At 50.6% G+C, this 57,671-nt stretch carries 48 protein-coding genes (2 of these 48 running past the window's edge); 16 read left to right on the top strand and 32 right to left on the bottom strand.

Annotated elements, in window-relative coordinates; genetic code table 11:
- On the bottom strand, positions 1-131 hold the 5' portion of the coding sequence (locus JOD20_RS14675) for an alpha/beta hydrolase family protein (protein WP_204755984.1). Its footprint begins 1,756 nt before the window's first position; 131 of the gene's 1,887 nt are visible here — the first part of the coding sequence; the start codon lies at positions 129-131; its stop codon lies beyond the left edge, outside the window.
- A gap of 137 nt (positions 132-268) precedes the next feature.
- On the opposite strand from JOD20_RS14675, the gene JOD20_RS14680 reads away from it, so the two are divergent.
- Positions 269-2,851 carry a LuxR C-terminal-related transcriptional regulator gene (locus JOD20_RS14680; RefSeq protein ID WP_204755985.1) on the top strand — a complete coding sequence of 861 codons (2,583 nt, stop codon included), beginning with the start codon at positions 269-271 and terminating at the stop codon, positions 2,849-2,851.
- 130 nt (positions 2,852-2,981) lie between these two features.
- On the opposite strand, the gene JOD20_RS14685 is transcribed toward JOD20_RS14680, so the two are convergent.
- The 12 genes from JOD20_RS14685 to JOD20_RS14740 form a co-directional block, all read right to left on the bottom strand.
- The gene (locus JOD20_RS14685; protein ID WP_204755986.1) at positions 2,982-4,310 is read right to left on the bottom strand and encodes an ABC transporter permease; all 1,329 of its coding nucleotides are present in this window, start codon (positions 4,308-4,310) and stop codon (positions 2,982-2,984) included.
- 11 nt (positions 4,311-4,321) lie between these two features.
- Entirely contained in the window at positions 4,322-4,999 is a 678-nt protein-coding gene (locus JOD20_RS14690) for an ABC transporter ATP-binding protein (protein WP_204755987.1), read from the bottom strand.
- Entirely contained in the window at positions 4,999-6,927 is a 1,929-nt protein-coding gene (locus tag JOD20_RS14695) for an HlyD family efflux transporter periplasmic adaptor subunit (RefSeq protein WP_204755988.1), read from the bottom strand. The genes JOD20_RS14690 and JOD20_RS14695 overlap by 1 nt, the downstream gene beginning before the upstream one ends.
- Positions 6,928-7,278: 351 nt before the next feature.
- On the bottom strand, positions 7,279-8,145 hold the full coding sequence (locus JOD20_RS14700; RefSeq protein WP_204755989.1) for an STM4011 family radical SAM protein: 867 nt from the start codon (positions 8,143-8,145) through the stop codon (positions 7,279-7,281).
- On the bottom strand, positions 8,142-9,461 hold the full coding sequence (locus JOD20_RS14705; RefSeq protein ID WP_204755990.1) for an STM4012 family radical SAM protein: 1,320 nt from the start codon (positions 9,459-9,461) through the stop codon (positions 8,142-8,144). Before JOD20_RS14705 ends, JOD20_RS14700 begins: the two co-directional genes overlap by 4 nt.
- Positions 9,448-10,251 carry an STM4013/SEN3800 family hydrolase gene (locus tag JOD20_RS14710; RefSeq protein WP_204755991.1) on the bottom strand — a complete coding sequence of 268 codons (804 nt, stop codon included), beginning with the start codon at positions 10,249-10,251 and terminating at the stop codon, positions 9,448-9,450. Before JOD20_RS14710 ends, JOD20_RS14705 begins: the two co-directional genes overlap by 14 nt.
- A 95-nt stretch (positions 10,252-10,346) precedes the next feature.
- Positions 10,347-11,483: an STM4014 family protein gene (locus tag JOD20_RS14715; protein WP_204755992.1), complete on the bottom strand. Its 1,137-nt coding sequence runs from the start codon at positions 11,481-11,483 to the stop codon at positions 10,347-10,349.
- Positions 11,480-12,412: an STM4015 family protein gene (locus JOD20_RS14720; protein WP_204755993.1), complete on the bottom strand. Its 933-nt coding sequence runs from the start codon at positions 12,410-12,412 to the stop codon at positions 11,480-11,482. Before JOD20_RS14720 ends, JOD20_RS14715 begins: the two co-directional genes overlap by 4 nt.
- 11 nt (positions 12,413-12,423) lie before the next feature.
- Entirely contained in the window at positions 12,424-13,365 is a 942-nt protein-coding gene (locus tag JOD20_RS14725; protein WP_204755994.1) for an STM4015 family protein, read from the bottom strand.
- Positions 13,366-13,458: 93 nt separating this feature from the next.
- Entirely contained in the window at positions 13,459-14,400 is a 942-nt protein-coding gene (locus tag JOD20_RS14730) for an STM4015 family protein (RefSeq protein WP_204755995.1), read from the bottom strand.
- Positions 14,401-14,448: 48 nt separating this feature from the next.
- Positions 14,449-15,399 carry an STM4015 family protein gene (locus tag JOD20_RS14735; protein WP_204755996.1) on the bottom strand — a complete coding sequence of 317 codons (951 nt, stop codon included), beginning with the start codon at positions 15,397-15,399 and terminating at the stop codon, positions 14,449-14,451.
- A gap of 74 nt (positions 15,400-15,473) precedes the next feature.
- Positions 15,474-17,111, bottom strand: coding sequence for an aspartate:alanine exchanger family transporter (locus tag JOD20_RS14740; RefSeq protein ID WP_204755997.1), 1,638 nt, complete (start codon positions 17,109-17,111; stop codon positions 15,474-15,476).
- A 638-nt stretch (positions 17,112-17,749) separates the two neighbouring features.
- Here JOD20_RS14740 and JOD20_RS14745 point away from each other — a divergent pair.
- Complete coding sequence (locus JOD20_RS14745; RefSeq protein ID WP_204755998.1) at positions 17,750-18,490, top strand: SDR family oxidoreductase; 741 nt, start codon at positions 17,750-17,752, stop codon at positions 18,488-18,490.
- 106 nt (positions 18,491-18,596) lie between these two features.
- On the opposite strand, the gene JOD20_RS14750 is transcribed toward JOD20_RS14745, so the two are convergent.
- Both JOD20_RS14750 and JOD20_RS14755 read right to left on the bottom strand, forming a co-directional pair.
- On the bottom strand, positions 18,597-20,051 hold the full coding sequence (locus JOD20_RS14750; RefSeq protein WP_204755999.1) for a M23 family metallopeptidase: 1,455 nt from the start codon (positions 20,049-20,051) through the stop codon (positions 18,597-18,599).
- 149 nt (positions 20,052-20,200) lie between these two features.
- Positions 20,201-20,419 carry a response regulator transcription factor gene (locus JOD20_RS14755; protein WP_204756000.1) on the bottom strand — a complete coding sequence of 73 codons (219 nt, stop codon included), beginning with the start codon at positions 20,417-20,419 and terminating at the stop codon, positions 20,201-20,203.
- A gap of 108 nt (positions 20,420-20,527) precedes the next feature.
- Here JOD20_RS14755 and JOD20_RS14760 point away from each other — a divergent pair, with 108 nt between their 5' ends.
- Positions 20,528-21,556, top strand: coding sequence for a helix-turn-helix domain-containing protein (locus tag JOD20_RS14760; protein WP_204756001.1), 1,029 nt, complete (start codon positions 20,528-20,530; stop codon positions 21,554-21,556).
- 1 nt (position 21,557) lies between these two features.
- On the opposite strand, the gene JOD20_RS14765 is transcribed toward JOD20_RS14760, so the two are convergent.
- Positions 21,558-22,484, bottom strand: coding sequence for an SDR family NAD(P)-dependent oxidoreductase (locus JOD20_RS14765; RefSeq protein WP_204756002.1), 927 nt, complete (start codon positions 22,482-22,484; stop codon positions 21,558-21,560).
- 157 nt (positions 22,485-22,641) lie between these two features.
- Between JOD20_RS14765 and JOD20_RS14770 the strand changes: the two genes are divergently transcribed.
- From JOD20_RS14770 to JOD20_RS14780, 3 genes are all read left to right on the top strand, one after another.
- Positions 22,642-23,025 carry a MerR family transcriptional regulator gene (locus tag JOD20_RS14770; protein ID WP_110513613.1) on the top strand — a complete coding sequence of 128 codons (384 nt, stop codon included), beginning with the start codon at positions 22,642-22,644 and terminating at the stop codon, positions 23,023-23,025.
- 107 nt (positions 23,026-23,132) lie between these two features.
- Entirely contained in the window at positions 23,133-23,528 is a 396-nt protein-coding gene (locus JOD20_RS14775; protein WP_204756003.1) for a hypothetical protein, read from the top strand.
- Between the two features lie 70 nt (positions 23,529-23,598).
- Positions 23,599-24,348, top strand: a complete 750-nt coding sequence (locus tag JOD20_RS14780) for a DsbA family protein (protein ID WP_204756004.1) — start codon at positions 23,599-23,601, stop codon at positions 24,346-24,348.
- Positions 24,349-24,398: 50 nt separating this feature from the next.
- Here JOD20_RS14780 and JOD20_RS14785 read toward each other — a convergent pair whose 3' ends face one another.
- Positions 24,399-25,178: a UbiA prenyltransferase family protein gene (locus tag JOD20_RS14785; protein WP_204756005.1), complete on the bottom strand. Its 780-nt coding sequence runs from the start codon at positions 25,176-25,178 to the stop codon at positions 24,399-24,401.
- Positions 25,179-25,741: 563 nt separating this feature from the next.
- Entirely contained in the window at positions 25,742-26,929 is a 1,188-nt protein-coding gene (locus tag JOD20_RS14790) for an MFS transporter (RefSeq protein WP_204756006.1), read from the bottom strand.
- A gap of 98 nt (positions 26,930-27,027) precedes the next feature.
- Here JOD20_RS14790 and JOD20_RS14795 point away from each other — a divergent pair, with 98 nt between their 5' ends.
- Positions 27,028-28,116, top strand: coding sequence for a substrate-binding domain-containing protein (locus tag JOD20_RS14795; RefSeq protein ID WP_204756007.1), 1,089 nt, complete (start codon positions 27,028-27,030; stop codon positions 28,114-28,116).
- A gap of 60 nt (positions 28,117-28,176) precedes the next feature.
- Here the strand turns inward: JOD20_RS14795 and JOD20_RS14800 are convergent, their stop codons facing one another.
- Together JOD20_RS14800 and JOD20_RS14805 are read right to left on the bottom strand one after the other, a co-directional pair.
- Positions 28,177-29,052, bottom strand: coding sequence for a slipin family protein (locus tag JOD20_RS14800; RefSeq protein ID WP_204756008.1), 876 nt, complete (start codon positions 29,050-29,052; stop codon positions 28,177-28,179).
- 18 nt (positions 29,053-29,070) lie between these two features.
- Complete coding sequence (locus JOD20_RS14805; RefSeq protein ID WP_204756009.1) at positions 29,071-30,381, bottom strand: NfeD family protein; 1,311 nt, start codon at positions 30,379-30,381, stop codon at positions 29,071-29,073.
- Between the two features lie 266 nt (positions 30,382-30,647).
- Between JOD20_RS14805 and JOD20_RS14810 the strand changes: the two genes are divergently transcribed.
- Positions 30,648-32,132, top strand: a complete 1,485-nt coding sequence (locus JOD20_RS14810) for a serine hydrolase (RefSeq protein WP_204756010.1) — start codon at positions 30,648-30,650, stop codon at positions 32,130-32,132.
- A 25-nt stretch (positions 32,133-32,157) separates the two neighbouring features.
- A complete protein-coding gene (locus JOD20_RS14815) occupies positions 32,158-32,391 on the top strand; it encodes a hypothetical protein (protein ID WP_054533149.1) in 234 nt (77 codons plus the stop codon).
- Here JOD20_RS14815 and JOD20_RS14820 read toward each other — a convergent pair.
- From JOD20_RS14820 to JOD20_RS14840, 5 genes are all read right to left on the bottom strand, one after another.
- Positions 32,378-33,415 carry an HD domain-containing phosphohydrolase gene (locus JOD20_RS14820; RefSeq protein ID WP_204756011.1) on the bottom strand — a complete coding sequence of 346 codons (1,038 nt, stop codon included), beginning with the start codon at positions 33,413-33,415 and terminating at the stop codon, positions 32,378-32,380. The genes JOD20_RS14815 and JOD20_RS14820 overlap by 14 nt on opposite strands.
- 2 nt (positions 33,416-33,417) lie before the next feature.
- The gene (locus JOD20_RS14825; RefSeq protein WP_204756012.1) at positions 33,418-37,554 is read right to left on the bottom strand and encodes a PAS domain S-box protein; all 4,137 of its coding nucleotides are present in this window, start codon (positions 37,552-37,554) and stop codon (positions 33,418-33,420) included.
- A 284-nt stretch (positions 37,555-37,838) separates the two neighbouring features.
- Complete coding sequence (locus JOD20_RS14830) at positions 37,839-38,306, bottom strand: hypothetical protein (RefSeq protein ID WP_204756013.1); 468 nt, start codon at positions 38,304-38,306, stop codon at positions 37,839-37,841.
- A 99-nt stretch (positions 38,307-38,405) separates the two neighbouring features.
- Positions 38,406-38,993 (bottom strand): lysophospholipid acyltransferase family protein, encoded by a 588-nt coding sequence (locus tag JOD20_RS14835; RefSeq protein WP_204756014.1) that lies wholly within the window; start codon positions 38,991-38,993, stop codon positions 38,406-38,408.
- A gap of 67 nt (positions 38,994-39,060) precedes the next feature.
- Positions 39,061-40,404 carry a DnaJ domain-containing protein gene (locus JOD20_RS14840; protein WP_204756015.1) on the bottom strand — a complete coding sequence of 448 codons (1,344 nt, stop codon included), beginning with the start codon at positions 40,402-40,404 and terminating at the stop codon, positions 39,061-39,063.
- Between the two features lie 168 nt (positions 40,405-40,572).
- Here JOD20_RS14840 and JOD20_RS14845 point away from each other — a divergent pair, with 168 nt between their 5' ends.
- From JOD20_RS14845 to JOD20_RS14855, 3 genes are read left to right on the top strand one after another with little or no spacing between them, the layout of a single operon-like run.
- A complete protein-coding gene (locus JOD20_RS14845; protein ID WP_204756016.1) occupies positions 40,573-41,274 on the top strand; it encodes an ABC transporter ATP-binding protein in 702 nt (233 codons plus the stop codon).
- The gene (locus JOD20_RS14850; RefSeq protein ID WP_204756017.1) at positions 41,271-43,820 is read left to right on the top strand and encodes an FtsX-like permease family protein; all 2,550 of its coding nucleotides are present in this window, start codon (positions 41,271-41,273) and stop codon (positions 43,818-43,820) included. Before JOD20_RS14845 ends, JOD20_RS14850 begins: the two co-directional genes overlap by 4 nt.
- 33 nt (positions 43,821-43,853) lie before the next feature.
- Complete coding sequence (locus tag JOD20_RS14855; protein ID WP_204756018.1) at positions 43,854-45,317, top strand: potassium/proton antiporter; 1,464 nt, start codon at positions 43,854-43,856, stop codon at positions 45,315-45,317.
- A gap of 46 nt (positions 45,318-45,363) precedes the next feature.
- Here JOD20_RS14855 and JOD20_RS14860 read toward each other — a convergent pair whose 3' ends face one another.
- Entirely contained in the window at positions 45,364-45,870 is a 507-nt protein-coding gene (locus JOD20_RS14860) for a YbjN domain-containing protein (protein ID WP_054533141.1), read from the bottom strand.
- A 395-nt stretch (positions 45,871-46,265) separates the two neighbouring features.
- Between JOD20_RS14860 and JOD20_RS14865 the strand changes: the two genes are divergently transcribed.
- Both JOD20_RS14865 and JOD20_RS14870 read left to right on the top strand, forming a co-directional pair.
- Complete coding sequence (locus JOD20_RS14865; RefSeq protein ID WP_204756019.1) at positions 46,266-46,553, top strand: hypothetical protein; 288 nt, start codon at positions 46,266-46,268, stop codon at positions 46,551-46,553.
- A gap of 13 nt (positions 46,554-46,566) precedes the next feature.
- Positions 46,567-46,818, top strand: a complete 252-nt coding sequence (locus tag JOD20_RS14870) for a hypothetical protein (RefSeq protein ID WP_204756020.1) — start codon at positions 46,567-46,569, stop codon at positions 46,816-46,818.
- 407 nt (positions 46,819-47,225) lie between these two features.
- Here the strand turns inward: JOD20_RS14870 and dusB are convergent, their stop codons facing one another.
- The 3 genes from dusB to JOD20_RS14885 form a co-directional block, all read right to left on the bottom strand.
- Positions 47,226-48,305 (bottom strand): tRNA dihydrouridine synthase DusB, encoded by a 1,080-nt coding sequence (dusB, locus tag JOD20_RS14875; RefSeq protein WP_239583870.1) that lies wholly within the window; start codon positions 48,303-48,305, stop codon positions 47,226-47,228.
- A gap of 90 nt (positions 48,306-48,395) precedes the next feature.
- Positions 48,396-48,974, bottom strand: coding sequence for a sugar O-acetyltransferase (locus JOD20_RS14880; RefSeq protein WP_204756022.1), 579 nt, complete (start codon positions 48,972-48,974; stop codon positions 48,396-48,398).
- 80 nt (positions 48,975-49,054) lie between these two features.
- Entirely contained in the window at positions 49,055-50,227 is a 1,173-nt protein-coding gene (locus tag JOD20_RS14885) for an FAD-dependent monooxygenase (protein ID WP_204756023.1), read from the bottom strand.
- 183 nt (positions 50,228-50,410) lie between these two features.
- On the opposite strand from JOD20_RS14885, the gene JOD20_RS14890 reads away from it, so the two are divergent.
- Entirely contained in the window at positions 50,411-51,811 is a 1,401-nt protein-coding gene (locus JOD20_RS14890) for a DUF3344 domain-containing protein (protein ID WP_204756024.1), read from the top strand.
- 67 nt (positions 51,812-51,878) lie between these two features.
- Here the strand turns inward: JOD20_RS14890 and JOD20_RS14895 are convergent, their stop codons facing one another.
- Together JOD20_RS14895 and JOD20_RS14900 are read right to left on the bottom strand one after the other, a co-directional pair.
- On the bottom strand, positions 51,879-55,694 hold the full coding sequence (locus JOD20_RS14895) for a tetratricopeptide repeat protein (protein WP_204756025.1): 3,816 nt from the start codon (positions 55,692-55,694) through the stop codon (positions 51,879-51,881).
- Positions 55,695-55,790: 96 nt separating this feature from the next.
- Positions 55,791-56,444 carry an SOS response-associated peptidase gene (locus JOD20_RS14900; protein WP_204756026.1) on the bottom strand — a complete coding sequence of 218 codons (654 nt, stop codon included), beginning with the start codon at positions 56,442-56,444 and terminating at the stop codon, positions 55,791-55,793.
- Between the two features lie 195 nt (positions 56,445-56,639).
- Here JOD20_RS14900 and JOD20_RS14905 point away from each other — a divergent pair, with 195 nt between their 5' ends.
- On the top strand, positions 56,640-57,365 hold the full coding sequence (locus JOD20_RS14905) for a glycosyltransferase (RefSeq protein WP_204756027.1): 726 nt from the start codon (positions 56,640-56,642) through the stop codon (positions 57,363-57,365).
- A 65-nt stretch (positions 57,366-57,430) separates the two neighbouring features.
- Here the strand turns inward: JOD20_RS14905 and JOD20_RS14910 are convergent, their stop codons facing one another.
- Positions 57,431-57,671: the 3' end of a cysteine desulfurase-like protein gene (locus JOD20_RS14910; RefSeq protein WP_204756028.1), read on the bottom strand. Its footprint extends 1,019 nt past the window's final position; 241 of the gene's 1,260 nt are visible here — the last part of the coding sequence; the start codon falls outside the window, past its right edge — the gene reads right to left on this strand; it ends in the stop codon at positions 57,431-57,433.

Below are 57,671 nucleotides of genomic sequence, written 5' to 3' on the forward strand. Positions count from 1 at the left end.
ACACTGCCAGTTAACAACATTCGATACAAACTCAAGCGACCATTCAAATCGCTAATAAAATACAAATACTCGCCCGAGCGTTGGGGCACAACAAATTGACGGGCGGCAAGTAGGGCTTCGATGCGCGGCATTTCTTTTATCTCCTTGGTAACAGCACGTTTGACGCTATTGTAGAGAAATCACAGCAATCAAGCTTCATTCAAAAGGTGTAGCCACAAGGTGTAGTTGGCTATGGTAGACTAAAAGACACGTGTTGAGGGATTTTCATATGCTCCAACTTATTCAAACCAAATTAGTTGTCCCGCCACCGCGTGAACGAGTCGTCAAGCGTTCGCGGTTATATCAACGGCTTGACCATGGACGCAAACAACGGCTTACCTTGATCAGCGCGCCAGCAGGCTTTGGCAAAACAACTTTAGTCAGCGCCTGGCTGCACGCCAACAATCAAACCCGCAACGTTTGGCTCACCCTCAATGATCACGATAATGATCCATTACGCTTTGCCCAATATGTGCAACGTGGTTTTCAGGCCCAATTGCCGCAATTCAATTGGCAATGGCTCGAAATGATGGGCCATCAGGTCGTGATTAATTTGATCACAACCCTGATTAACGAACTGCACGAGCAAAGCGAGCAGTGGGTGCTGGTGTTCGATGATTATCAAATGATCGATCATCCAGTGATTCATGAAGCCATCAGCACCTTGATTGAGCATTGCCCGCCACAATTACACATTTTATTGACGTGTCGCCAACAGCCAAGCTTGCCTTTAGCACGTTGGCGCGCCCGCAATTGGCTCACCACCCTTGGCGTAAACGATTTGCGCTTCACCGATAATGAAGGCGGCGAGTTTTTGCGCGAAGTCATGCATATGCGGCTCAATCAGCACGTCGAAAGCCAAGTCTTGCAACAAAGCGCTGGCTGGATTGCCGGATTACAGCTCGCAGCCTTAGCCTTATCCGAAGCGCCCAGCCCTGAACAAGGCCTGCGCGCGCTCAATTCTGGTCAAGCCAGCGATATTAGCGTCTATTTGCTCGAAGAAGTGTTTCAGCAACAGCCAACCTCGATTCAGCAAGCCTTGTTGGCCTTGGCCCCGCTTGAACGTTTTAATCGTTCGCTGGCCGAGTTTATTCAACAAGCCTTAGCGCTTGGCCCAAGCCAGCTTGAGGCGATTATCGAGCGTCAGTTGTTTATTGGGGCGCTTGATCAAGAGTGGTGGCAATTACACCCGCTGTTTCGCGATTTTCTGCTGCAACACGCCAGTTTGGTTGAGCCAGCGCTGCGCAACAACGTGTTAGCGCTAGCAGCCCAATGGTGTGGCGAGCAGCATTATATTCACGATGCGATGCATTATGCGTTGCAAGCCCAAGCCCATCAATTGGCCGCCAATATTCTTGCGCCATGGGTTGGCCAATTTGTACGTGAAGCAGCATTTTATACCTTGCGACCATGGCTTGATCAATTGCCAACCCATGTGATTTGGAACGAACCGCGCTTGTGCATTGCCCAAATGTGGATTTTGATTACGCTGCGCAATGGCGAAGGCGTACAAGGCTACATCGAACGGATTAGCCAATTGGTCGATAGCAGCGAGCCAAATCCCTTGGCCGCAGAAGCCTTGGCCTTAGGTGCGTTAGCCGCCACGATTACCTCGAAATTAGAGCAAGCAACCTTGTGGGGCGAACAGGCCAAGCGGCTCAATACCAGCAACGATCCAGTGATTCAAGGCGTGATGACCTTTTGTTTGGCGGTCGTCGCCCATTTTCAAGGCGATGCAGAGCAAGCAGAAATGTTCTATCAGCAAACCGAAACCTTGGGTCAAACAATCAACAGTCGCTTTTTATCAACCGTCGGCGCGGTCAATCGGGCAGGCTTGTTGGCCGATTTAGGCCATTTTAATCGGGCTGAACAATTGTGTTTGAGCTTGATCGAACAATCGCAGGCCTTGCCAACGCCGCGCCCGTTTATGGCTGGCATGCATTGGATGTTGGCCCGCATTTATCACCAGCGCAATCAATTGGCCGAAGCTATGGCCGCGACTGAGCAAAGCCTCACCAACAGCAAAGCCATGGATAATCGCTATATGTGGTGTGTTGCCCAAGCCCAGCGCGTGGCAATTTTGCAATCGCTCAACGAATATCCCCAAGCCTTGCAAGCGCTGCAACAACTTGAGGAGCAAGCAATCGGCCAAGAGAGCGAAAAGGTGCGGCTAATTATTCAACAAACCCGCTGCTTGATTGCGATCGAGCAACATGATTTGAGCCAAGCAGCTCAATGGCTAGCCCTGATTAACACGAACCAAGAGGAAATTAATAATCCGAGCAATCAATGGCTTGGTGGCTTGTTGGCCTTGCGTCAAGGCCAGTTCGATCAGGCCAGCGCGTTGCTTGATAAAGCGTTGGCAACTGCCCAGCGCATCAATTATGTACCGTTGTTGATTAGCATTCATGCAACCATCGCCATGGTGTTAGCTCGTCAGGGTCAGCTGCCCAAGGCAATTGGCCAATTGCAGCATGCCTTGGCAATCGCCGAGCCAGAGTCGATTATTCAGCCCTTGCTTGATTTACATGCTGGCTTGATTCCCTTGCTGCAACAATTGCCAAGCAGCCCAATGGTTGTGCGCTTGCTGCACCATAATCGGCTTGATACCGATGATTTGGCGATAACGCCGCGCGAGCATGAGATTTTGCGCTACTTGGCAGCTGGTTTGGGCAATCGGGCAATTGCTGAAGCCTTGGTGATTGCTGAAAGCACGCTCAAACGCCATATTAGCAATTTGTATCTCAAGCTCGATGTACACAATCGTACAGCAGCAATCGTTAAGGCCCGCGAGCAAGGGCTGATTGATTGATTCCCTCACCCCCTCGCCCACGAAAACGCGCGCGAGGGGGAACCTTGGGTTTTCACCACGAATTTCGCAAAAACCATGGAATTAAAGCCCCTCGCCCATCGGATGGGAGCGGGGTTGGGGTGAGGAAAATCTATTCGTGGCGCAAAGCATCGATTGGGTTCAGCTTTGCGGCGCGTTGAGCTGGGTAAATTCCGAAGAATAAGCCAACCCCAAGCGAGAAGCCAATTGCCACGCCCACAGTTTGCACATCAATCGGCGCATCGAGCACGCCAAGTTGGGTCACTATAATAGGAATAATGCTGCCCAGCATCAGCCCAATCATCCCGCCCGTCATACTCAAAACTGCGGCCTCGACCACAAATTGCATCAAAATATGATGGCTGCGTGCGCCCACCGCTTTGCGCAAGCCAATTTCACGGGTGCGCTCGGTCACACTCACCAGCATAATATTCATAATCCCAATTCCGCCGACCAGCAGCGAAATGCCTGCGACCGCCGCCAAAAATAGGGTCATCATCGAGGTGATGGTATTGAGCGTGCCCAAAATTTCAGCTTGGTTGATCACATTAAAATCATCAGCGCTGCCATCAAGTTTAAGGTGATGGCGCTCACGCAGCAGCATGCTCACCCGCGATTGCAAGGCATCAAGATCGCTGGCATTAATCGCTGAAAGCGTAATCGAGCCAACCCGATAGCCATTGCCATCAGGCGTGCGCGCATTGAACAAACGCTTTTGAGCCGTAGTAATTGGAATATAGGCGCGATCATCTTCCGAGCCAAAGGCGCTGCCACCTTGCGGCGTAAGTATTCCAACCACACGCAAGGTTTGGTTATTAATCCGCACAGTTTGGCCTAAGGCTTGGCCATTACCAAATAAATCTTTGGCCAAGGTTGAACCCAACACAATTACGGTGTTTGCGCCTTGCAAATGCTCATCGCTAATAAAACTGCCTTGCTGCATGGTCAAATTATTAACCACTTGAAAAGCTGGCGTAATGCCAATAACCTGGGCATTTTTATCAGCAGATTTGGCTACGATTTGCGCACTTGAATTCAGCTGCGGAGCCACACCGATAACTGGCAATTGCAAGGCTTCAATCGCTTTGGCATCGTCCATCGTCAGGTTTTGGGCGGCGGTTGCATTGCCAGGCCCGCGATTTTGCGAGCCAGCAGAAATTGTCAGAATATTGGTGCCAATCGCCTCAATTTCGCCAGTAATCGAAGCGCTCGCGCCATTGCCCAGTGCCAAGAGCGAAACCACTGAGGCCACACCAATAATCACGCCCAGCATCGTCAATAATGAGCGCACTTTATTGGCCAGCAAGCTGCCAAACGAAATTCGCACAACCTCCCAGAGGCTGCCAAAACCACTCGAACTGGCAGTAATCGGCTGAAACAAAATGCTATCGGCAGCAACTGGGGTCGATTCAGGGGCAGCATGCACATCAAGCGTTGTCATCGTTGCATCCTTTAGTTACGCTGATCGCCGATTAACTGGCCATCGCGCATCGTCAGCACCCGCGCTGCATAGGCCGCCACATCGTGTTCGTGAGTCACCAGCACAACCGTAATCCCTTGTTCACGATTCAAACGCCGCAGCAATTCCATAATTTCGCTGCTGGTTTTGCTATCCAACGCGCCGGTTGGCTCGTCGGCCAGAATTACCGAAGGGCTGCCAGCCAAAGCGCGCGCAATCGCCACCCGTTGTTGCTGGCCGCCGCTCAATTCGTTTGGGCGGTGATCAACGCGCTGGCCCATTCCAACCAGATTGAGTGCTGCCAAAGCCCGACGTTGGCGTTCAGATCCCGAAACGCCGCGATAAATCATGGGCATTTCGACGTTGCGCAAGGCCGATTGGCGTGGCAAGAGATTGTATTGCTGAAAAATAAAGCCTAATTTTTGCCCACGCACCAGCGCCAAATCATTGCTCGAAAGCTGATCCACCGCCACGCCATCAAGCACATATTCGCCCGAGGTTGGCGTATCCAAGCAGCCGATCAAGTTCATAACGGTGCTTTTGCCGCTACCGCTTGGCCCCATAATCGCCACAAAATCGCCTTTGTCGATGCTGAAACTCACGCCTTGCAGCGCCGCCACCAGCACATCGCCCATTTGGTAGGTTTTGTGAATATCGCGCAAGCTAATCATTAGCGGCCTCCGCCGAACAAGCCACGGCTGCCGCTATCCGAGGCGGCGGTTGGCACGGCAATAATCGTATCGCCTTCGTTTAAGCCGCTCAGCACTTCGGTAAACGAGCCATCGCTAATCCCCGTTACGACATCGACTTCGCGCACACCAGCGCCATCGGGCACTTGCACCGCTCGCCCACTACCTTTGGGCAACAATGCCGAATTAGGCACCAGCAAAACATCGCTTTTTTCGCTGAGAATAATGTTCGTATTAACCGTCATGCCAACTTTAACCAGCGGATCGTTGCTGGGCACGCTGATTTTGACCCGATAAATCACCACGCCATTCGAAACTTCAGCAACTGGCGAGATATAACTGACCGTGCCTTCGGCGCTCCATGTATCAAGCGCATCAATTGTTAATTCAACTTTTTGATTCAAGGCAACCAAGGCAACATCGGTTTCACTCAAGTTGAGTTCAACATAGAGGTTGCTGCGATCAAGAATATGCATCACCACGCCGCTCGACGAGCCACCTGGCACAATCGAAACTGAGGTAATTACGCCAGCAAACGGGGCGCGCAAGGTCGCGTTATCACGTTGTAATTGGGCTTGATTCAACGATTGTTCGCTTTGCGAGACCGCCGCCGCTTGAATTGCCAAATCAGTATCGGTTGGCGGCGCGGTGAGTTTATCGCGATTGGCTTCAGCTTGATCAACATTGGCTTGGGCCGCAGCCACATCAGCCGCCGTGCCACCTTGGGTCAATTTGCGCAAATTGGCTTTGGCTTGGTCGAGGTTGGCTTGGGCTGCTGCCACATCATCGGGCGTGCCGCCTTGCTTGAGTTTATCCAGATTGGCCTTAGCTTGGTCGAGCGCAGCCTCTGCCTGAGTAATTTCGAGTGCCGTCGCGCCCTTCAACACCGTTTGCAATTGCACCTCAGCATCGCGCACTTTGGCCTCGGCGTTGGCAATATCCAAGCCTTCTTGGGTTACTGCGTTGTCGTAGGCTAGTTGGGCGGCGTTGAGCTTGGATTGGGCATCTTGCTCATCGCGCTGGGCATTGGTATAGCGATCAACATCGTTTTGATAGCCAGCATCGTCGGGCTTTTTCTTCCAATTGCCAGCCTCATCGTGGGTTTCCCAATAAATTTGGCTGAGGCTAGTTTGGGCATTGCGCACCGCATTCGCCGCGGTATCGCGGTCAAGCCCAGCTTGGGTTTTGGCCTTCGAGGCATCGGATTTAACTTGCTCTAGGCTTGATTTGGCTTGATCGAGCGTGGCTTGGGCACTTGAGACTTTTTCTGGCTTCGGCCCTGCCCGCAGATCGTCGAGTTTGGCTTGGGCAGAGCGCACCGAGGCTTCAGCATTGGCCAAATCGGCAGGCGTGGCAGTGCCATTTTTGGCCTTGCGCAATTGGGCTTCTGCATTGGCAACGCTGGCTTGGGCGGCAGCAATATCGGCAGCGGTCGTGTTGCCTGTCACGGTTTTTTGCAAATTGGCCTTAGCATTATCAACGCTTGCTTGCGAGGCCGCTAAATCTTCTGGTCGGGCATTGCCATCTTGGGTTTGGCGCAAACGAGCTTGAGCACTTTGCAAATTAGCTTCTGCCGAAAGCACACTTAATGCCAAATTGCGATCATCAAGCTCAGCCAGAATCTGGCCTGCAACCACATTTTGACCTTCGCTCACCAAGACCGTGCTGACGATTCCCGTGGTCTGAAAGCTCAAATCAAGGCTTTGCTTGGGGTTGATCGTGCCACTCCCAAGCACCGACGAAACCAAACGGCCACGTTGGATGGTCGTAGTCGTGCTGGCCGAGACGGTCGCAGAATTCTTGCCGCCAAGCACAAACGGCAGCAAGACCAACACTAAAATCACCGCCCCGCCAATCACAAACCATTTGTAGCCACGTTTTTTGGGCTGTGCTGAGCTTGATTCAGCCATGGGAACGCTCCTTGTTGGGCAATTTGGATTAAGTACCTAGCGCAACGATCAAGCTTGATCATCATCGCCATACAAATTATGTCAATTTAAAATTATGCTGTAGCTGTGAAGAGAATGTTTGCTGAGCACCTGGATGCGCTTGGGGAGTAATCAACAAGCCGTGGCGTTGTGTTCAGCACACAAAAGCATTGTATAGCGCAGTAGTGGCCTAGCCCTACCAGCAGATATTATCCAACTATTACCATTGATTGCCGCCCAATCGTATCTGCAAATAGTTATGTCAATATCAAACGAGGCATAAAAAACATCCAGCTTTGTAAGAGCTGGATGTGAGGGATCAACTGCTGAAATTTAGCCCAAGGTTTCAAGCGGAATTTGCGGAATGCGTTCGAGCATGCCTTGACCAAAGACCTGTTGCAAACCCAAATGCGGCATATGGATGTAGCCAATATGGCAGCCACAGGTGGCATTGGCACAAACTCGTGGTTGCAACGCAGCCTGCCAATCGGGATTGTAAATATTGCCAATTGGCTCGCGCACAAAATGACAACGCCGGATCGTGCCATCGCCATCGACCGAAATCACGCTCTCGCCCGTGGCACAAGCCCGCCCCGCCGAAGGATGGCGGGTATTGTTGATCGGAAAGAGCGGATCAATCGCTGTCAGTTGGGCAATTTCCTCAGGACTGTAATAGCCAACTTCGCGTTTATAGGCATTGACCCAAAGGTAAATTTGCTCGGGCAGCAATTCACGCAAGGCCGCAATTTCGGCCTGATGTTCATGCATGCCGACCACACCAACGCTAATTGGAATGCCGCGCTCAATTGCTTCGTGGCAACGGGCCAAAAAGCGCTCGCGCGGCGTTTGGGTTGGATGATAGGTTGCCCACAAACCAAGCCGCTCTTTCGGGCAATCCTCGGCCCAATCGAGCCGCGCCGAAAGATTGGTCTGAATCGCGACTTTTTGCACATGGGGCATGGTGGCCAGCGCCACGATTGCCCGTTGATAGCGCCGCCGAATCAGGGCCTCGCCCCAAGGTGTAAAGAAAATGCTTAGTTGAAGCTGAGTTTGTTGAGCAGACCATTCTACAAAGCGTTGTAGTGCAGCTTCATCGTGGGCATGCTCGGCGGCAGTTTCTTGGTGCTTAGCAAACGGGCAATAGCTACAGCCATAATTACAGCTTGATAAGGGGCCACGATACAGAATTGCTAAATTCATCGCAGAATAAACTCCTCGCTAAGCTGACGAATCTGGGGCGAGTAAAGCCACGGCCCAATCAGATCCGAGCGTTCTAGGCCTGCGGCGGTTAGTTGATAGCTGCCATTATGATATTCAGCCCAGCCACATTCCAATAATTCGTTGATTTGGCCTAAATCGTCTAAAAGCTCACTGCCGAATTGCGTTCGATAAGCCTGCGCATCCAGCCCGCTGACCTGCAACAGCGATTGAATCACAAAGCGGCGGCGTTGCTCAGCGCTCGACACCTCACAGCCATAATCAACCTGGCTTAAATCAAACAGGCTGCGTTGGTTGTAGCTCTGAATAATTTGGCGTACCGAGCTGGCTCCGACCGCATAATCGCTGGAGTAGTGCAAAGCGCGGGTGTACGAACGAGCGCCAGCGCCCAAGCCCAGCATGCCATCGGTTTGGCAACAATAGCTTGGCCCTTGGCTATCGTCGGGGGCGTGAGCGGCGCGAAACATACGCATTGAAATTTGTTGGTAGCCTGCCGCCAACAAGCGTTCGCGGCCAACTCGATAGCATTCCAAGCGCACATCCTGTTCCCAGCCCGTGCCACGCCGATCCAAGCCAGTCAACGGTCGCACATACAACGGATACAAATACAGTTCTTCTGGCTGCCATTGCAAGGCAATTTCCAACGATTCGAGCCAGGTTGCCACGCTTTGGTTGGGCAAGCCATAGATCAAATCAATATTCAACGTGGGAATTTGGGCAGCGCGAATTGTATTTAATGCCTGCTCAACCTCAGGGCGGCGTTGGGCACGGCCAGCTCCATTCGCTTCATGATCAAGGAAACTTTGCACCCCAATGCTCACCCGATCAACCCCTGCTTGGCGCAAAATTGCCATGCGATCGGCGGTTGCGGTATGCGGCGAGGTTTCAACCGAAAGCGGAATCGCGCGCGAATTCACTCCTAGCCAGCGTTGGCTCATGCTAAATAGTTGCTCTAACTCGGCTGCATCAAGGTAGGTTGGCGTGCCGCCGCCAATCGCCATGCGGCTAAACTGCAATGGGCCAAGCTCATTATGCACTGCCTGCATCTGAGTTTCTAAAGTTGCCAAATAGCGTTGCACCACTACTTCTTGTGGGTTAGTGGTGGTGAACAAATTGCAAAAACCACAGCGCATTTCACAAAACGGAATGTGCAAATATAAAAATAATTGCGCGTGCGACTCGCTGGCCCAAACTTCGCGCAATGAACGTGGCGCGAGCTGGCGATAGGCCGATTTGTGCGGGTAACTATAGCTATAGCCCATATAGGGCGTAGCATTGGCATATTCACGCAGATGCATCGGCTTCCTCCAAGCAGCAATCAGCATAGGGCACAGTCCAAACACTGGGATGCGCCAAGCGATGGCCGTAAAAACCATCGTCGCCATAGGCCGTGCCATGATCCGAACAGAGCATCATAAAGGTTGGGTTGCGTTGGCGTAACGCAGCAAATAACGCAGGCAATTGGCTATCAACATAGCGCAACGCAGCAGCATGGCTCGCCAGCGTATCGCCCGTAGCGCCAGCCAAATAATGGGCATTTGGTTGATGCAACGCTGAAATATTGATAAACAAAAAGATCCGTTGCTCAGCAGGAATCGCCTGCAAGCGCTCAACTGCCAAGGCCACCTGAAACTCGGTCGAACGTGGCTCGGTTACGCCCAAGCGCGGCTCCCAATACGCTTCGTGAAATAAATCGGGCAGTACGCAACTCAAGGCGGTTTGGCGATTAAAAAAGCCCACGCCGCCAATGCAAATTGTGCGATAGCCAACCTGCGCCAAGCCAGTTACCACCTCGGGAGCATCAAACACAAAGGTTTGGTCAACCGTGGTTTCGCTGCCAGCAAAGCGCGCTGCAAACAAGCGTGGATGCGGGCCGGGCGTGGCTGGGGTTGGCATAAAGCCAGCAAACATTGCTTGATGGGATGCATAGGTAAACGAGCCTGGGCTATGCCGTTCCTGCCAACCATGCGGCAAAAGTGCGCGTAAATTGGGCGTGCCGCCATTGGCCCACTCAGCACACGCCACGTCGTAGCGCAAGGTATCAAAGGTCACGAGCACAATATCGTGCGTTGGAATGTATTGTTTCATTGTATCTTTCGAGGGTTTAGGATTCAGGGGTCAGGGGTCAGCATAGTTGAATTCTAGGAAAGACAAAGAATCTGTTTTCAGTACAGATCGTATCCCTAAACCCTGACCACTAGCCCCTGATCCCTAGCCCCTACTATTTCTGCTTCATAACTATCAAGCCCATCAACCAAAACATTAGGTAGCAAATCACCAAAGGCATTGACTTCGCCAACCAAGCAATGCTTGAGGCTGTTGGCAATCAGCAAATCAACCCCAGCATACAGCGAATGATCAAAACATGCTGCCGCCGCTTGAGCTTGCTGCTGCACGGTTTGCCAAAACTCAGCACCTAACTGCGCTTGCACCGCTGCCAAATCGCCACGCGGGTTCAACAGGTGCAAGTTGGTAATTGGCGAAGTGCTGGTGCGCACCACCGTGTGCTGAGCCTTGCCCGCAATCACCAACATGCGCAGATCGTAGACCTTGCCAGCCAGCCGCGCCTTAGGAACCCATTCCTCGACATGGATTCGTTGCCGCGCCAAAGCATCGATTAATGGTTGAATCTCATGCAGATGGGTATAAGTACGCAAATTGCGCGAGTTATACAATTGTAAGCCAGCGCTGGTTTGCACCAACTCAACCGTGGTAATGGCCTGCATCTGACGGCCATTGGTGCGGTAGGCGACCACGCCTGAGGCACTTGAGCCATGGGCTAGTTTGATAAACACCCGCTGCCAGCGCTGGGCTTGCATCGCCGTTTGCAATTGCTCAAACGAGCCGACCGCTGGCAACGCTCTTGGAACGATCACATTGGCCGCATCTAAACGCGCATGGCAAGCTACTTTATCAAACATCACGGCGATGTCTGTGGGGTGTTGCAACAATCGCGCATTCAAGGCAGATAATTGTCGTTCGAGCTGGCCCAACAAATGGCGATAACCCCGATACCACTGGCGATTGCCCCACAAACGCCCGCGTTCTTGCGGCAAATCAGCATCGATTGGCCAATGCTCAAAATCCGGCTCAGGCGCGAGTTCAGCAGCAAAGCACACTAATTCTCGATACAGCTGCTCATCTTTGCCCGGCGATTCGATCCGCACCAACTCGTTGGGCTTGATCAAACTCGCTAAATCAAGCGTGCCAGCCAGCACATCGTAATAGCTGATGACCCGCGCGGGCGGCTGGCCTTGACGAGCCAATGCCGCCTGCCAAAGCGCCACCCGCCGATCACGCGGATTGCCAATAACGATCATTCACTCACCGCGATATAGCGGCGATCATGGCGATTAGGGTCTTGCGGCTCGGAAATATCAACCTCAATTCCCAGTTGTTTAAATTGCTGGGCCAGCTCACTATCGATAAAATGATAGTGCAAATCGAGCAATTTCAGCTGTTTAATCGCAGGGCAGGCCAACAAGGCCTTTGCACCTTCATCGCCAAGGTTGCCAAGCGAAAGATCAAGGATCTCAATGCGGTTAATAATCGGCGCTTGGCTCAGAGCAATCGCTAAATCATCAGCAAATGAGCAATCGCGCAACGCCAACACCTTGAGTTGCGGGAACAATTCGCCGTTGAGCAATGGTTCAAGATCAGTCAAGGTCACATCGCCGCCATACCAATCGGAGCCGAGCCACAATTCCAAATGCTCCAGCGCTGGCAATTTGCCTTGAAAAATCTCTTGCACAACCCGATTGGCCAAGCCGCCGCTTTGAATAACCAAGGTTTTGAGCTGAGCATGCTGGCACGAACCAAGGCTTAAGCCGTTGGCTCCGCGAATGGCAAAATGCTGCAAGTTGGGAAACGCCGAAAGCAATGGCGAAAGATCATCCTGCTCGATCCACGAGATTTCCGATTCTTCGCTCATAATATCGCCAACGAATAAGGCGCGTAAATTGGGCAATTGCGGGGCAGCGCTGACTAAACTTTCAACGACTTCATCAACTGGGCCGTTGCCATCATCAAGCTCCCACCAAGTTCCAATCACCAAACCAGTGGTTTTTTCAACACCTGGCAAAGCCAAAAAATCAGCAAAGCGATCGCTCCACACTACCTTGCTATCGTAATCATCTTCGTAGCTCAGCCCAACCCGATGCACCACGCCGCTTGGTTGCAAAATACCAGGGTGATCCCAATCGGCAATGTTCGATGGCAAAAGCTCCGCCATCCATGGCAATTGAGCCATTCTTGTGCTCCTTACTCGCTAACGGCGATATAGCGATATTCTTCGTCACCATCTTCATCGGCGGTTTCTTGGCCGCTCACATCGCTTTTAAGTTCAATCGTGGCCCAGCAATCGCGCATACCATCGCTCATATAGTGGTGGTGCAAATCGAGAAATTCGAGTTTGCGAATGGCTTCGCTGGTAAACAGCACTTCAGCACCAGCATCGCTCAGATTGCCCAGCGAAAGATCGAGCACTTTGATTCGTTCAAGAATTGGGGCTTTGGCCACTGCTTGGGCCAGCGCATCGGCATATTCACAATCGCGCAAACCCAAATTGATTAAGCTTGGAAAACGCTCACCGCTTAAAATCGGTTGCAGATCATCGACGGTCGAATTGCCACCATATTCATCATTACCCAGCCAGAGTTCCAAATGCTCAAGCGCTGGCAAATTGGCAGCAGCCACGTCGCGCACCACGTGCACCGGCAAACCACCAGTCTGAATCACCAAGCCTTTGAGCTGTTGATGTTGAATCGCGCCAAAGCTCAAGTTCGAGCCACCGCGAATTGCCAAATACTCAAGCTGTGGGTAAGCTGCCAAAATCGCAGCATAATCGCCTTGGATAATCCACGAAATTTCCCATTCTTCATAGGTAAAATCGCCGACGAACAAGGCTTTGAGCAAGGGCAAGCGTTCGCGAGCATTCACGATGCCTTCTAAAACAAGCTCAATATCATTATCTTCTGGCGAGTCGTGCCACCAACGCCCAATCACCAAGCCCGTGGTTTGGGCAGGCTCATCGGTCGCCAACCACGCATTAAAATAATCTTGCCAAGTTGGGGCTGGCGCTTTCGAGCTATAGTCGTATTCCAAATGCAGGCGCACAGGGTGACCAAGCGGCGCAAGGTTTTTTCGTCCGTCCCAATTAGCGATCGTCGAATCGCCAAAATAGCCCATCCATTCAACAATCATGCAAACCTCACAAACAACCAGCGTAGGCCGATTGAAGCCTACGAGTAGGATACCTGACGATGCGACAAAGACTGTCACAAGCCATGCAAGCGCTTATTCAGTAACCGCCGCATAGCGATGTTCTTCGCCCGCGTGTTCTTCGGCAATTTGTTGCTCGCTCACATCGCACCATAACCCAATTGTATCCCAGCATTCAAGCATGTCGTTGCTCATATAGTGATGATGCAAATCGAGAAAGTTGAGGCTGCGAATTGCCTCGCTGGCAAATAACACTTCGGCTCCAACATCGCTCAAATTGCCCAACGAAAGATCGAGCATGCTAATTTGCTCAAGAATCGGCGCATTCACCAGCGCTTGGGCCAGTTCATCGGCATATTCACAATCGCGCAAGCTCAAAATTTCTAAATTTGGAAAGTTTTTGCAATCTAAAATTGGTTGCAAATCAGCAACCGTCGAATCGCCACCATAATAATCACAGCCGAGCCAGAGTTCCAAATGCTCAAGCGCTGGCAAATCGGCAGCAGCAATCTCACGCACAATTTGGGCCGCCAAACCGCCAGTCTGAATCACCAAGCCTTTGAGCTGTTGATGTCGCAGCGTGCCAAAACTCAGCCCATTGCCACCACGAATGACTAAATATTCAAGTTGCGGAAACGCAGCCAACACAGGCGCATAATCACCTTGGTTGATCCACGAAATTTCCCATTCTTCGTAGGTAAAATCGCCAACAAACAAGGCTTTGAGCAAGGGCAACTGCTCACGAGCATTGATGATGCTAGCTAAAACGCGGTCAATATCGCCAGGATCAACCGTATCGTGCCACCAGCGCCCAAGCACCAAGCCTGTGGTTTGGGCTGGTTCGGCGGTTGCCAGCCACGCATTGAAATACTCGTCCCACGTTTTGGTCGTGGCTTTGGCCGTATAATCGTATTCCAAATGCAGGCGCACAGGCTGGCCAATTGGCGCAAATTGCTCTTTAGCATCCCAATTGGCCAGCGTTGAGTCACCAAAGTAGCCGATCCATTCAAAAACCATAGCCTAGCTCCCAAATAGCAATAAAAGCCAGCGAAGCCCGCAATAAGTCTAGGCAAGATAGCCGCTGATGGCGATTGGGTAGGCTTCTTCTTCGTCGTCGTCTGGCACAAATTGTTGATAACTTACTTCGACCGCAAGCTCAATCGATGCCCAACAATCAAGCATTGCATCGCTCAGATAGTGGTGGTGCAGCACAAGCATATCGAGTTTGCGAATCGCTGGGCTAGCGAATAATGCTTCGGCTCCAACATCGCTCAAATTGCCCAGCGCAAGATCAAGCACCTTAATCCGCTCAAGAATGGGGGCATTGGCAAGGGCTTGGGCCAGTAGATCAGCATAATCACAATTGCGCAAGGCCAAGGTTTTTAACTGTGGCAAGCCTACGCCATTCAACATTGGCTGCAAATCGGCAATTGTCGAATCGCCACCATGCTCAGCGCAGCCCAGCCACAGCTCCAAATGCTCAAGCGCTGGCAAATCGGCAGCAGCAAGCTCGCGCACCACTTGGGCTGATAAACCATTGGCTTGAATCACCAAAGTTTTGAGCTGATGATGCTGAAGCGAACCAAAACTCAAACCAGGGCCACCGCGAATAACCAACGATTCAAGTTGCGGGTAGGCTGCTAAAAATGGCCCATAATTGCCTTGCCTAATCCACGAAAGGTCGAATTTCTTATCAGTAACTTCGCCAATAAACAGCGCTCTAAGCAATGGCATCCGTTCGCGGGCAGCAGCAAGTTGAGCTAAAACATAATCAGCACTCATGCGCTCAACGGGATCATCCCAATGCCACCAGCGATCAAGCAAGATGCCATTGATCCGTTCTGGATCATCGCTCAACAGCCAATCATTAAAGAAAATCTCCCATGGCTCTGGCTCGTAATTGTGGTCATCTTCGACATAAAAACGCATCAGATCATCATTGGGCTTAAAGTGCTCCCATCCAGTTGAATTGTGGACGGCCAATTCACCATAGTGGTTTTTCCATTCAAAGATCATCCCAACCTCGCAAATATGAATGGCAGGCCGTGATTGGCCTGCCATTAGTATATGTAGGTATGTGTCAACCGCTGTCATAGCAGTTGAATGAGCATCAGCTGGGCAAGAATAATTTTGATGATTAATGCTAGTGGATAGACCGCTGCATAGCCTTGATTTGGCAGTTCGTTATTGCTTTGTTGCACGGCAAAACTGAGCAAGGCGGGCTGGGTCTGAAAACCAGCCAACATCCCCGTGAGAATGCCCATTGGAATTTTCAACACTTTATAGCCAATTGTCAGAATCAGCATCGCGATTGTAAAGGTGATTGCAGCGCCAACCCCAAATAAGAGCAAGCCATTGCTGCTGAATAAGAATTTGACGAAATCGTAGCCAGCGCGCGTGCCAACTCCAGCGAGGAACATCACAATCCCGATTTGACGCAAGGTTAGATTGGTGCTATAGGGCATGTTCCAAACCAACGGGCCAGTCCGATCAAGCGCCCCCAAAATCAGGGAAACGACCAACGGCCCGCCAGCAAAGCCAAGTTTGATGCTCACGCCGCCAGGTAATGGCAAGACCAACGACCCAATCACCAAGCCCATCACCAAGCCCAAGGTGAAGGTCAAAATATCAACTTCACTCAAGGCGCGATACGAATCGCCAAAGAAACGACTCACTTGGGGAATATCGGCGCGGCGAGCAATCACCCGCACTCGATCGCCAAGCTCCAAGCGTGTATCTGCGGTTGGCAACATTTCCACGTCGCCACGGCGAATGCGGGTAATCGTTGCACCCAGCACTTGCGGCAAATTCAGTTGCTCCAGCCGAATCCCCACAATTTTGGAGTTGGAGACAAACATGCGGCGATAATCAAGCTCGCGCCGATCGTTGGAAATATCTTCAGTTTCTTGGCCAAGCACCGCAATAACTTGCTCTAGAACCTCGCTTGAGCCAACAATGCTGACGTGATCGCCGAGCATAAATTGGGTTGCGCCAGTCGTCACTGCCACATGGCCATCACGGCGATAGCGCCCAAACACCATCGACCAATGATACTTGGCAATCAAGGCTTGAACTGAAAGCTGGGTTGCTTCAGGATTAGTAATTTCAACCGTGCGGCTGGTAATATCGTGGTGATTGCCTTCTAAATCGTGGCGCGAAACCAATTCTTTGGCATAATCGACCCGCCACAGACGTTGCACCAATACAATTGCCAACATCATTGCCACTACGCCCATTGGGTAGGCAATCGAATAGCCAACCACCGGATCATTGACCACAGCAGCTAATTGTTGCTCAGGCAAGGCCGATTTCAAATATTCAATGGCTGCTGCTAAGGCTGGCGTATTGGTGATTGTGCCAGTGAACAGGCCGACAGTTAACGTTGGTTTAATGCTCAAGAACGAATGGGCTAGAATTGCAAACACATAGGCTATGACGATCATCCCGCCAATAAACAGATTATCGCGTAAGCCTTTGCTGCGCCACGAGCGAAAAAACTGATGCCCGCTGCTCAACCCGACGGTGTAGACAAACAGCACCAAGCCAAATTGATACAGCACTTCGGGCAGTTTCAGCCGCTCATCAAGCGAGCCAATTGCCAAGCCCACAAACAAAACGGCGGCAACGCCGAGGCGCACACCGCCGAGATTCAATTGCCCCAAAGGATAGCCGATTGCTGCAACCACAAACAGCAGCAATAGAGGATTCGACGCTAGCAAGTCCAACATAACATTCCTTTCGCAGCGTACAGCCAGCAGGCTGTTTCTCTCGATGCCATCTTAGCATAGCCGAATCATCGCGCTTGCAGCGTTGCAGCCTCGCTACGATTATTGTGAATTTCGTAACGAGAATTCGAGCATATTTTCTAAAACCAACATTCAGTTTCTCTGCGCTTGTAATCGCAACTGCAAATTGCCCGAATGTTTATTGTTAAGCCACAGTTTCCACAGATTGTTTTGATTATTGTTTTGCTAGCCAAGCGCCATTAGCCACATCTTTTCACCACAAATTCCACGAATTGCCCGAATGTTTATTGTTAAGCCACAGTTTCCACAAATTGTTTTGATTATTGGTTTGCTAGCCAATAGCCCTCTTTCTTCTACGTTAAGGACTGAAACTGCGAAGGACACGAAGTGCATGAAGAAGGGCTATGGGCTTCTGGCTCTTGATTTTTGCCTTTTGCCTTCTGATTTTTGACTTCATCCTTCATCCTTCGGTTCCTTTGCGCCGCTGCGTTAAAGCTATAATTTTTGCCTTCTGCCTTCTGCCTTTTGACTTCTGACTTTGCCGCTTGCAAGCCTATGTATAATCGTGCTAGCTTTTCTCACAATGGGAAAACCAACCAAGCGACATGAAAGGATCGTGTGTGCCAGAGGATTTTGTTGGGCAAGTTGCCCTGATAACTGGAGCATCGCGCGGCATTGGAGCCGAAATTAGCCGCCAACTGGCCCAACGGGGAGCCGATATTGTCATTAATTATCGCAGCAAGGCTGCCCGGGCCGAAGCGGTTGCTGCCGAAATAACCGCCATAGGAAGGCAAGCGTTGCTAGCCCAAGCCGATTTAACTCAAATCAACGATCTCATAACAACCCAAACCCAAATTCAGCAACGCTTTGGCAAGCTTGACATTTTGGTACTGAACGCTAGTGGCGGCCTCGAAAAAGATAAGCCAGCAACCTATGCCATGGATCTGAATCTGACCGCGCAAGTGCAAACTGTCGAAACAATGCTGCCATTGATGCAGGCTGGCAGTTGCATTGTATTCGTCACCAGCCACTGGGCACATTTTTATGGCGAACGGCCAATTATCGCCGGCTACGAGCCAGTAGCGAGCAGTAAAAAAGCTGGCGAAATGGCATTGCGCGAGCGCATCGCCGAATTCAGCCAACGCGGCATTCACTTCTATGTTGTGAGCGGCGATATGATCGAAGGCACGATTACGCCCAAATTGCTTGATCGGGTTCAGCCTGGCTTTTTAGCTGCCCGCAAAGAACACAGCCCTGAGCCAATTCCTACGATCGAGGAATTTGCCCAAGCAATTGTCGATGCCGCCGCCGATCGTAGCCAACCAAACGGGCATACGGTGTTTGTGGGGCCGATTATTTAACAAGTAATTAAAACAGAACCTCATGGACGGTATAATTCCATGAGGTTCTGTTTAAGTTTCTCCATTATTTCAAAAGGTGAAGCTTGCTAGTAACAAGGATTTTATCCTAGTATCCAGCAGGCAGTGTACCATAAATATAACCTTCATGTCGAATCAGCTGATAACTATGATTAAGTGCATCGGTTGCGCCTGAGAGTGTAGCAGTTGTAAAATTGTCCCCTCGTCCATCATGATAAAATAGCTCCAAAGGCCGCATTCCTTCACCAGGTGTTGGTAAAACATACCCTTCAGTTCGTACTAAAAGATATCCTGCTGTTACCGCAGATGTTTCACCTTCTTGTGTTGCAGTAATATAATTATCTTGGCGGACATCACTCCAAAACAATTTCAGTGGAACGGTTCCGGGTAATTGATCAGCAAAAACATAGCCTTCAGTTCGTATAAAACCATAGGCTGATATTTGCGCCGAAGAGATTCCGTCAGCCGTTGCAGTAGAAAAATTATCGCCACGGTCGGAGTGCCAGTAAAGTTGTAGTGGCTGAGCAACAAAAACATAGCCTTCAATTCGTATAAAACGATAACCTGCAGCCAATGCTGATTGTTCTCCTTCAACGGTTGAAGTTGTAAAATTATCTTGGCGAGCATCATTCCAAAAGAGTTTCAATGGAACCGTATATTGTTGTTGTGTAGGATAAATATAACCTTCGGTTCGCACAAAACTATAGCCAGCATTAAGTGCATCATTGATACCTGCACTGGTAGCAACCATAATGTTATCGCCTCGACCACTGTGCCAATATTGCTGAAGCGGTACTCTCTCTGATGCTGAATGAGTAAATACAAATCCTTCAGTTCTAACCGAAGTATAGCCATTGGCAGCAGCAGAAATTTCTGCTTGGATTGAAGCTGTTGTAAAGTTATCTTCCCGATCACCCTTCCAAAATAGCCGTAGTGGTCGATAGGGAGCTGTCAACAATGGTGGTAATTGATTGGTCGAATACAAGCCACGTTGGCCTGAACGTAGTCGATTGGCATCAGTAATCCCATCAATCGGTACTGGAATTACCCCAGCATTAGCGGTTCGTTGGCCTTGATATATTTGAAAGTGCAAATGCGGAGCAAAATTAGGATACCCACCACACGTACCAATTTGTTGGCCTTGAAATACTTCAGTTCCAACAGCTAAGCCAGAGCTGACTGTATTTAAGTGGGAATATAACGAACGATAGTTATTAACCCGATGATCAATCTGAAGTTCGTGACCATTATTAGCAATAATAATTCCGTTGGCAGCTGCCAAAATAGGTTGGCCTAAACATGGTCGGTCAGCAGGAACCATATCAATCGCATAATAATTCCATGCTTGTTGATGATTACCAGCTTCCCACCCCGCAGTTACTCGCCATTCTACACCTGGCTGAAACGGCATTTTTAATTCTAGGCCATCAACCATGATTTGATGTTGCTGGACTTCTTGCGCAAAACTCACCTGAGGAGCTACAAGCCCCATACCTACGAAAAGAGCAACCAACAAACAAGCCATCATTCGCTTTGCATCCATATTCACCTCACAAATTAATAAACCAATTTAGCTTGATCAATTGCCTTGTAGATTGAGTCTCCAAAACCACTATTGACAATTGATTTTTACTAATCTCTATCAAGCATATAGCCATGTGTCAGGATTTGGGAATACACGAACGTGTTAAACTAGCAGCAACCATGAGTAAATTCGGGTTTAAGCTGGAGATTAAAAACCCGATTAATCAGTTTGGTACGGCTGCCCACATCAAGTTTGCTATAAATTTCGCGTAAATAGCAGCCAATAGTGTTTTCTTTCAAATTCAATAATTCAGCAATCTCACGGTCAGTATTGCCAGCAGCAATCAAGCACACAATTCGCAATTCGATTGGAGTTAAGTCTGACATTGGTCTTCCCCCTTGCAGTCGCTATTCCATACCAAGCAGACTAGCAAAGCCGCTCTGACCAAGTTGCATGTTTGCGCAACTCGGCCTAACATTTGAGGAAATTCACCCATGCATAGCTCAAACTACACGTTTGCCGACTTGTTACACATCTTTTTTGCTCTACGCCCTAACCCTGAGCGCATTCGCACCTATGACGATCTTGCCACTGCCACTGGCATTTCGCGCCGTTCATTGGCTCATTGGTTTGCTGGCGCTTATGCTCCGCGTAAGCAGGAAGCAGTTGAGCGCTTAGGTGATATGTTGGGTCTTACTGGATTTCAGATCGATCTCATGCTCTATGCAATTAACCCACGTTGGTCACGGTACAACACACCAGTTGATCAATTGCAAACCGCTGAGGTAATTCGGCGGGTTGAACAACGCATTTCTGATCCAACCATCAGCACCAACGATCTTCCTCATCCAAATCGTATCGAAAGCACATGGCCAATTTTATTTCGCGATCGATTTGAATCAAATGCTCAGCATTGGGGGTTGGGAACTAAGGATGACGACTCAGGCCAAGTCGAACGTTCGCTCAGCAATCAATGCCTCGAACTGCGGTTAAATAATCGATTTGTCAGTGAAATGTTTATTGGTGCTGATTCGCAATGCTTTACACCAGATCGCTATTACTGCTCAGTTTATGGGCAATTTGTCAGCGAAGCTGGGCCTGATGATGGCTTGGCACTCGTGTTCGAGGAGATCAGCGATGCTTGCCATGCTTTAGTTAGGATTCGCGATCAAACGGGCGAGTTTTCGATTATTCAAGGCTTTCACGGGGGCGATTTTTGGAAGATTTATCTGCAGCGGCGGCCAATCTATGGCTATCGATCTGGGCAATTTAATAAAATCGCTCTGCTCGTTGATGAGCAACAGCATTCACTCTTTATCAACAATTATCATCAGGCCAGTTGGGAAATGCCACGGCTCCCCGCAAGCAGGCTCGATCTCGCAATTATTGCAGGGGGACAACGCCAAGCAATTGTTCATTTTAAGGATTTTTGTGTTCGAGTGCCCGCCGAGCAGCGGCCTTTTGCAACGCTTGAAAATCTGATCGGCGGAACCTTAGCTAATTCAACGTGGCGTAACCAATAAATTAGGCTAAACCAAGTAGCTCCAACGAAACATCCCACAGACGCTGGGCATTCTGGCGATCAAGTGCATAGCCAGCAACGCCCAACAACGGGTTTTGCAGCGAACGCCTGGTTACAACTGGTTGCTCATTACAATCGGCAAAATAGCGCCCGCCAACCTCGGCCAGCAACGGCGAAATTGCCAGCAGCACCGAGGTTGCCGCGCCTTGCGCAACAGTTTTTTGAATTTCCGGCGCAACCCGCATTGTGCCGCCAACATGGCGTTGCAAGTTGGTCAAAATCGCGCCTGGCATTAAGGCATTAACTCGAATGCCTTGGGCAGCCCAGCGCGCATCAGCCTCAACCGCAAACAAAACATTGGCGGTTTTAGCTTGGCCATAAGCGAGCCATGGATCATAGGGACGAAAGGCAAAATGCAAATCATCAAAAATCACTGGCGAACGCATATGCGCGCTAGAACTAACCGAAACCACCCGTGCGCCGCCAGCCGCCGCTAAAGCAGGCTGCAAACCAAGGCTGAGCGCAAAATGGCCAAGATGATTAACCGCAAACTGCGATTCCCAACCTTCGTTGGTATATTGCTCAGGCGAAGCCATCACCCCAGCATTATTCACCAGCACATGCAACGGCCCTTGCCATTGAGCCACAAAGTGCGCAATCGAAGCCCGATCAGCCAAATCAAGCTGGCTGACCAAAATCGCAGCATTGCCAGTGCTGGCCCGCAGCTCAGCAGCAACCTTTTCACCAGCAGCAGTGTCGCGCACGGCCAAAGTAACTTCGGCTCCAGTGCTAGCCAAGGCGCACGCAGTTTCAACCCCAATGCCCGACGAAGCGCCCGTTATAAGCATGCGCTGGCCACGGCAATCGATTCCGGCGGCAACCTCGGCGGCGGTGCTGGCAAAGCCAAATGGTGTGGTTATCAAACTCATCACAAGCATCCTTCACACTAAATCACCAGCTTAGTCTAAACCTTAGTGCGCGCTCTAAGTCAAGCCCTGATTTTTGGCAAAATTGCTACTTGCTTTAGAACGCACTCTAGGCTATACCATAGGTCGTAGCTGATTGTTATTGTGCAGGAGCTTAATCATGGTGATGCAACAAGTAGTGCCCGAAAACCTAACCATTCAACAAATGGCCCAAGTTACGGGCTTGAGCGCCCATACCTTGCGCTATTACGAACGCGCTGGCTTGCTCGATCTGGTTGATCGCAATCAGCAAAACGGTTATCGCTACTACAACGAACGTCATATCAAATGGATTCACTTTATCAAATGTTTGCGCGCCACTGGCATGCCCATTCGCGATATTCGGCGCTATACCGAACTGTTATACGAAGGCGACCACACCGTGCGAGACCGATTGAATCTCTTGAAAGCCCATCGCCAGCGGGTTGAGCAACAATTGCTTGAGGTAAAAGAACACCTTGAAGCAGTTACCCGCAAAATTGGCTATTATGAAACGCTTGATTAACGCTGATTAAAAATTCAAGCAATTGCCCCAAAATAGGCACTTAACCTGATGTTTCTGGCCCAAGCTATGGTATGATCGCGCTAGATTGGTCGATCAAGGGTTTGGGTGTGCTGAAATTACGCCAAATAACCAGCGTTCTCGGAATTTTATGGCAGCCATTGCTCTGTTGGGCAATGGTGTTGCACCTTGGCGTTGGCTGTCCAGTTGGCTGCGTCGTCAACGGGGTTGCCCAAGAACAGTTTGGCCAGCCCATTCCACGCAGCGATCAATCAAGCGCCTTGGATTGTCCAAGTCAGCGCAAATTGCTGCCGAGCCAAGCGCTCGAGCCAAGCACACCCACCAACACGGTTGTGCAGTTGGTGGCTTGGTTTCCAATGGTGTTGATTGTGCCTCGGCTCAAGCAAAGCCTTGTAAGCCAGCGCCGCCAATGGCGCATCCCGCGGCAAAAGGCTTGCTCGTATATTATGCTGCCAATCACGCCACCTCCTCGTTCAAGCATTTGAATCCAAATTTATTCGCGATTCAAGTGTTGTTAATGCTGTAAGGCTACAGCGTTTATTGAGGATGTGAACTATGGCTAGCTCAACTCGTTCTGGCAAAGGCCAGCGCCGCAATCAACCAACCCCTTCATTCAAAATGTTTTATCTTGGCTTGGGCTTAATCGCTGTTTTGGGAATTGGCTTTGTGCTCTTTCAAGCCCTGAGCAAGCCCGCCAGTGTCAGCAACACCGGCCCAATGCCCAACCAAGCTGGCCTCAATGCTCCCGTTGGCAAAACCGACGATAATTATTGGTACAAAGGTAAGCCCGATGCGCCAGTTAAAGTCGAAATCTATGCCGATTATGAATGCCCTGCTTGCCGTAGCCTAGAAGTTGAATTGGCGCAAGCCAATTTCGATGGCTTGTATGTGGAAACTGGCAAGGCCCAAGTGATTTTCCGCGAGTTTCCACTGAAAACCATCCATAAATCGGCCCAATTAACTGCTGAGATTGCCCGCTGTGCTGGTGATCAAAATTTGTTCTGGCCAATTCACAATGCCTTATTCGATAGCCAAACCCAATGGGCCAAAAGCCTTGGGCCAAAAACCCAAATTATGGCTGCTGTCGAGCAGGCTGGCGCTGATCGCCAACAAATCGAAAGCTGCATCGAAGCAGGAACCTATACTGATGTGATTAACGATGCCTATGATGCAGCCATTGAACGTCAATTGCAACAAACGCCAACCGTCTTTGTTGATGGCCAGCAAGTCAATTTCGAAACCGATTTTGCCAAAACCTTGATGGCCGCCGTCGATGCCAAATTGCCAGCCAGCAGCAATAATTAACCACAACGAGCGAGCGAGCGATCCAGTTTTCTGGATCGCTCGCATTTGATTTAGGCTTGTTTGAAGAAGCGAATCAGCTCGCGGGCATGCTCCAAAAATTGGCCATCAGTCGAAATTTGGGCCACAGCATGCTCAATCTCGCGGCTAATTTGGCGATGCGCCGCTTCGTTATTGGTGTTCAGGCTTTGCAACTCAACTTTTAATTGCTCAATTTGGCGCTCCAATTGCTTGGCATGTTTGACCTGCTGACTGGCCCATGAATCGGCTTCTTCAAGGTCTAATTGCTCAATTTTAGATTCCAAGCTGGCTACTTGATGTTTCAGCAACTGAATATCATCGCGAGGAAAGCGCACTTCCTCGTGAATGGTTGCCAAGCGTTGGGCAACATATTCGTAGCCGCGCAAAGCAGGGCGCAAACCAGTCAACAAAATCGCTGCACCCGCTGCAACATAGCCCACGCTGCTAATATTGCTGGCAGCAATCGCATACAACACGCCTGCCGAAACCAGATGCAAAAGCACAGCGCCAACCAATGAGCGTTTGGCAATGCTGGCAGCATAGTGCTGTTGGCTAGCTTGAACGGTAATTCCCCGTTGCTGCGAAATTTCAGCATCAGCTATCACCGTGCGCGCATCAAAATAAATATTCCAAGGAATGATGGTAATCGCCAGCAGCCACCACACGCTGATAATCCCCACCAACCAATCGGTCACATCGCCAGCAGGAATATCAAACCAACGAGTCATCGCAAACAGCAGAATCAAAAGCCCCGTCAGAAGGCTACTCATGAGCAAAAAACGGCTAAAACTTGGGCGGCGAGCAGCAATCATGGTCAGACCTCCAGCGCATTAATCAAGGGTGCTAGTGCTAGTCTAACAGGCTGCTCGCTGCTCGCAATGCATCATTCGATACAGCTGAGGGCGTATAGGGATCAGGCACGTTGAAACCGCGAAGAACGCGAAGCGCACGAAGGGGCAATGGATAAGGGGTCAGGGGCCAGAAATCATGAAAGGCTTATGTTTAGCCACAGATTCTATTTCTCAGCTGAATATTCCGATAACCCATAGCCCATAGCCATGCTTCCTCTGCGTTAGCTATTCGATCCACGAAGGACACGAAGGACACCAAATGAGGCTCTAGACTATTGGCTTTTGGCTATTGATGTTTAGTTTCCACCTAATTTCCGATAACCCATAGCCTATAGCCATGCTTCCTCTGCGCCGCTACGTTACACTTGGCCGTTTTGACTTTTGACCTTTGACTTCTGATTTGGCATTTCATCCCTCATCCTTCATAATTTCGTGGCTCTGCGCCGCTGCGTTAAACGGCTATTCTGTTTTTGACTTTTGACTTTTGACTTTTGACTTTTGACTTTTGACTTTTGGATTCATCCTTAGGCAGCAGGCTTTAGGCGATTCAAAGCCTCGAAAATGAGTGCCATCGCCAACGCCACCACAAACAAATACGTGCCCAACACTTCAATGCCCATCCAATCGGCAAACAAGCCGAAGCTACTTGCAATCGAAGCCCCGCCCAACGTTGCGGCGGCAATTTGGAAGCCAATCGTATTGGCCGAGTGGCGTGGCCCCATGCGCGCTGGCGTTAAGGCAATGAATGATGGGAACATGGGGGCCAGCGCCAAACCAAGCAAGGCAATCCCAATTACTGTGAGCCATGGCGCAAGATTCAGCCAAAACAAAACCACCCCGATAATTGCCACTAGCATACTCAAACGCAACAAACTAACCACGCTCATACGGCCAACAATCACGCCTGAAAGCAAGCGGCCAACGGTTAAGCTGCCCCAATAAATGCTCACCCAAATGCCAGCGATGCCTGCTTCCATGCCCCGCGAGGTTGTTAGCAACGTATACAACCATTGGCCAGCACAAAATTCTAAGCCCGTATACAGAAAGAACAGCAGAATATTCAGCCAGGTGACTGGTAAACGCAAGGTTTGCAGCATCGTTGCGCTTGTAACCGGTTCCACCACGGTTTCAGGTTGATTGGTTTGCCACTGTTTGCGGGTGATGGCAAAGGCACTAGCGAGCAACAATTGGGCAATGCCAACCACCACATAGCCAATGCGCCACGATTGATTTGCACTGATAATGCTACTCATAATGACTGGGCCGCTGGCTGCACCCAAACCAAACGAGGCATGCATCCAATTCAGCATGCGTGGATTGAAATTGTCGGCAGCATAGGTGTTGAGGCCAGCATCAATCGCGCCCGCACCCAAACCTGCTAAAATACCCAAACTAGCCATAAATAGCCAGGCTGGAGCATAGCCATAGCCCAGTAGGCTCACCGCAGTTGCCAAACAACTAAGCACCAACAGCCAACCAACGCCAATTTTGGCCAAAATTCGCCCGCTGCTGAAGCTCGAAATCAAATAGCCAATTGTGCCGCTAGTAATTAACGCTCCCAGTGCATCAAGCGGCAACCCAAATTCCGCCCGAACCGATGGCCATGCAACTCCTGTTAGGCCATCTGGCAAGCCTAAACTAATAAATGCTGCATAGGCCAAGCCAACTAAAAGTGTCGAATGCCGCCGAAGCGAAGGTACAGAATATGACACAATTCAACCTATTGCCTTTCTGAAACGTTTTTTCTGTAACGTTTCAGAAGTATAGCATGTATAATACAGCCTGACAATCAGTCTAAAGGAGCAGATCTGTGGCAAACGAGCACGAATCCGCCAAACCGCACCGCATCACAATTAGCACCGTTGCCGCTGCTTTAGGTGTCGCCGTCTCAACTGTTTCCAACGCCTACAATCGGCCCGACCAACTTTCAGCAGAACTGCGCGAACGGGTGCTCGCGGTGGCCGCCGAGCTTGGCTACCCCGGCCCAAATCCTGTGGCGCGCAGCTTACGCCAACAACGGGCTGGCGCGGTCGGCGTTTTGTTTGCCGAACGCTTGCCCTATGCTTTTCGCGACCCAGCGGCCTTGATGGTGCTCGAAGGCATCGCCAGCACGCTTGAACAAGCCAAACTTGGCTTATTGCTTGTGCCAGGCCGCGACGACGATACAACTACCGTCCAACAGGCCTTGGTCGATGGCTTTATCGTCTATTCGATGATGGACACTGATCCCTTGGTTGAAGCAGCCTTGAAGCGGCGCTTGCCAACGGTGTTGCTTGACCAACCGCCACGGCCCGATGTGCCATCAATTATTGTTGATGATGAGGCTGGCGCGCGCATGGCAACCGAACATTTATTAAGCCTCGGCCATCGCCATTTTGCAATCATCACCGATCGCCTAATCGAGACCCACGTTCGGCCATCACATGCGCCAATCAATGTGCAGACGCACAGCGAAGCAACCTTTTTTGTCACGCAATTGCGCTTGCAAGGCTATCGCCAGCCACTCGAACAAGCGGGCATTGCCTGGAGCGATGTGCCAATTTACGATTGCAATGATAATAACGAAGCCGATGGTGCAGCCGCAATTCAAATTTTGCTGGCGCGCACGCCTCGACCTACTGCAATTCTGTGTTTGACCGATCGCTTGGCCTTGGGCGCAATCACTGGGGCGCAACAAGCTGGCTACAACGTACCCGAGCAGCTTTCAATTGTTGGCTTTGATGATATTCCGCAAGCAACCAGAATCACGCCAGCACTTACGACTATTCGCCAAGATCACCGCCAAAAAGGGTTATCGGCAGGCCAAGCCTTAATTGAATTGCTCGCAGGCCAAAGCCCAACCAGCTATCAACGGCTGGCGGTCGAACTTGTGGTGCGAGATTCAACGGCAGCAATTTAAATCAAAAAGCCCTGCTCCTTCGTTCAAAAGAGCAGGGCACATTGCCGGATTTGGCGCTCATTATTCGAGTGGCAAGCCCGTCATTGGATCAAACAGACCGCGCCGCGCTTCAGGATTCGCAGGGCGTGGTTCATTTGGCTTTTTACCACCTTCCGAATAGCCATCATTATTCAGACCACTATAGGCGCGGTCAATGAATGGCCGAATCAAGTCGATTGGCAATGGGAAGACCAACGTCGAGTTCTTTTCCACTGCAATTTCGGTCAAGGTTTGCAAATAGCGCAATTGCAAGGTGACAGGCTCGCGTGAAATCACATCGGCAGCTTCGGCCAAGCGCTTTGAAGCTTGGAACTCACCGTCGGCGTGAATGATTTTGGCGCGTTTTTCACGTTCGGCTTCAGCTTGTTTCGCCATTGCCCGTTGCATTGATTGGGGCAATTCAACGTCTTTGACTTCAACGATATTAACTTTAATGCCCCAAGGCTCCGTTTGCTCGTCAATAATTTGTTGCAAACGATGGTTGATTTGCTCACGTTGTGAAAGCATTTCATCAAGCTCAAATTGACCAACGACTGAACGCAAGGTTGTTTGGGCAATTTGCATGGTCGCGCGAATGTAATCCATCACATTCACCACTGCTTTGCCCGGATCAATCACCAAGAAGTAGAGTACCGCATTAACCCGAATGGTCACGTTATCGCGGGTAATAACTTCTTGGGCCGGCACGTCCATCGTAATCACCCGGGTATCGATGCGGAACATGCGCTCAAGCATGGGAATCACAAAGAATAACCCAGGCCCGCGCACACCGACCAAGCGACCCAAGCGAAAAATGACCCCTTTTTCATATTCAGGAATAATTTTGATTGCCGAAATCAAAAAGAAAAATAAGATCACGGCAATGAAAATCAAGGCAATACCGCCAAACTCACCCATTGTACTTACCTCCGCGCATTAGCGCCCACTATGCGCCACACGACGCACAATCAAGGTTAATCCTTCTAAACCAACAATTTCAGCCTGATCACCGACGGTCAAGGCATCGTCCGAACGGGCTTGCCACAAGGCTCCATCAACAAAAACCATGCCTTCAGGTGCAACCGCTGAGCGAACTTTAGCAATCGTGCCAATCAGGCGTTCGCCACCAGCACCCCGCCCAACGAGCTTGCTGCGCCGGATAATCCAAAGGCTTAGCCCAATAATCACTGCCAAACCAACGCTCAGCCCAGTGATTAAAGCGCGCGAGACGATAATCCCCGGGGCTTCTGCTGGATCAACCAGCAACAACGCGCCAATCACGAATGAGGCCAAACCGCCAACCGTCAAAGCTCCATGCGCTGTTGCAAAAATATCAACTGCAAACAGCACAAAGGCTAAGATCAGCAGCACAACCCCAACCGTATTCAGCGGCAACACGCTCAGGCCATACAAGCCCAAACAGATCGAAATAACGCCCAAAAAGCCACCTACACCTAAACCTGGGTTAGCCGCCTCGAAATAAATCCCTAGGCTGCCCAAGCTAATCAGCATCGTGGCAATGGTCGGGTCGCCCAAAAAATGCAAGAGGCGTTCGAGCCATGTCATTTCGATGGCTTGAAAGGCGCTGGCTTGGGTTTGCAAGGTAACTTGCGTCCCATTGGCCAAATTAACCTGACGGCCATTCAGTTGACGCAATAAATCAGCATCATCTTGGGCAATCAAGTTGATCACGCCCAATTCGAGCGCTTCGCTGCTGCCAATCGAAACACTTTGGCGCACCGCTTGCTCAGCCCATTCAGGGTCGCGGCCATTCGATTTGGCCCAAGTGGTGATGCGCGCAACGGCATCGTTGGTAATTTTATCGCGCAGATCACCATCAATATCCGAGCCACTACCATCAACTGGATGGGCCGCCCCAATGTTGGTGTTGGGCGACATTGCTGCAATATGGGCAGCGTAGGTAATGAAAACGCCTGCCGAGCCTGCATTCGCTCCCTGCGGCGTAACATACACAATCACTGGCAGTTTGGCATTGAGCAAGGTCTCGCCAATTTGCCAGGTTGAAGATGTCAGGCCACCTGGAGTATTCAGCTTGATAACTAAGCCTTGGCAAGCTTGCCGCTCTGCTTGAATCACGCTGCGTTGCAGATAATCGGCAACCGCTGGGTTGATAATGCCGCTGACGGAAGCCATACACAGCGCATTATCCGCAGCTGCATAACTAAAGCTTGGCAGCGTTACCAAACTGAGCCAAACAATTAACGCTACTATTCGAAGCTGTCTCATCGTACCTCCCTTGGCGATGCCATACAGCCTATACGAGGCAACGTGCAAAATGATGCAATGGTTCTGGCTGTATTGTAGCAGGCTTCGCAAGGGCTGCGTCAAATGGTAAGATTAAAGAGATTAAACATTCTCATACAATCTTCATTTTAAACAGCGAACTCTAGATACCCGCAAAGCCGCAACCTGCGGTATACTTAGGGGGTTCTCACTGTGCTGGTTAGCCGTATCGTACACAATTCTATTCACTTATTAAGCTACATGCATCAATGAAAAAAGCTTTTTTGCTCTTTTGGGTGACGATGCTCTCAATTCTGGCCTGTGGGATAGCAATTTACTATCTTCCTGCCACCGAAGCAGTCACTCCCTCGAATTCACATCCTGAACGCACTGCTGCAACTCCTGCCGAGTTTGATGCGCCACCGACGCTTTCGATGCTGACCTCAAGCGAATGGGTTTTTCCTGATCGCGCCAAAATTGGCAGCATTGAGATTGGTGGCCTCAGCGAAGATCAAGCCCTAACTGCGCTCCAAGCTGCTTATCCCAATGCCACGCTCAGCTTGACCAACCCAAACTTGCTAGCACCAATCGAACTGAGCATGCACCAACTTGGCTATCAGCATGATTTTAGCCAAGCCTTGCTCGATGCCCGCGATCTGGCCGACAAGCAAATTCCGGTGCGCTTGGCAATCAATAGCAGCTTCGATCAGCAATTGCTCAATCAAACATTTGCTGAAATTGAGCAGGCAATTGCAATCTCGCCCACGGTTGGCTACGATCGCGAACGCTCAGCATTTGTGCTCACTCCAGGCTTAACCCTTGATCGGACAGCGCTGCTAGCAGAAATTAGCCAAACCTTGCAGCTCAGCCAAACCCTGTTGATTCCAACCCAAGTTGTAACCAACAATCTGCAAGCCAGCCCTGAGCAACTAACGGCGGCCTTGGCCGAACGCGAAGCTGAATGGGAGGGTGTGTTTGGTATTTCAGTCTACGATATTAAAAACGAGCAATGGTACGATTATCGCGGCGATACGGTCTTCTCAGGCATGAGCGTGCTGAAAATTCCGATTCTGGTGCAATCGTTCATCAGCCGCGAAGAATTCACCGACGATCAATATGCCATGATCGATCTGATGATTGGCGATAGCGATAATGAGGCCTCCAATGATTTGCTGGCAATGATTGGCGATGGCGATGGCTTAGAAGGTGCAAAAATCCTCGACCAAACCCTGACGGATATTCTAGGATTAGAATATACAACCTTGGCAGCACCGTTTGAGTCGATCGACTATCTTTCGCTGGTGCAGGGCGTAGAAGTGCCGAAACGCGGCCAAGAAGGCGCACAGCCGTATACCAATGCCGACCCATATGTGCGTTCTTCGCCACGCGAAATGGCCCAAGTGGTTTGGGCAATTGTCGAATGTAGCCAAGGCCATGGGGTGTTGCTCGATATGGAAGATACGTTGCTCAACGTCGAACGCTGTAACGAAATTCTCGCCATTCTCAGCCGCAATCGCGATACCAACAAAATTGTGGCGGGCGTGCCTGAAGGTAGTTTTGTGGCCCACAAGAGCGGCTGGGTCGATGATGCGCGCGCCGATGCAGGCTACGTGCGCGACCCCAACGGCGATGAATATATCGTAAGTATGTGGATTTGGCAGGATACCGATTTTATTGAAACGCCGGTTTCCGACCCCTTACTCGCTGATATTTCGCGGATCATCTATACTGCACGCCATCCCCAAATTCGCTAGTCGTTGTTTGGAAAGGGTCATAGGGATGCTTGGAACAGAACCACTGTACATCGAACAGTTGAAGGTTGAAGCCGAACGCTTGCAGCGCCGTTTTGAGCAAGCAAGCGATGTCGATGAGTTTATTCGGGTCAGCCAAGAAGCCAGCCGTCGAATTGCGGTGCTAGCCCCAATTGCCAGCATCATTCAGCGCTATATGCTGATTTCAGAGTTGGCACACCGCGAATACGAAGCCCAAAAGCCGCAAACTACCGAAGCGTAGCCGAGGCATAGTGGTCCAGTAATAGCGGCTCACTCGCCTCCTCAACCAGCTGCAAAAAGAGTGGCACAAGCGCAGGGTCAAAATGGCTGCCCGCCAAATTTGCAATGTGTTCGCGAATTCGTTCGACCGGCCAGCCCAAGCGGTATGGTCGGTCGGAACGCAATGCATCCCACACATCAGCCAAAGCAAAAATTCGCGCCGCTAAGGGAATTTCGGTTCCTTGTAATCCCCGCGGATAGCCACTGCCATCCCATTTTTCGTGATGACAATAGGGAATATCCAGCGCTGGCTGCAAATAATGAATTGGCCGCAGCAAATCGTAGGCATAGGTTGGGTGTTTTTGCATCACCAGCCATTCTTCGTTGGTTAATGGGCCTGGTTTATGCAAAATCGCATCGGGAATGCCCATTTTGCCAATGTCGTGCAGCAATGCGCCGCGCCAAATTTGCTCCAAAGCGTCGCCAGTAATCCCCAAGGCTTCAGCAATGCGCACGGTCATTTCGGTCACGCGCTTGCTATGACCTTCAGTTTCTTTATCGCGCAGATCCAACGCCCGCGACCAAGCCTCGATCCCAGCGTTATAGGCATCGATAATTTCTTGATTCAAGCGCTCGACTTGGCGGCGTTCATCTTGCAAGCGGCGGTAACGATTCAGGCGCGTTATCGTTTGCAAACGGGTTTTGATTTCAAGGCTATCAATCGGCTTGCTCAAAAAATCGTCGGCCCCCGCGCGCAAGCCCTGCAAGCGTGATTCGCGATCATCTAAGGCGGTTACCATTACCACCGGAATTTCGGCCAGCAATGGGTTGGCGCGAATTTGGCGACAAACTTCAAAACCATCCATATCAGGCATCATTACGTCAAGTAAAATTGTATCTGGCAAAAGTTCTAGGGCTTTGGCAATTCCAGTGATGCCATTTTCGGCAAAAACCAGCTCATAACCTTCGCCTTGCAACACTGCATTCATACTTGCTCGCGCAACGGCGAGATCGTCAATGATCAAAATGGTAGCAGCAGAATTCACGATCAAGCCTCCTTTGATGGATTGCACAAACCATTGATTAATCGTTCAAGCTCGACTAAATTTAATGGTTTATATAAAACTGTATCAGCATGCTCGGCAATATGTTGATGTTCAATTATGGCGAGTGCACTCAAGGCAATTATTGGTAGATCACGGTAGTGTTTATGGCGACGAATTGTGCTAATCATCTGAATTGCATCGCCACCAGCCAATTGTAAATCGAGCACCAACAAATCGATTGCTTGATTGGCAATTGCCTCATAAACATCGTGTTGATTGTAAACAAGCGTCACTTCCCAGCCAAATTCACTCAAAAAATCACGAATCAACAGGCTATTAGCCAAGTTATCAGCAGCAAAGAGAATTTGCTTTGAGCTATTAACTGGCAATTTTTGGGCCATCTGATACGTCGAATCAATATATTTCAGGGTGTTGAACAAACGCTGTTGATTCATTGGTTGATACATACAATGCCAATGCTCAGGAAGCGTCATATCGAGCTTGAAATCTTGATCACAGAACAAAATCACCGGATGATTGTTCGTTTTCTGGCGCAATTGCTCAAAAATTTGCTGTGATAAGCCGATTTGGCGTAGATCATAAAGAATTGTTTGGTTAGCATGCTGCAAATATGGTTGCAAATCGAAATAGGGCTTGCAGAAACGCACATCCCAACCTAATTGCTCAGCGTAGGCCACCAATTGAATAGTGAGCGTGCGATCTTCAGTGACAGCTAAGAGCATTGGCTGTTGAACTGGTTCAATTTCGGCGTGATCGATGCCATACCAAGGCAAGATTAGGCGGAATTGGCTGCCAACCCCAACCTCGCTTTGCAATTCAACCCGACCGCCATGCAAATTGGCCATGTGATATACTAGGGCCAAACCCAAGCCAGTTCCAGCATATTGACGTGAAAGTTTGCTGTCGAGTTGCGAAAATGGCCGAAAAAGCTTGGGAATATCGTGAGTATTGATACCAATTCCTGTATCCCAAACCGTTAATGCAACCTGACGTAATTGGCTATTAAGCTTGACGCTTAACCCAATTCGGCCACCATTTGGCGTAAACTTCACTGCATTGCTCAATAAATTGACCAACATCTGCTTCAATCGGCGTGAATCTGCACAAATCAGCGCATCTTCGGCACATGGCTCGTACAATAATTCAACTTTTTTGTTGTGAGCTAATTTTTGCACCATCCGGATGCTTGCTTGGCAGATTTCGTCAATAATCATCGTTTGATAATTAATCGTCAACTTACCTGCTTCGATTTTTGAAAGATCAAGAATATCGTTGATCAGATCGAGCAAATGGCGGCTATTTTCATCAATCTGGCTGAGGGCTTGGGCTTGCTCTTGGTTCAAAGCGCCATATTGCTCGTAGCGCAGGGCCTCGCTAAAGGCCAGAATACCAGTCAAAGGGGTGCGCAATTCGTGGCTCATGCTGGCCAGAAATTCATCTTTGAGCCGCGCTGCTTTGGCTAATTCGGCATTGGCAATGCTTAATTCATCAGTTTGTTGCTGAAGACGCTGCTCAATGCGCTTGCGTTCGGTAATATTGCGAATCACCATCACAACCTCATCGCCGCCACTCGGCGCAATTCGCGCCTCAAACACGGTGTTACCTTTGGGCAGCGTAAGTTCATACTCAACATTTTGGGTGCTATTGGTTTCAATCGCCCGTTGGGTTGCACTCAAAATATTAACGACTTGGGGTTGCGGCAGCTGGTTGTGAGCATTCGCGCCGATCATCGCATCTTGAGGCAAAAAGAGATCGGATGGATCATTGGTGTGATAATCCAAAATTTCGCCCTTGGCAGTAAAGCGAATCATTAAATCGGGCATGGCTGCCAAAAGTGCGCGATTTTTGGCTTCGCTCTGGCGCAGTTGCATTTCAGCCTGTTTGCGTTGAAACAGCGTGCCCAGTTGGGTTGCGATGACCGAAATTAACCTGCTGGTGCGTTCATTATCGGCACCTTTGCTGCTACGGAAGAACTCAAGGATGGCCACAACTTGATCGTTGGCCAAAATTGGCACAACCACCGCCGATTGCAGCCCAACCTGCTGCGCCAATTCATAGCCACGCTGACTGAGATTCCATTCAGCCCAATATTGCTGCTCAAGCAAATACTGCGCTGATTGTTTGGTTTGCCAGACCCGCCCAGCCATGCCAGCTCCTTGGGGTAATTCCAAGTTTTGCATATATTGATAAAAATGCTGAAAGCGCTCGTTGCTGCTCCAACGAATTGGAGCTAAGGCGAGATAGTCTTGATTGGCGTTCGGAACCCAAGCCACGCTCAGATCCCAGCCAATCGCGGCGCAAATATTACGCAACACCACTTCGAGCGCGCTGTTGAAATCGACGGCCTCACTCACCGAGCGGGTTGTACGATAGAGCAAATGAAATTCTTCTTCGGAGCGTTTGCGCGCGGCAATGTTGTTGCCAATTAGCAAAAAGCCCTCTAAAACATCTGCATTCAAGAGTGGCGTAATAGTTAATTCGACTGGAAAGCGTGAGCCTGAGCGATGCACCGCTTGCCATTCGTGTGGCTCGGAAATGCCGCGTCGCGCCTCGGCCAGCAAAATATCCAAATCGGAGTAGAAGAAACCTTGATTACGATGTTGCTCCATCTCCCAGCGATAGCTCAAATCGGAGCGATCGAATAATTTGGTAGGGAAGGGCCGACCCAACAACTCGGATTCTTGATAGCCAAACTCAAATTCGGCAGCTTGATTGAAGCCGCGTACCACGCCGCCTGGATCGAGCGAAATAATAATGGAGGGTGCGTGTTGAATCATAGTGCGCTGAAATCGATACGATTGAGCTAACTCTTGGGTTCGTTCGATAACACGTTGTTCAAGCTGCTCATTCAATTGGCGAATTTGTTGCTCTTGCAATTTGCGTTCGGTAATATCGCTGGCTACGCCAAGCAACTGGGCTACGCTCCCATCAGCATCGGTGGTAAAGGGGGTGATACGCAGGGCAAAATAGCGATATGGGCCTTCAGGTGAGCGTAAACGACACTCAAAATCCAGAATTAGTGGTTGACCATCGTTAGCTACTATACTACCTCGTAGAGCTTGATGGATGCTAGCCTGATCGTCAGGGTGGAAGAGAGACCGAATAGTACTAATGTCTGTAGGATCAATATTAAAGCTTTTAAACCACTGACGACTCACCTCATTGGTATAGATAATCGAGGCGGAATCGCGGTCGTAGATAAATAATTGCGATGGAAGCGTATCAGCAATTTTCTGAATAAAATGTTGATTATCTTGGGCCGCAGTTTCAGCTTTTTTCAAGGCGCTGAGATCGTCGGTAATACCAACAAAGCCACACAACACGCCATCCTCAATCACTGGCGAAATACGCAAGCGCAGCCAGATTAATTGATTCAGGTTGGTGTTCATACGGACGGTTTGGTCAAACAAAACAGCGGGAATCGGCAGTTGCTTGACTAACAAGGCTAAATCAAGCCAAAAACTCGTGCTATTTGAGAGATCGGTTGGGTGCAAAAATTCTATCCAGGCATCGCCGAGCACCGCTTCGAGCTTAACTTCGAGCATCTGCAAGAGCGCGGTGTTGGCATAGACACATTGGCCCTCGGTATCGCAGAAGAACACACCATAAGGCGCGGCTTCGTTGATCGCCCGATAGCGGGCTTCGTTGCTGCGCAACATCACTTCGGCCAAGCGACGGCTGCTACTATCGCGGCCCGAAATATTAACCCCCTGCACCACCCGTTGCGCATCGAGGATTGGCGCAAAATGAAATTCATAATAGCGGGTTGCGCCAGCATATTGATGCACAAATTCTTGGGCAAATGCTTCGCCCTGCAAGGCACGGCGATAGGCATCATTCCACGGTTTGGCAATTGCTTTGGGCAGTTGCAACATGCTGATCGGCTGGCCTAACTCAATGTGTTGGTCGTACCATTGATGCAAATATTCATGAAACGTGCGATTGCTCATAATCAAATGATAATTAGTATCAATCGACCAAATCAGGCTCTCGGTATGATCAATCAAGGCTTGGAGTTTGGCAGTATGGCCGCGGACGTGCTGCAATTCGGCCTCAAGCAGGCGCACTTGCTGGGTTAATTGCAACTCCAGCAACGATTCATTGGCATAACAGGTCATAACAGCAATTTCCTCAACACGCTCTTGAAGCATTTTGCATACGCCAAGCAAAGCAAGCGTGCATTTCTGTCGCTAGAGTACGGTTGAGAACCAACGGAGAACCTTACGATTTGCTCGTCATGAAAACGATTTCAGTCCTATTTAGGCTAGTGCTCACAGGGTAGGATCACGCTCAAAAGGGGGGAGTTTAGCAACGAAGTGCGGGGTATGGCTCAACGAACCAAGTGCGCAAATCACTGGCGTGTTGAGCGCTGCGAGCATCACAAACGCTACGAATTAAAATCTTATGGTAAGTTATGCTTGGCCAAATCGTAGATTGCTGGCTCAAGCTGAGGACGAGCATTCGCAAGCAACCAACGCTCAAATACCCGATCAGGGTCGGATAGATAGGTGATTGTGCTTGCCTGTCGAATGGTGATAGCCTCGTTGAACACTGTCACATTCAGGGGTTCGCCAGCGCCGCGCAACTCCAAGGACATTCCAGCAAAGCCAAGGCCCGGTGGTTCAGCAAGCGTTGAAGGATTGAGCGTAGTTGCAGTTTGGATCACCTGCTGAATATGGGCGACAGCATCGGCATCAAGGAGCCATTGAGGATTCGGCATGCCCGAAAAAATTGCAATCTGACCACTACCAGCGGTAATTGCGCTTAAATCGCCAAATGGGGTAGCAACTGGAGAAATGGAGGTTTGTTCTGAACAACTTAATAAGAGCAACCCCAAACAGCAGCCAAATAGTAATCGCCAAACCATCATTCTTCCTCACGGCTAAGTTCATCGAGCAGAGCTTAGCACAAACAAATGAGCCAGCGATTAAAAAACCCGCCCGCAATTTCTTATTGCGAGCGGTGCAATTTAGACGCTAAGGGCTTGTTTGTAGAAGCCACGCATGGTTGGCGGTAGCATCGAGGCAATTTGATGCATGGTTGTGTCCAAGGCAAGTTGGCGGCCTTCGTGGCCTTTAATTTTGCGATCAACGACAATTGGCGCAGCGTAACGCACAATCACGGTCGAACGTCGCCATGGCCAACCCATGGTTTTGGTGCCAATCACCGCGGCTGGCACAATCGGTACATTTGCCAACTGGGCCATGGCAATCACGCCATGTTTGCCTTCGAGCAGCTCACCAGAGCGCGAGCGCGTGCCTTCGGGCAAGATAATTAATGGTTGGCCTGATTGCAACACTGCTTTGCAACGCGCCAAAGCCTCGCGATCAGCTTCGCCACGGCGCACGGGAATCCCGCCAACTGCGCTGGCAATGCGTCCCAGAATTGGCAATTCAAATAACTCTTGCTTACCGAGTGCACCAATCAGATGGCCAGGCGACCCCAACGATAAGGCCACAGGGTCCCAGTTGCTCACATGATTCGAGGCCAAAATATAGCCCCCAGTTGCGGGCAAATGCTCTTGGCCTTCAACCACCAAGCGCGCTCGCATCCCCATAAGCACACGGCAAATAAACCTAACAATGTAATAGACGAATGGCACCATGGCGCAAACCTTCTAGCAGCTATGGCAAAGCGCGAAGTCGTAGGTTATCAAAATAGACATCAGCACCATTATTGCCAGCCAATACAAAGCCATACGCTCCACCAGGGAACGCAGGCAACACAACTTCTCCAAGATAGGTATCGTTCCAATAGAGATGGGTTACAGCGCCACGTTGGGCAATGACCAAGCGCCCAGGCCCCAAGCCTTCGCCAGAAGCCAGCAAATTGGTTTGACCAGCAAAACGCTGCTGAAAAGCCCACGTTCCATCGGAGGCAATCAGAAAGCGATAGTAATTATTGCCATCAATAAAACCCATCATCAAACCGCCGCTACCGCTGACCGCCTCAACATCGGCTGCTAAAACCACATTTTGGGCGGGCAAGGCTGGGCCAAACGACCAAACCGAGCCAACGCCCGGCACCATGGTCATATGGTAGCGGCCATTGATAAACTCAAAATTCCAGTTGCCACCATTGCCAACAGGCCACGTGCCACCATCCAAATTATCGGTCACCAGCACCGGCCCACTCAGATCGTCGGGCAAGGCGGCAGGCGTATTGCTTGGTACAGCACTTGGCTCAGTGGTTGGGCTTGGTGCGACGGTTGGTTCGATGGGTGGCTCAATGGTTGGCTCAAGCATTGGTTCGATGGTTGGCTCGATAGTGGGTTCGCTCGTCGCTGCAAGCGTTGGCTCAACGCTCGGCGTAACGATTACGCCTTCATCGCTGGTCGCAGTGGGATTAATTGCTACGTCGCCTTCAACCGTGAGAGTTGGCAATTCGGCCACAATCGGCGCGGTTGCCGTAGCATTGGGGTTGTTGGCCCCGTTATTTGAACCACCAAAAAACCAGACAGCCCCAACCAAGGCCGCAACCCCAACGCTGCCGCCAATAATCGCTACGGCTTTTTTATTGATTGGACGCTTGGCTTTGGCTGGCTGATTACGTTTTAAGGCAAATTCAGCCCGATACAGCAAATCGGCGCTATCGCGATAAAACGGATCAGCATTTTGAATTTGGCGAAAAACATTTGCAGCACCAGCAAAATCATTGGCAGCCAACAAACCTCGGCCATGCTCATACAACTGAGCCAAACGCTCAGGGTTGCTGGTTGGCTCAGGCGTTGCCGCTGCACTCGGGGTTGCACGCCGAACAGGCTTGTCTTTTTGGGTCAAACTATAGGCTTCGGTAATCGCTGAAGCTCGTTTGCGGGCATACTCTTGTTCGTTGGCGCTCGCGCTGTTCCAACGATCAGGGTGATATTTGGCAATTTCTTGGCGATACGCCCGTTTGATTTCCTCTGGCGTGGCAGTTCGCGCCACTCCAAGCAGTTCATAGGAGTCAAGCTGTTCAAAATCGTACACGAGCACTATCCTCAGTTCGCTGGTGGTTCTCGGCGATTATACCACGCCGATCAAGATCATTGTGAAAATTTGGGCAATGAAGCGAAATCAGTGTTACAGTTTAAGCGCAATCGCCCAAACTCCCTACGCACTAGCATAGCACATTCGGTGCCGATTAAGTAGGAACATATGCCAAAAATATTAATTAATCTTGACCATGTTACAAAATCGTTTCAAGAGGCTGGCCAAGAACGTTTAGTACTGCGCGATATTAACGCCCAGATTCAGCAGGGCGAAGTTATTGCCTTGCTTGGGCGTTCTGGCTCGGGCAAATCAACCTTATTGAATATTTTAAGCGGAATTGATGCGCCTAGTTCTGGCAACATTACGATCAATGCGATCGATCTAGGCAAGCTTAACGAGCATCAACGGACGCTCTTTCGGCGGCAACACATTGGTTTTGTGTTTCAATTTTTCAATTTGATTCCAACCCTCAGCGTCGAGGAAAACGTGCTGCTGCCGCTTGAATTGGCCGGACGACTAACCGCAGCTCAACGTGAACGAGCCTATGAATTATTGCGCCGCGTGCATCTGTTTGATCGTCGCCATGTCTACCCCGACAAACTTTCTGGCGGCGAACAGCAACGGATTGCGATCGCCCGTGCCTTGGCCCACGACCCGCTCTTGATTCTCGCCGATGAACCAACCGGCAATTTGGATGCCACAACCGGCGAAGAAGTGCTGAATTTGCTTGATGAAATGAGCCGTCAAGCTGGCAAAACCTTGTTGATGGTCACGCACTCGCTCGAAGTTGCCCGCCGCGCCGATCGGGTGTTGAGCAAGGTCGATGGCCAGTTGGTTGAGCATTCGTTGGCCGAGGTTGCGCTATGAAATTGCTCTATCGCAGTAGTTTGCGCTATTTACTGCGCCACCCCGCCCAAGTGTTGTTGGCAATTTTAGGCGTTGCCTTGGGCGTTGCAGTCGTCATCGCCATCGATTTGGCCAATGGCAGCGCCCAACGCGCCTTTATGCTTTCGACTGAGAGCGTCACCGGCAAAACTACCGATCAAATTCTGGCCGGACAAAATGGCCTGCCCAGCGATCTCTATGCCAAATTGCGCACCGACCTGCGACTCAAAGCCGTCGCACCCGTGGTTGATCGCACGATTAGCCTGCCCAACCAGCCTGGGCGCTCATTTCGCCTATTTGGGATAGATCCATTTGCTGAGATGCCGTTTCGTCCATATCTAGCAACTTTATTCAACAACCAAACTGATCTGCAAGCGCTCTTGACCGAGCCAAATACTGGTCTAATTTCGACCCAAACCGCCCAAACCTTGGCCTTGACCGTCGGCCAAACGCTCGAAACCCGCATTGACGGCCAACGCCGCAGCATCACGATTATCGGCTTGATTACTGGCAACGATCAATTGAGCCAAGAAGCGCTGGCCGATTTGATTCTGGTCGATATTTCAACCGCGCAAGAATTGGTTGGCCAGCCCGATCGCATTAGCCGGATCGATTTGATTTTGCCTGAGGAACAGCGCACAGCAATCTTGGAGCAGATCAAGCCCTTATTGCCTGCTGATGCGACCCTGAGCACGCCCGCAGCGCGCAGCGAAACCCTGCAACAGATGACGCGGGCTTTCGAACTCAATTTACAAGCGCTGAGTTTATTGGCGTTAATTGTTGGTGTTTTCCTGATTTACAACACCATGACCTTTTCGGTCGTGCAACGGCGTGGCTTATTTGGCATTTTGCGCTCGTTGGGTGTAACACGGCGCGAGCTATTCAGCCAAATTTTGCTTGAGGCCGCCGCCATTGGCCTCATCGGCGCTGTGCTTGGTGTGTTGTTGGGGATTGTGCTTGGGCGTGGCTTGGTACGCTTAGTCACTCAAACGATCAACGATCTCTATTTCAGCGTCAATGTGCAAAATATTAGCATCGACCCAATGCAATTGCTCAAAGGTTTTGGGCTGGGCTTGGGTGCGACGTTAATTGCGGCCAGTATTCCAGCGCTCGAAGCCATGTTCTCGCCGCCGCGCACCGTGCTGCGCCGCTCATCAATCGAGGAGCGCATTAAGCAAATTGTGCCACGTTTGACTTTGGCAGGCTTGGGCTTGGCAGGCTTGGGTGTTGGCTTGCTGCAATTGCCATCGCGCAGCTTATTCCTCAGTTTTACAGCCATGTTTGGCATCATTATTGGCTGTGCCTTGTTTACGCCGTTCGTAACCTTGCAGATGATGAAATTGCTGCAAATTCCCCTCAACCGTATGTTTGGCCTGCTTGGCAAGATGGCCGCCCGCGATGTAGTGGCCGCGCTCAGCCGCACTGGCGTGGCAATTGCCGCCTTGATGGTCGCAGTTTCGGTAACCGTCGGTGCTGGCACGATGATCGGCTCGTTTCGCACGACAGTTGTGCGCTGGCTTGATCAATCGTTGCAAGCAGATGTCTTTGTTTCTGCGCCCAGCCTGAGTGCCAATCGCGCCGATACGCCGATTGATTTGAGCTTAGTTGAGCAAATCAGCCAATTGCCAAATATCGCCTCGCTGACGACGTTGCTTAATTTGCGGGTGGAGAGTGAGCTTGGGCCGGTTCAATTAACCGTTGCCAATTATCAAGACCCTGAATTGAGCAAACGCGCCTTGAGCTTTATCACTAATCCTGAGCGGGCATGGCAAGGCTTTGCCGAACAAGGCCAAGTCTGGGTTTCCGAGCCATTTAGTTATCGCTATGGGCGAGGGCTTGGCGATAGCATTACCTTACAGACTCAGCGTGGCCCACAGCAATTTACGATTGCTGGAGTTTATTACGATTACGCCTCGGATCAAGGCTATATTTCGATGAATCGGCGTGATTTTGCCAAATATTGGGATGTTGATACCGTGCATTCGATCACCATTTGGCTAACTGAGAATGCAGAGAGTGCCACCACGATTGGTCAAATTCAGGCTTTGGCTGCGCCAATTCAAGATTTGAAAGTGCAATCGAACCAAGTTTTGCGCCAAAGCACCCTCGAAATTTTCGACCGAACCTTTGCAATTACCGCAGTTTTGCAGCTATTAGCAACAATTGTGGCCTTCATCGGCATTTTAAGTGCCTTAATGGCCTTACAATTAGAACGAAGCCGCGAACTTGGAGTTTTACGCGCCAATGGGATGACCCCGCGCCAATTGTGGTTGAGTGTGCTCAGCCAAACTGGTTTGATGGGGTTGACTGCTGGACTCTTGGCGTTGCCAGTTGGCTTAATTTTGGCAGTCGTCTTGGTTTATGTGATCAACAAACGATCATTTGGCTGGACCATGCAACTCATCCTTGATCCCCAGCTGTTGCTGCAAGCCTTGCTTGTAGCAGTGGTTGCGGCGCTCTTGGCAGGGTTGTACCCAGCCTGGAAGATGGGCCGTACCTCGCCAGCCTTAGCCTTGCGAGAAGAATAGTCGTCGAGCATCATCATGCTCAAAAGGAGGCCAATGAGCACAGAAAGTATTTTTGTCATTGCAGGAAGTTTGGTGCTAATTAGCATCGTGGTCAGCACCGTTTCCGATCGCTGGGGTATTCCAGCCTTGGTGCTGTTTATGGGAATTGGCATGCTCGCTGGCTCTGATGGCCTTGGTGATATTTATTTTGATAATGTAAAAATTGCCCAAGTTGTCGGGATTGTAGCGCTGATTTATATTTTGTTCTCTGGCGGGCTTGAAACCCACTGGAACAGAATTCGCCCGATTATTGGGCCAGGCTTATTGCTGGCCAATATTGGGGTGATGCTTAGCGCTAGTATGGTGGCTGCGGTTGCCGTTTGGCTCTTCGATTTGCCGCCATTGGTTGGGTTGCTGCTTGGGGCAATCATCTCATCGACCGATGCTGCTGCTGTGTTCAATGTACTGCGAACGCGCGGCGTGCGCCTGCCGGAGCCAGTTGAATCGCTGATCGAGCTTGAATCGGGCAGCAACGACCCAATTGCTGTATTTTTGACGATCGGCTTGACCAGTTTTCTGACCACTAGCGACCATTCGGTTGGCGCATTAGCGATTGAATTCGTAATGGAAATGGTCTTGGGGGTGATTATCGGTGGGCTAGGCGGTTTTCTGATCACATGGTTGATCAATCGGCTACCCCTGCAAGATGGCCTCTACCCAGTCTTGACCTTGACCATGACCATTATGGTCTATGGGGCGGCAGTTTTGGTGCATGGCAACGGCTTTTTGGCCGTCTATGTAGCAGGCTTGGTGGTTGGCAATCGGCCAATTATCCACCGCCGCAGCTTAATTCGCTTCCACGAAGGGATTGCATGGTTGATGCAAATTGCCATGTTCTTGACCTTAGGTTTGTTGGTGTTTCCATCGCAACTGCCGCCGTTGATTGGCAGCGGCATGTTATTGGCGCTGTTCTTGATGTTTGTGGCCCGCCCGCTCAGCGTGATTATTGCCTTAGGCTTTACGCGTTTCAACATCCGCGAACGCTTGATGATTGCTTGGGCTGGCTTACGGGGCGCAGTGCCGATTGTTTTGGCAACCTTCCCGCTGATTGCGGGAATTCCCGAGGCAAACAAATTGTTCCACATTATCTTCTTTGTGGTGCTGGCCTCGGTTACGGTGCAAGGCATGAGCATTGGTTGGGTGGCTGATAAGCTAAAACTGCAGTCGCACGAGATTCAAATCAATAGCAAGCCCTTGGATTTTATTCCTGAGATCAGCCCCGAAAGTACCGTGTACGAGGTGGTTGTGCCTGATGACGCGCGCTTAGCTGGGCGCAACATTATGGAATTGCAATTGCCGCGCGGCGCTTTAGTGGTGTTGATACGGCGGGGGCGTGAAACGATTGTGCCCAGTGGTAACACGCGGGTGCAAGCCAACGACACAATTCTGATGTTGGCCGACCAACAAGCCTTGGAAGTCATTAACCAACGCTTGAACATCGCCAAACAAGCAGGCTAAACCAACGACCCCTTGCTCAAATCATTTGGGCAAGGGGTTCGGTTGACTATTGTTCGATGACCGTAATGGCTTCAGCAGGCGTTTTCTCGCCATACATCACCATCATCAGGCCTGGGAAATAGCGATTCATCAGATGGACTGATGGATAAATCGTGTTGCGAATCCAAATAAAGGTTAATGTTTCATCTTCAAAATCAAGGCTGCTCTTGAAGCGCACTTCGCCGTCGTTAAAATCAAGCTCGAAGTTGCCGATATGCAAGCCATAATTGGCACGGGTTAAATATTCGGCGACCAATTGGCGTTTATCTTCAGGCACTTTCATCGGCGCATAGGCATAAATCAACAATTGTTCTTGTTCAAGTTTAATTTGGGCCAAGCAGCGAATATCGACATTTGCGCCTTGATAGTGCATGCGATAGGCAGGCCGATCGTCGACGCGCTGCGGATACCAGCCATCTTCTTCGAGAAAAAGCCCTAAAGTGCTGAAACCACGCCAGCCAGCGGCCTGTTCATGTTCAGGATCAAGTTCAGGAGCGTATTCTGGTTCTTCCATGAGCCACCTCGCATTGAGCATAACACACAGCGTCGCTGTGCTACACCGGTTTCGTTGCTATTATACCTGAGCAGGTTGTGCATGTCATTGGTCTTTGTGCTGCTAGTATCGCACACGGCTGTGTCAACGCTTGTCGCAGAAGAACATAGAACATAGAACATAGAGCATAGGACATAAGGGGTCAGAAACTACAAAAGCAGCGAAAATTGATCCACGAAGGGCACGAAGAGCACAAAGAGAATGGAACCGCGAAGAGCGCGAAGAACGCGAAGAGTATGTTTAGCCACAGATTGGCACAGATACTTGAGATTATGTTTCTGCTCCCCAATAGCCAATAGCCACGAGGGTTAGTTATAATACTCAGCAACCGCAATAAGCCACAAGGGAGATGTATTTTGAGCAATAGTTCCGACTTCAATCAGACCCTAGAAGAACTCATCCAAATCTGCTACGATCCACCATTGTATCCACATATACCGCCGTTAAAGCTTAATGCGCCAACCAGCTTCGGATTCAGATTTTCACCAGAACCTGGGAGTGTAGCGGAAAACGAGGTTTATGCATGGCAAAGCGGGGCCTCATTCCATGGCTGGGGTTGGATCGAATATGGCAATAGCATCGCCGAAGCTGCGCAGAATTTGCTCCATATGCTTCGTAATCCGCCGCCGATTGATTTGGATTAAAGGAGCAGCCACAATGACTCGCATATTTCCTGCCTTGGATACCAGCATCGAACAGTTGATTCCCTATTTTGTGCAACGACCACGCCATAACAATCAACGGGCTGAATTTGGTTTTTCATTTACCCCCAAACGCTATCTTACCGCTGATCGTGGGCAGTGGGAGGCAAGCGCCAGCTTTGCAGGCCAGCAGTGGGCTTGTTATGGCGATTCAATCGAAGAAGTTGCCTATCAACTTGCTTGTTTGATTCACGAGCATAGTGCATAAACCCTGCTGCTTAAGGGATTAAACCGCGAAGATTGATCCACGAAGGGCACGAAGGGTATGGAACCACGCAGAGCGCGAAGGGCACGAAGGCTCCGTTTTTTACCCACAGATTTGTAGGATTGTGTTCCCAAATGTCAATAGCCAAGCCCCTGAGCCCTGATCCTTCTTCATCCCTCATCCCTCATCCTTCATCCTTTCGTGCTCTGCGCCTCTGCGTTAAATATTCGATCCACGAAGAGCACGAAGAACACGAAGGGTATGGAACCGCGAAGAGCGCGAAGGGCACGAAGGCTCCGTTTTTTACCCACAGATTGGCACAGATTCGTAGGATTATGTTCTATGTTCTATGCTCTATGTTCTTCATGTTGCGCTCCTGACCCCTAAAAACTAGCCTCTGACCCCTCGACCTAATTATTCGCGCCGTTTTCGCAGCCTTCTTTGATCACGGCGATTTCGTCGGGCACTTCGACGGCCTCGACCGCGCCGCTAATAAATGGCTCAAAGAACCCATGAATAATCGTTTTGGCGGCCTCAATTTCGTTGGCGCGTTGCACATCGCGGCGCAATTGGTTGCTCGCATACAGGCCAATGCTAAATTGACCAATCAATTGCTTGAGTTTGCCCAGCGCTTGGCGCTCGACCATGGTTTCGGCACACATATCGACATAGCGCACCAGCAAATCACGCTTATCGCTCGGCGTTGGCACAAACATCGCTTGACCAGCGCGCAATTGGGCAATTTGGCGAAAAATCCATGGATTGGCCATAGCAGCCCGCCCAATCATCACCGCCGCAACGCCGGTTTGTTCCAACCGAGCCAAAGCCTCGGCTGGCGTGCGCACATCGCCCGAACCAATTACTGGAATTGAAACCGCCTGCACAACTTCGGCAACCCGTGACCAATCAGCATCGCCGCTATAGCCTTGCACTTTGGTGCGCGGGTGCAGAGTAATCGCTGCACAGCCAGCATCTTCGGCAATTTTGGCAGTATCAATATAATTCAGCGTTTGCTCATCCCAGCCTGCGCGAAATTTGAGCGTAAACGGAATCTTGATTGCAGCATGCACCGCTTTGAGCATTTGTTGCATTTTGGGCAAATCTTTGAGCAACGCCGAGCCATGGCCGCCGCCAGTAACTTTCGGCGAAGGGCAACCGCAGTTTATGTCAATTACATCAGGGCCAAGCTCTTCGACAAAGCGCGCCGCAGTGGCCACCAAATCTGGGTCGTTGCCCGAAAGCTGAATCGAGATTGGGCGTTCTTCTGGCATATAATCGAGCAAACGATGGCGTTTCATGGCTTTGGGCGAAACGCTGGCAGCGTTGGTCATTTCGGAAACAACCAAGCCACAGCCACCCAACGACAAGACCAACCGCCGAAAAACCGAATCGGTTACACCCGCCATTGGGGCTAGCACCATGTTTGGAAAAATGCGCATTGAGCCAAGTTGAAATGATTCGGGCAATGCTTGAGTCAGAGTATCAGTCATAAGCTGCATCCATGTGATTTGATTAATATGACAACAACGCCAGCATCAACTGACGCTGGCATTGAAAAAGCCGTTTTTTGTATTATACGCCTATTCGCTGGCTGCGGGATCAGCCAATTCGCGGATGACGCAGCAGGGATTGCCCGCCGCAAATACATTGGCTGGAATATCTTTGGTTACCACGCTGCCAGCGCCAATTGTGGTGTTATCGCCAATTGTCACGCCTGGGCAGATAATCGCGCCACCACCAATCCAAACATTCTTGCCTATCGTCACTGGAAAGCCCAATTCTGGGCCTTTAATGCGTTCGCTGGCGAGCAACGGATGGCTGGCTGCATAAATTTGCACCGCCGGCCCGCACATTGTATTGTCGCCAATCGTGATGTAGTTACAATCGAGAATCACGCAGTTGGCATTGAAATAAACATTATTGCCTAAGCGAATATGTGCCCCATAATCGCAAAAGAACGGAGGTTCGACCCAAACATGCTCGCCAATTTCGCCAAACCACTCCTTCAACAAGGCCCGTGATTGCTCAGGATTACCCGGCTCAATGGCGTGAAACTGGCGGCTTAAGCGTCGGCTACGCAACGAGAGCGCTTGAAGCTCAGGATCAGCCGCCACATATAATTCACCTGCCAACATTTTCTCACGTTCAGTTTTGCTCATTATGTGCATCCTTAATAATTATAGTGCTTGAATACTAGCATACTGAAACGTTTTTGAAAATAATTCAGCCCTACGAATGATTAGGCCATCGCCAAAACGCTATCGAAGCCAATTCGTTTGCCAATTGAGCGGGCCAAACGGGGGCTAAATGCGGCGCGCATCATCAAGCGTGTGAGTTGCACACCCAAGCGGGTACGTGGCACAAAGGTTAACGCAACTCGACGAGCGCCTGCCTGTTTGCGCTCAACAAACAGGCGCATGCGTTGCTCATAGGCCTGGAAAGATGCTTGATGATCGGCGGTTTTGGCCAGCTCCTCGGCCAGCACGTAGGCTCCGCCCATGGCTGTGGCTGCGCCTTGGCCCGAAATTAATGTCAGACAATGGGCAGCATCGGCAACCAACGACACTCGCCCTTGCGACCAGCGCGGCATACGAATTTGGCTGATCACATCGCAATAAAAGGCACTTTCATGGTTAATTGAATCGATCAATTGTGGAATAATCCAGCCAGCATTGTGATATGCAGCTTGGAGCATCGCCTTGCGCTGATCGGGGGTTGGCAAGCTGGTTTGCGGGCTACGATAGGCCAACATCATTAAAAAACCACCCTGCCGATCGGGATAGATTGTTGCTTGGCGCTGTGGCTCGATCAACATCGTGGCATTTGCGCCATAGTCGGCCAACGTTGGAATTTTGAAGGTGGCAAAGGTATAGCCCAACGGTCGGGCAAACTGGCTTTCGGGGCCAAACACCAGCTGGCGCGTTTGCGAATGAATTCCATCTGCACCGATCACCAAATCAAATTGCTGCCTGCTCCGATCGTTAAAACCCACGTCAACATACTCAGCATGCTGGTGTAAATCGACAATCGTGGTGGCATAGCGCACTGGTAGATCAGGCGGCAAGGCAGCGGCCAAAACTGCCTCTAATTCGGGGCGCATCAGGTGCAACATTGGGTGGGGCAAGGCTTCGCGCAAAGGAGCCAAGGGTTGTTTGACAATCGTTTGGCCATGGCTATTTTTGATAATCAGTGCTTCGACTTGCATTTGGCGGCGCTCAAGCTCAGCTAAAATGCCCATTCGTTGCGCCACATCCCAGCCGCTGCCACTAAGATCGATGCCATAGCCTTCGGCGCGGCGTTGGGCTGCTTGCTCGATAATCGTGGGTTGCGCACCATGATGCTTCAGCCAATAACCCAGCGTCAAGCCCGCAATCCCCCCACCTACAATCAAAATTCGGCGTTTGTGCTGCATCGTTCTATCCTCATCAATAATTGACTGACTAGTCGGTATATTATTGAGTATAAAGCGCTTTTAGAGGCTGTCAAGAGTGAAAATTACAGGAGCACGAAGATTCGACTATGGCAATTGATCACCAATTCGTTGATAATCTAGCAGTAGTTATCCAGTCAGATATTGGTCACATAGGAGTTTTCGTTGATACAAGCAACTCAATATTCATCAAATCGATTCATTCGGCTGATTGGCGGCTTGTTACTACTTAGTACGTTTGGACTAACGAGCAGTTTACTCAAGCCTTCGGCGGCAATGGAAGGAGTGCCAGCAGTTGAGCCACGGTTTAATCTGACCCAACGGGGCGGGGTTATCATGATTGGTAATACACTAGGCCATGATTGTGCGGCGGGCGTTCCCGCCACAATAGTGGGCGCGGTTGGGGCATGTGGTACAAACACGAGCGATTCTGGCATTGACGTTTTTTGGCGAGCCGATTCGCCTACCACAAGCCAAGCCGAAGCTAATACCGCAATCACGAATACACAGGCTCGGAGTAGTGCAAGGCTCAATATTCCAGTCGGGGCTAGTGTAACCCATGCCTACCTCTATTGGGCTGCCCATTGGGATAGCGTCCCATCCACAGGCGATCCTGATGCTACGCTCGAATTTAATCGGGGCAATGGTCAAACAGTTACAGCCATAAACTCCGTTGTAAGCGTAAACTCGTTTTATCAATCAGTTGCCGATGTCACCAGCTACGTTCAAAATCATGGCTCTGGAGCCTATCGCATTAGTGGTGTCCAAAGCAACGTGTTTGGTAATGCCAATGATACCCTCGACTTTGCCGCTTGGTGGTTAGTAGTAGTCTATGCTGATCCAAGCCAACCCAATCGGACAATCATTCTCCACGATGGCCTAGATCGGGTTGCAATTGGTCTGCCACTTACCAACACATTGAGTGGATTCAATATTCCCAGCAGCAGCACAACCAACCTTGCGATTGTGGGCTACGAGGGCGATAACTCAAGCGCAGGTGACCAATTGCTGTTTAATGGTAATAGCGTCAGCAATGCGCAAAACCCTGCCGATAATATTATGAATAGCACTCTCTCATATTTAGGTTATCGAGTTTCAAGACCAGGTGATTTGCCACAACTAACTGGAGTAGCCAATAGTATGGGCGGTTTTGACCTTGATACCTTTGATGTATCAGCCTTGACTAGCCCAGGCCAAACCACTGCTAACATTACCGCCAGCTCTAATGGAGATATCTATTTTGTTGGGGGATTGATTTTAGCGATCACTTCGTTGGTTGCCGATACGCCAACTCCAACCGCAACCAATACGACAACTAACACACCGACGAATACGGCCACAAGCACGCCAACCAACACACCGACGAATACGGCCACAAGCACGCCAACCAACACACCAACCAATACTGCAACGAGCACGCCAACCAATACTGTCACTGCAACCAGTAGCCCAACCAATACTCCAACCAGCACCACGACCAATACTCCAACCAGCACCACGACCAATACTCCAACCCCAAGCCTATGGCGAGCCTTCTTGCCAATCGCAATTCGTTCAGCTGAATAAGCATCTTGAAGCTAAAAGCCAACAGCCGAGACAAAATCTCGGCTGTTGTGGTTAACATCTGCTTGTGCTAGATCAACCATTGGGCTACCCGTTGTTGCAGCGCATCCATGCCTAATTGGCCGTAGATTTGATAGGCGTGCTGAAATGCGTGGCGGGCCTTATCCAACTGTTGCTGACGTTGCAAAGCTTCGGCCAAAGCCACTTGAATTGCGGCTATTTCTGCCTGCGAACCACTGCTTTCGGCCATGTGCAAGGCTTGTTCAAAGCAGGCTTGGGCGGTAGTAGGCAGGCTGGGGGGCAAAAGGATTGGCTCATTCAATTGGCTTAACGCACTGCCCAAAACCCGCAAGGCGGCGCATAATTCGAGGCTTTGTTGGCGCTCGCGCGCAGCATGATGCGCTTGGAGAATATGCCGAATCGCCTCATCAGGATAGCCCAAACCAAGCGCAGCCTCGGCCCGAAAACGATGGGTTTCGGCAATGCCATACCACGTGGTTGCCCGCGCTAAATCAAAGGCTTCGTTCAAGGTTGCAATCGCGGTTTCATAGGTGCCAAGCCCAACCAGCGCCCCGCCCAAATTGCTCAAATACATGATTAAAGATTCGGGATTGCGCAACTCGCGGCCAATCGCCAAAGCCTGTTGATACAAGTCAACTGCGTGTTGGAAATCGCCACGATGGCGGGCGGCTTCGCCCATCACATTCAACATGCGGCCTTCAGCTTCGCGCTGGCCAAGTTGGCGGTGCAAGGCCAAACCTTCTTCAAACAACACTTCGGCGCTGCTAAATTGGCCCTGCAACACATTCATATAGCCATGGGTCTTGAGCGCCAAAGCCAAACTATGCAAATCATTAGCATCACGAGCAATTGTGACTGCCGATCCGCTGGTTTGCCAAGCTTCGTGGAGTTGGCCTTGAAAGCTGGCAATCCAGCTCATACGCTGGAGAATGTTGCAATGAGCACGCTGATCATTGGCTTGTTTGGCATATTGCAAGGCTGATACGATGCTTTGCATAGCCACGTGGTGCAGGCCTTGGCTACTTTGCACATCGGCAATTTCGTACCAAACTCGGGCCAAGGCGGCCAGTTGGTTTTGGGGTTGGGCGTGGCTCAATAAGCGCTGGTAGATTGCTTCGGCCTCATTCCAACGCCCAATTTGCCTGTAAATTTCGCCCATCGCAAAGAAAATATCCAAGCTTTCGTGGGGTTCGAGCAAGGGCAAGCAGCGCTCGTAGTAGCTCAAGGCGACATCGGTGGCATAACGGGCCGCCGCCGCATCACCAGCCTTGCGAAAATAGTTGCGCTGTTTATCGAGATTGTTGCTCATGCCATAATGATGAGCCAACAAATCGGCTGCGCCTTCAACTCCATAGGTTTCGACCAAATAATCGCCAACCTGCTCGTGGAGCGCGGCGCGCGTTGCCAGCGGCAGGCTTTGGTAGGCAACTTCTTGGGTTACAACATGTTTAAACAGGTATTCAAGCTCTGGTTCAGCTCGATCAAGCGGCGTAAGATCCATGCGGCTCAGCGTGTTGAGTTGCTGTTTCACTTGCTCGGCGCTGCCAAGTTGGGGGTATGCGCCCCACAGCCAATTGGCCTTGAACAAACGCCCAATCACGCTCGCCACTTTGAGCGTATGTTTGGTCGTCTCCTCAAGCTGATCCATGCGACTGATAATCAGGCGGTGTAAGCTGTCGGGCAAATCGAGCTGGGCCATGGCTTTGGGGTCGCTCAAATTGGGCTGACGTTCAACCACCAAATTGATCAATTCTTCGATATAAAATGGGTTGCCTTGGGCACGTTCGGTCAATTTGCCAACCAATTGCTCGGAAGGCACTTGGCGATTGCCCAAAAGTTGTTTGATTTTCAGCCGCACCAATTCGGCAGTTTCATCGAAGGTAAATTCTTGCAGCTCAATTTCGGTCCAATGGTCAAGCTGGCGTAGCTCGTGCCACATGGTTTGATCGCGCTCGGCTGATGGGCGATAGGCCAGCACAATCAGCACTGGAACATCGCGAATTGCCTTGGTAATGCGGGCCAATAAATCATTCGAGAGCGAATCGATCCAATGGCAATCTTCGAGCACCAGCAAAAGCGGCGTTTCGTTGGCGCGATAGCGCAAACAATCCACCAGCAACGATTCAAGCAACATTTTGCGCGACTTAATATCGAGTAATTTGGTTAATGATTGATCGGGAATTGGCAAGCGAAGTGCACTCGCCAGCAGCGGCATCCAATCCAACAAATCTTGATCGATTAATGCTAATTGCGCTCGCAACTGCAACATTTGCAAATCAAGAGGCCACTCTGGGTCAACATTAAAAAATGAGCGCCACAAATTATGCCAAAGCAAATAGCTAATTGTCGTGCCATACGAGAGGCATTCGCCGCTATAAACCGCCACCCGTTGCGCCCGCGCAATCCGCCGAATTTCGGCCACGAGCCGCGATTTGCCCATGCCAGCCTCGCCAGTGATGCCCAAAACCTGGCCTTGGCCTTGCTTAATTTTGCTCAGCAATTCGCCGACGAACTGTAATTCTTGGCTACGGCCAACCATTGGCAAGGCATAGGTTGGCTCTTGGCCGCGAATTGCGGTTTGGCGCAAATCGGTTAATTCGTGGAGTTCGACCAATTCGCTGCGGCCTTTGACCCGCACTGCTGGCAATGGCGCGGTTAGAAACGTGGAGCTAAGCGTGGCTTGGGTGGCTTCGGTGAGCAAAATTTGGCCTTGGCTTGCTTGCTGCATCAAACGAGCCGCTAAATTCACCGTATCGCCAATGACCGTATATTCTTGGCGGCGCTCCGAGCCAATCAAGCCACAAAATACAAAGCCCGTGTTGATGCCGATTCTGGCCTCGAATTCAGGCAATGCGCGCAGTTCTAGAGCACAATGCGCCGCTCGATCGCTATCGTTTTCGTGGGCAACTGGCGCACCAAACAAGACCAAAAAGCTACTGCCTTTATCGCCAACTTCAACTTTATTCAGATAGCCAGCGTAGCGCTCGACGATGCGCAGCACCTCGCGAAAGTAGTGGTTGAGGCGCTCGGCAGCAAACGGGTCGCGATCATAATCGGGGGCATCGAAATTAACAAACAACAAGCTAACCGAGCGCCGTTCGTTGATAAACGCCGTGCGACCTTCACGCACTTGTTGGGCAATTGTGGGGTGGAGATAGGCATCAAATTGAGCGGGCGGATGCGGCGTAATTGGTTCGGGCCAGCGAATTGGCTGAGCGCGCACCGTCTGTTCTAGCCCAAGCACGCGGCTAAAGCGCTGATTAAGTGGCTCGACGGTGAATAAATTACAATCTAGTGAGTCGCAATCGACCACCACATCGCCAGAGCGGGCCTGATTTTCGGCCTCGGCAGAGCGCAACAAGGCCGAGCCACCAACCACCGAAACACAGCGCTTGCTGGGATCGCCGACCGTGGTATAGAGCACATGGCCAGCGCCAATGCCAATTTTGAGGGTTAAACGCCAGCTGGTTGCTTGAATCTCAATTGCGCCCAATTGCTGCATTAAATGTTGCATTTCGAGCGCACAGCGCACGACGCGGGCGGCTACGCGCTGCGCCCGCTGAGGCTGATTGATCGGAAACAAGGCAGTAATTGCATCGCCGCCAAAATTGCTAATCATGCCCCCAAAGCGCTCAATCACATCGATCAACGGCGCAAAACAACGATTTAACCAACGGGTCAGGGTTTCAGTGCCATGCTGATCATGGTGGCCAAGTGCTTCGCTCAACGGCGTAAAGCCAGCAATATCAGCAAAAAGCACGACTGCTTGCCCATGTTTGGTAGTTTGGGTGGCAGCGGAGGCACGTTGGTCGAGCAATCGGGGAACAATATACGGCGGCAAATAAGCAAACCAGCGTGCTTGCATAGAGCAACTCCTACGCCCAGTTAAATCATCGCGCTTATTACGCTCGCTGCTAGTATAGCCCGTACTATAGTCCTATGCAAATCCCCTGACCATGGTTTAGACCTGTGCAATCAAACTTGGGTCGTCGTTGCTTGGCGAATTGAGCCTGGTTGAAACCGGATAGACGCTCATTTTTTCGCCAGCGAATGGCGTTAAGAGTGGCAGCAAATCAGCAACATCGATCTCAGGGTTGAGCCAATCACGTTCGGTTTCGGGCGCAAGAATAACCGGCATGCGATTGTGGACTGCGGCAGCCATGGCATTGGCCGAGGTGGTAATCACGCTAAACGTTGCCAGTGGTGCTTCGCCGCCGTGCCATTCTTCCCACAAACCGGCCATGGCAAATGGTTGGCCATCGTCGAGCACAAAGCGAATTGGTTGTTTGCCCTTGGCGGTTGCCTGCCATTCATAATAGCCATCGGCAAGCACTAAACAACGCCGTTTGCGCAATGGCTCGCGAAAGCTGGGCTTTTCGAGCAAAGTTTCGGCGCGGGCATTAATCATTTTGTTGCCAATGCTGGGATCTTTGGCCCAATGCGGCACTAAGCCCCAACGCAACCATTGCACACTCTGCGGATCGCGGTTGAGGATAACAGGCAAATTCTGGCTTGGCGCTGCATTATAGTGCGCTTGCCAATCGCCCGCCACTTGCACCCCAAAACGCATCGCAACCTGTTGACCATCAGCAGTGATCGAATAGCGTCCACACATTGGTTTCACTCCTTGGTAATCACCCAAAAGCTACTATCGGTTACCCAAGCTTAACTATACCGTTAAAAATTCTAAAAGTAAACACACATGTTCGCTTTTAAGGCAATAAAAAGCTTTATGCTACAATAGTCGCTTGCAAGCCCATGCGTGGAGGGCTGCACTTAACCCTATCTGCGAACAATGGGAGTTCTCAACGTGAAAAGCATCACGGTGGCCTTACCCGCCTATAACGAAGCTGAAAACATTCCAGCCATGGTTGAGGAAGTTGTCAATACCCTCGAAAGCCTTGGCCGTACATATGAAGTGATTGTGGTTAACGATGGCAGCCGTGATAACACTGCGGCAGTTGTGCGTGAATTAGAAGCCCGCTATCCCCATGTGCGCTTGGTCGATCATGAGGTCAACCAAGGCTATGGGGCGGCAGTCTGGACAGGCCTCACCAGCGCCAAAACCGATTTGGTCTTTTTTACCGATGCAGATCGCCAATTTGACCTTGGCGAGTTGCCCAAATTGTTGGCCAAAATTGATCAAGCAGATTTGGTGGTTGGCTATCGCTCGCCACGGCGCGACCCACTGATGCGGCGATTAAATGGCTGGGGCTGGAGCCGTTTGGTCACGTTATTATTTGGCTACACCGCACGCGATATTGATTGTGCCTTTAAATTGATGCAACGCCATGTGGTCGATACACTCAAAGAGCAAGTGCAATCACGCGGTGCAACATTTAGCGCTGAATTTTTGGTACGCGCCAAACGGGCAGGCTTTCGCTTTGAAGAAGTGGCGATTAATGGCCATCGCCCACGGGTAGCTGGCAACCCAACTGGCGCTAAACTCTCGGTTATTTTGCGCGCTTTCCGCGAATTGATTGCGGTGCGCAGCCAATTAGCCCAACAAGAACAAACCAAAACCAAACACATTTAAGCACTAAACAGCAAACCCCCGCTCATTGCAAAAGCTGAGCGGGGGTTTTGGCGTAACGCCAAAACTTACAGTGCCTCAAGCACAGTTAGCATGCGATCGATCTCAGCGCGGGTGTTATAGTGGGCCAAGCCAACCCGCACCATGCCACCTTGATCAAGCAACTTCAAGCGTTCAACAGCGCGCAAGGCATAATAATGACCGTCCCAAACACAAATGCCTTCGTTGCCGAGGGTTTGGGCAATCGCCTGCGGCGTAAACCCAGCAAGGCGAAAAGCCACGGTTGGCACACGCATATAGCCACGTTCT

The sequence above is a fragment of the Herpetosiphon giganteus genome, from assembly GCF_016907925.1.
Classification (GTDB): domain Bacteria; phylum Chloroflexota; class Chloroflexia; order Chloroflexales; family Herpetosiphonaceae; genus Herpetosiphon; species Herpetosiphon giganteus.

Coding starts and splice junctions, on each gene's coding strand:
- JOD20_RS14680 (WP_204755985.1), top strand. CDS start 269: ATGCTCCAACTTATTCAAACCAAATTAGTTGTCCCGCCACCGCGTGAA.
- JOD20_RS14685 (WP_204755986.1), bottom strand. CDS start 4,310: ATGACAACGCTTGATGTGCATGCTGCCCCTGAATCGACCCCAGTTGCT.
- JOD20_RS14690 (WP_204755987.1), bottom strand. CDS start 4,999: ATGATTAGCTTGCGCGATATTCACAAAACCTACCAAATGGGCGATGTG.
- JOD20_RS14695 (WP_204755988.1), bottom strand. CDS start 6,927: ATGGCTGAATCAAGCTCAGCACAGCCCAAAAAACGTGGCTACAAATGG.
- JOD20_RS14700 (WP_204755989.1), bottom strand. CDS start 8,145: ATGAATTTAGCAATTCTGTATCGTGGCCCCTTATCAAGCTGTAATTAT.
- JOD20_RS14705 (WP_204755990.1), bottom strand. CDS start 9,461: ATGCATCTGCGTGAATATGCCAATGCTACGCCCTATATGGGCTATAGC.
- JOD20_RS14710 (WP_204755991.1), bottom strand. CDS start 10,251: ATGAAACAATACATTCCAACGCACGATATTGTGCTCGTGACCTTTGAT.
- JOD20_RS14715 (WP_204755992.1), bottom strand. CDS start 11,483: ATGATCGTTATTGGCAATCCGCGTGATCGGCGGGTGGCGCTTTGGCAG.
- JOD20_RS14720 (WP_204755993.1), bottom strand. CDS start 12,412: ATGGCTCAATTGCCATGGATGGCGGAGCTTTTGCCATCGAACATTGCC.
- JOD20_RS14725 (WP_204755994.1), bottom strand. CDS start 13,365: ATGATTGTTGAATGGATGGGCTATTTTGGCGATTCGACGATCGCTAAT.
- JOD20_RS14730 (WP_204755995.1), bottom strand. CDS start 14,400: ATGGTTTTTGAATGGATCGGCTACTTTGGTGACTCAACGCTGGCCAAT.
- JOD20_RS14735 (WP_204755996.1), bottom strand. CDS start 15,399: ATGATCTTTGAATGGAAAAACCACTATGGTGAATTGGCCGTCCACAAT.
- JOD20_RS14740 (WP_204755997.1), bottom strand. CDS start 17,111: ATGTTGGACTTGCTAGCGTCGAATCCTCTATTGCTGCTGTTTGTGGTT.
- JOD20_RS14750 (WP_204755999.1), bottom strand. CDS start 20,051: ATGGATGCAAAGCGAATGATGGCTTGTTTGTTGGTTGCTCTTTTCGTA.
- JOD20_RS14755 (WP_204756000.1), bottom strand. CDS start 20,419: ATGTCAGACTTAACTCCAATCGAATTGCGAATTGTGTGCTTGATTGCT.
- JOD20_RS14760 (WP_204756001.1), top strand. CDS start 20,528: ATGCATAGCTCAAACTACACGTTTGCCGACTTGTTACACATCTTTTTT.
- JOD20_RS14765 (WP_204756002.1), bottom strand. CDS start 22,484: ATGAGTTTGATAACCACACCATTTGGCTTTGCCAGCACCGCCGCCGAG.
- JOD20_RS14770 (WP_110513613.1), top strand. CDS start 22,642: ATGGTGATGCAACAAGTAGTGCCCGAAAACCTAACCATTCAACAAATG.
- JOD20_RS14780 (WP_204756004.1), top strand. CDS start 23,599: ATGGCTAGCTCAACTCGTTCTGGCAAAGGCCAGCGCCGCAATCAACCA.
- JOD20_RS14785 (WP_204756005.1), bottom strand. CDS start 25,178: ATGATTGCTGCTCGCCGCCCAAGTTTTAGCCGTTTTTTGCTCATGAGT.
- JOD20_RS14800 (WP_204756008.1), bottom strand. CDS start 29,052: ATGGGTGAGTTTGGCGGTATTGCCTTGATTTTCATTGCCGTGATCTTA.
- JOD20_RS14805 (WP_204756009.1), bottom strand. CDS start 30,381: ATGAGACAGCTTCGAATAGTAGCGTTAATTGTTTGGCTCAGTTTGGTA.
- JOD20_RS14810 (WP_204756010.1), top strand. CDS start 30,648: ATGAAAAAAGCTTTTTTGCTCTTTTGGGTGACGATGCTCTCAATTCTG.
- JOD20_RS14815 (WP_054533149.1), top strand. CDS start 32,158: ATGCTTGGAACAGAACCACTGTACATCGAACAGTTGAAGGTTGAAGCC.
- JOD20_RS14825 (WP_204756012.1), bottom strand. CDS start 37,554: ATGACCTGTTATGCCAATGAATCGTTGCTGGAGTTGCAATTAACCCAG.
- JOD20_RS14830 (WP_204756013.1), bottom strand. CDS start 38,306: ATGATGGTTTGGCGATTACTATTTGGCTGCTGTTTGGGGTTGCTCTTA.
- JOD20_RS14835 (WP_204756014.1), bottom strand. CDS start 38,993: ATGGGGATGCGAGCGCGCTTGGTGGTTGAAGGCCAAGAGCATTTGCCC.
- JOD20_RS14845 (WP_204756016.1), top strand. CDS start 40,573: ATGCCAAAAATATTAATTAATCTTGACCATGTTACAAAATCGTTTCAA.
- JOD20_RS14850 (WP_204756017.1), top strand. CDS start 41,271: ATGAAATTGCTCTATCGCAGTAGTTTGCGCTATTTACTGCGCCACCCC.
- JOD20_RS14855 (WP_204756018.1), top strand. CDS start 43,854: ATGAGCACAGAAAGTATTTTTGTCATTGCAGGAAGTTTGGTGCTAATT.
- JOD20_RS14860 (WP_054533141.1), bottom strand. CDS start 45,870: ATGGAAGAACCAGAATACGCTCCTGAACTTGATCCTGAACATGAACAG.
- JOD20_RS14870 (WP_204756020.1), top strand. CDS start 46,567: ATGACTCGCATATTTCCTGCCTTGGATACCAGCATCGAACAGTTGATT.
- dusB (WP_239583870.1), bottom strand. CDS start 48,305: ATGACTGATACTCTGACTCAAGCATTGCCCGAATCATTTCAACTTGGC.
- JOD20_RS14880 (WP_204756022.1), bottom strand. CDS start 48,974: ATGAGCAAAACTGAACGTGAGAAAATGTTGGCAGGTGAATTATATGTG.
- JOD20_RS14885 (WP_204756023.1), bottom strand. CDS start 50,227: ATGCAGCACAAACGCCGAATTTTGATTGTAGGTGGGGGGATTGCGGGC.
- JOD20_RS14895 (WP_204756025.1), bottom strand. CDS start 55,694: ATGCAAGCACGCTGGTTTGCTTATTTGCCGCCGTATATTGTTCCCCGA.
- JOD20_RS14900 (WP_204756026.1), bottom strand. CDS start 56,444: ATGTGTGGACGCTATTCGATCACTGCTGATGGTCAACAGGTTGCGATG.